General features: G+C 49.8%; 53 protein-coding genes, 1 pseudogene and 1 riboswitch (1 of these 55 running past the window's edge). Of the genes and pseudogenes, 33 read left to right on the top strand and 21 right to left on the bottom strand.

Going from position 1 to position 57,671, the window contains the following annotated elements; genetic code table 11:
- A protein-coding gene (locus tag ABDW72_RS06675) for a GlmU family protein (RefSeq protein ID WP_347157712.1) crosses the window boundary here: on the bottom strand, nt 1-753 show its 5' portion. 450 nt of this gene lie to the left of the window's left edge; 753 of the gene's 1,203 nt are visible here — the first part of the coding sequence; the start codon lies at nt 751-753; its stop codon lies off the left edge, out of view.
- A 77-nt stretch (nt 754-830) separates the two neighbouring features.
- Entirely contained in the window at nt 831-1,076 is a 246-nt protein-coding gene (locus ABDW72_RS06670; RefSeq protein ID WP_347157711.1) for a type B 50S ribosomal protein L31, read from the bottom strand.
- A gap of 168 nt (nt 1,077-1,244) precedes the next feature.
- On the opposite strand from ABDW72_RS06670, the gene ABDW72_RS06665 reads away from it, so the two are divergent.
- From ABDW72_RS06665 to ABDW72_RS06635, 7 genes are all read left to right on the top strand, one after another.
- The gene (locus tag ABDW72_RS06665; protein WP_347157710.1) at nt 1,245-1,757 is read left to right on the top strand and encodes a phosphoribosyltransferase family protein; all 513 of its coding nucleotides are present in this window, start codon (nt 1,245-1,247) and stop codon (nt 1,755-1,757) included.
- Between the two features lie 205 nt (nt 1,758-1,962).
- Complete coding sequence (locus ABDW72_RS06660; protein ID WP_347157709.1) at nt 1,963-2,541, top strand: non-canonical purine NTP diphosphatase; 579 nt, start codon at nt 1,963-1,965, stop codon at nt 2,539-2,541.
- Nucleotides 2,542-2,621: 80 nt separating this feature from the next.
- On the top strand, nt 2,622-3,242 hold the full coding sequence (locus ABDW72_RS06655) for a uridine kinase family protein (protein WP_347157708.1): 621 nt from the start codon (nt 2,622-2,624) through the stop codon (nt 3,240-3,242).
- Between the two features lie 4 nt (nt 3,243-3,246).
- Nucleotides 3,247-3,939, top strand: coding sequence for a potassium channel family protein (locus tag ABDW72_RS06650; protein ID WP_347157707.1), 693 nt, complete (start codon nt 3,247-3,249; stop codon nt 3,937-3,939).
- Between the two features lie 45 nt (nt 3,940-3,984).
- A complete protein-coding gene (locus ABDW72_RS06645; protein WP_347157706.1) occupies nt 3,985-4,362 on the top strand; it encodes an RNA methyltransferase in 378 nt (125 codons plus the stop codon).
- Nucleotides 4,363-4,519: 157 nt separating this feature from the next.
- Complete coding sequence (gene secDF, locus ABDW72_RS06640) at nt 4,520-7,531, top strand: protein translocase subunit SecDF (RefSeq protein ID WP_347157705.1); 3,012 nt, start codon at nt 4,520-4,522, stop codon at nt 7,529-7,531.
- A gap of 239 nt (nt 7,532-7,770) precedes the next feature.
- Nucleotides 7,771-8,205 (top strand): DoxX family protein, encoded by a 435-nt coding sequence (locus tag ABDW72_RS06635; protein WP_347157704.1) that lies wholly within the window; start codon nt 7,771-7,773, stop codon nt 8,203-8,205.
- A 196-nt stretch (nt 8,206-8,401) separates the two neighbouring features.
- Here ABDW72_RS06635 and ABDW72_RS06630 read toward each other — a convergent pair whose 3' ends face one another.
- Nucleotides 8,402-9,013, bottom strand: a complete 612-nt coding sequence (locus ABDW72_RS06630; protein ID WP_347157702.1) for a NifU family protein — start codon at nt 9,011-9,013, stop codon at nt 8,402-8,404.
- A 218-nt stretch (nt 9,014-9,231) separates the two neighbouring features.
- Here ABDW72_RS06630 and ABDW72_RS06625 point away from each other — a divergent pair, with 218 nt between their 5' ends.
- Entirely contained in the window at nt 9,232-10,620 is a 1,389-nt protein-coding gene (locus ABDW72_RS06625; RefSeq protein ID WP_347157701.1) for a sodium:proton antiporter, read from the top strand.
- Between the two features lie 96 nt (nt 10,621-10,716).
- Here ABDW72_RS06625 and aroC read toward each other — a convergent pair whose 3' ends face one another.
- Nucleotides 10,717-11,796 carry a chorismate synthase gene (gene aroC, locus ABDW72_RS06620; RefSeq protein WP_347157700.1) on the bottom strand — a complete coding sequence of 360 codons (1,080 nt, stop codon included), beginning with the start codon at nt 11,794-11,796 and terminating at the stop codon, nt 10,717-10,719.
- 4 nt (nt 11,797-11,800) lie between these two features.
- The gene (locus ABDW72_RS06615) at nt 11,801-13,147 is read right to left on the bottom strand and encodes a BatD family protein (protein ID WP_347157699.1); all 1,347 of its coding nucleotides are present in this window, start codon (nt 13,145-13,147) and stop codon (nt 11,801-11,803) included.
- Between the two features lie 406 nt (nt 13,148-13,553).
- Here ABDW72_RS06615 and ABDW72_RS06610 point away from each other — a divergent pair, with 406 nt between their 5' ends.
- The 3 genes from ABDW72_RS06610 (at nt 13,554) to ABDW72_RS06600 (ending at nt 15,488) form a co-directional block, all read left to right on the top strand.
- Nucleotides 13,554-14,285: a ferritin-like domain-containing protein gene (locus tag ABDW72_RS06610; RefSeq protein ID WP_347157697.1), complete on the top strand. Its 732-nt coding sequence runs from the start codon at nt 13,554-13,556 to the stop codon at nt 14,283-14,285.
- Nucleotides 14,286-14,305: 20 nt separating this feature from the next.
- Nucleotides 14,306-15,109 carry a ferritin-like domain-containing protein gene (locus ABDW72_RS06605; protein ID WP_347157696.1) on the top strand — a complete coding sequence of 268 codons (804 nt, stop codon included), beginning with the start codon at nt 14,306-14,308 and terminating at the stop codon, nt 15,107-15,109.
- A gap of 187 nt (nt 15,110-15,296) precedes the next feature.
- Entirely contained in the window at nt 15,297-15,488 is a 192-nt protein-coding gene (locus ABDW72_RS06600) for a hypothetical protein (RefSeq protein ID WP_347157695.1), read from the top strand.
- 11 nt (nt 15,489-15,499) lie between these two features.
- Here ABDW72_RS06600 and queG read toward each other — a convergent pair whose 3' ends face one another.
- The 4 genes from queG to ABDW72_RS06580 all read right to left on the bottom strand — a co-directional run bounded on the left by queG (nt 15,500) and on the right by ABDW72_RS06580 (nt 22,410).
- Nucleotides 15,500-16,453 carry a tRNA epoxyqueuosine(34) reductase QueG gene (gene queG / locus ABDW72_RS06595; RefSeq protein ID WP_347157694.1) on the bottom strand — a complete coding sequence of 318 codons (954 nt, stop codon included), beginning with the start codon at nt 16,451-16,453 and terminating at the stop codon, nt 15,500-15,502.
- 244 nt (nt 16,454-16,697) lie between these two features.
- The gene (ruvB, locus tag ABDW72_RS06590) at nt 16,698-17,744 is read right to left on the bottom strand and encodes a Holliday junction branch migration DNA helicase RuvB (protein ID WP_347157693.1); all 1,047 of its coding nucleotides are present in this window, start codon (nt 17,742-17,744) and stop codon (nt 16,698-16,700) included.
- 799 nt (nt 17,745-18,543) lie between these two features.
- Entirely contained in the window at nt 18,544-19,722 is a 1,179-nt protein-coding gene (locus ABDW72_RS06585) for an acyl-CoA dehydrogenase family protein (RefSeq protein ID WP_347157691.1), read from the bottom strand.
- 216 nt (nt 19,723-19,938) lie between these two features.
- Complete coding sequence (locus ABDW72_RS06580) at nt 19,939-22,410, bottom strand: TonB-dependent receptor (RefSeq protein WP_347157690.1); 2,472 nt, start codon at nt 22,408-22,410, stop codon at nt 19,939-19,941.
- Nucleotides 22,411-22,472: 62 nt separating this feature from the next.
- A riboswitch (TPP riboswitch) is annotated at nt 22,473-22,569 on the bottom strand.
- Nucleotides 22,570-22,793: 224 nt separating this feature from the next.
- Here ABDW72_RS06580 and ABDW72_RS06575 point away from each other — a divergent pair.
- Nucleotides 22,794-23,042, top strand: coding sequence for a hypothetical protein (locus ABDW72_RS06575; protein ID WP_347157689.1), 249 nt, complete (start codon nt 22,794-22,796; stop codon nt 23,040-23,042).
- 81 nt (nt 23,043-23,123) lie between these two features.
- Here ABDW72_RS06575 and ABDW72_RS06570 read toward each other — a convergent pair whose 3' ends face one another.
- The 4 genes from ABDW72_RS06570 to pnuC all read right to left on the bottom strand — a co-directional run bounded on the left by ABDW72_RS06570 (nt 23,124) and on the right by pnuC (nt 25,990).
- The gene (locus tag ABDW72_RS06570) at nt 23,124-23,999 is read right to left on the bottom strand and encodes an aldose 1-epimerase family protein (RefSeq protein WP_347157688.1); all 876 of its coding nucleotides are present in this window, start codon (nt 23,997-23,999) and stop codon (nt 23,124-23,126) included.
- Nucleotides 24,000-24,005: 6 nt separating this feature from the next.
- Nucleotides 24,006-24,533: an AAA family ATPase gene (locus ABDW72_RS06565; protein WP_347157687.1), complete on the bottom strand. Its 528-nt coding sequence runs from the start codon at nt 24,531-24,533 to the stop codon at nt 24,006-24,008.
- A gap of 506 nt (nt 24,534-25,039) precedes the next feature.
- Nucleotides 25,040-25,216, bottom strand: a complete 177-nt coding sequence (locus tag ABDW72_RS06560; protein WP_347157686.1) for a hypothetical protein — start codon at nt 25,214-25,216, stop codon at nt 25,040-25,042.
- Between the two features lie 123 nt (nt 25,217-25,339).
- Nucleotides 25,340-25,990, bottom strand: a complete 651-nt coding sequence (gene pnuC, locus ABDW72_RS06555) for a nicotinamide riboside transporter PnuC (protein ID WP_347157685.1) — start codon at nt 25,988-25,990, stop codon at nt 25,340-25,342.
- Between the two features lie 101 nt (nt 25,991-26,091).
- Between pnuC and ABDW72_RS06550 the strand changes: the two genes are divergently transcribed.
- From ABDW72_RS06550 to ABDW72_RS06510, 9 genes are all read left to right on the top strand, one after another.
- Nucleotides 26,092-26,412 carry a rhodanese-like domain-containing protein gene (locus ABDW72_RS06550; RefSeq protein ID WP_347157684.1) on the top strand — a complete coding sequence of 107 codons (321 nt, stop codon included), beginning with the start codon at nt 26,092-26,094 and terminating at the stop codon, nt 26,410-26,412.
- Between the two features lie 211 nt (nt 26,413-26,623).
- Nucleotides 26,624-28,093 (top strand): IMP dehydrogenase, encoded by a 1,470-nt coding sequence (gene guaB / locus ABDW72_RS06545; RefSeq protein WP_347157683.1) that lies wholly within the window; start codon nt 26,624-26,626, stop codon nt 28,091-28,093.
- Between the two features lie 75 nt (nt 28,094-28,168).
- Nucleotides 28,169-30,358: a GAF domain-containing SpoIIE family protein phosphatase gene (locus ABDW72_RS06540; protein WP_347157682.1), complete on the top strand. Its 2,190-nt coding sequence runs from the start codon at nt 28,169-28,171 to the stop codon at nt 30,356-30,358.
- A gap of 19 nt (nt 30,359-30,377) precedes the next feature.
- Complete coding sequence (locus ABDW72_RS06535) at nt 30,378-30,716, top strand: STAS domain-containing protein (protein ID WP_347157681.1); 339 nt, start codon at nt 30,378-30,380, stop codon at nt 30,714-30,716.
- Entirely contained in the window at nt 30,709-31,119 is a 411-nt protein-coding gene (locus ABDW72_RS06530) for an ATP-binding protein (protein ID WP_347157680.1), read from the top strand. Before ABDW72_RS06535 ends, ABDW72_RS06530 begins: the two co-directional genes overlap by 8 nt.
- 162 nt (nt 31,120-31,281) lie before the next feature.
- The gene (locus ABDW72_RS06525; RefSeq protein WP_347157679.1) at nt 31,282-33,591 is read left to right on the top strand and encodes a peptidylprolyl isomerase; all 2,310 of its coding nucleotides are present in this window, start codon (nt 31,282-31,284) and stop codon (nt 33,589-33,591) included.
- Between the two features lie 111 nt (nt 33,592-33,702).
- A complete protein-coding gene (locus tag ABDW72_RS06520) occupies nt 33,703-35,067 on the top strand; it encodes a peptidylprolyl isomerase (protein WP_347157678.1) in 1,365 nt (454 codons plus the stop codon).
- A gap of 3 nt (nt 35,068-35,070) precedes the next feature.
- Entirely contained in the window at nt 35,071-36,042 is a 972-nt protein-coding gene (locus ABDW72_RS06515; protein WP_347157677.1) for an AAA family ATPase, read from the top strand.
- Nucleotides 36,043-36,229: 187 nt separating this feature from the next.
- Nucleotides 36,230-36,658, top strand: coding sequence for a hypothetical protein (locus tag ABDW72_RS06510; protein WP_347157676.1), 429 nt, complete (start codon nt 36,230-36,232; stop codon nt 36,656-36,658).
- Between the two features lie 181 nt (nt 36,659-36,839).
- Here the strand turns inward: ABDW72_RS06510 and ABDW72_RS06505 are convergent, their stop codons facing one another.
- Nucleotides 36,840-37,703 (bottom strand): SDR family NAD(P)-dependent oxidoreductase, encoded by an 864-nt coding sequence (locus ABDW72_RS06505; protein WP_347157675.1) that lies wholly within the window; start codon nt 37,701-37,703, stop codon nt 36,840-36,842.
- Nucleotides 37,704-37,874: 171 nt separating this feature from the next.
- Here ABDW72_RS06505 and ABDW72_RS06500 point away from each other — a divergent pair, with 171 nt between their 5' ends.
- Nucleotides 37,875-38,507 carry a GNAT family N-acetyltransferase gene (locus ABDW72_RS06500; RefSeq protein WP_347157673.1) on the top strand — a complete coding sequence of 211 codons (633 nt, stop codon included), beginning with the start codon at nt 37,875-37,877 and terminating at the stop codon, nt 38,505-38,507.
- Between the two features lie 86 nt (nt 38,508-38,593).
- On the opposite strand, the gene ABDW72_RS06495 is transcribed toward ABDW72_RS06500, so the two are convergent.
- Nucleotides 38,594-39,745, bottom strand: coding sequence for a hypothetical protein (locus ABDW72_RS06495; protein ID WP_347157672.1), 1,152 nt, complete (start codon nt 39,743-39,745; stop codon nt 38,594-38,596).
- Nucleotides 39,746-39,828: 83 nt separating this feature from the next.
- On the bottom strand, nt 39,829-41,775 hold the full coding sequence (locus ABDW72_RS06490) for a sulfatase-like hydrolase/transferase (RefSeq protein WP_347157670.1): 1,947 nt from the start codon (nt 41,773-41,775) through the stop codon (nt 39,829-39,831).
- Between the two features lie 881 nt (nt 41,776-42,656).
- On the opposite strand from ABDW72_RS06490, the gene recA reads away from it, so the two are divergent.
- The 4 genes from recA to ABDW72_RS06470 all read left to right on the top strand — a co-directional run bounded on the left by recA (nt 42,657) and on the right by ABDW72_RS06470 (nt 46,612).
- On the top strand, nt 42,657-43,697 hold the full coding sequence (gene recA / locus ABDW72_RS06485; RefSeq protein ID WP_347157669.1) for a recombinase RecA: 1,041 nt from the start codon (nt 42,657-42,659) through the stop codon (nt 43,695-43,697).
- Between the two features lie 173 nt (nt 43,698-43,870).
- A complete protein-coding gene (locus ABDW72_RS06480) occupies nt 43,871-44,680 on the top strand; it encodes a DUF3108 domain-containing protein (protein WP_347157668.1) in 810 nt (269 codons plus the stop codon).
- A gap of 198 nt (nt 44,681-44,878) precedes the next feature.
- On the top strand, nt 44,879-45,568 hold the full coding sequence (locus tag ABDW72_RS06475) for a response regulator transcription factor (RefSeq protein ID WP_347157667.1): 690 nt from the start codon (nt 44,879-44,881) through the stop codon (nt 45,566-45,568).
- 3 nt (nt 45,569-45,571) lie between these two features.
- On the top strand, nt 45,572-46,612 hold the full coding sequence (locus tag ABDW72_RS06470; protein WP_347157666.1) for a sensor histidine kinase: 1,041 nt from the start codon (nt 45,572-45,574) through the stop codon (nt 46,610-46,612).
- A 9-nt stretch (nt 46,613-46,621) separates the two neighbouring features.
- Here the strand turns inward: ABDW72_RS06470 and ABDW72_RS06465 are convergent, their stop codons facing one another.
- Nucleotides 46,622-47,491: a hypothetical protein gene (locus tag ABDW72_RS06465; protein WP_347157664.1), complete on the bottom strand. Its 870-nt coding sequence runs from the start codon at nt 47,489-47,491 to the stop codon at nt 46,622-46,624.
- Nucleotides 47,492-48,145: 654 nt separating this feature from the next.
- Entirely contained in the window at nt 48,146-48,736 is a 591-nt protein-coding gene (locus ABDW72_RS06460; RefSeq protein WP_347157663.1) for an outer membrane beta-barrel protein, read from the bottom strand.
- A gap of 312 nt (nt 48,737-49,048) precedes the next feature.
- On the opposite strand from ABDW72_RS06460, the gene ABDW72_RS06455 reads away from it, so the two are divergent.
- The gene (locus ABDW72_RS06455) at nt 49,049-49,759 is read left to right on the top strand and encodes an RluA family pseudouridine synthase (RefSeq protein WP_347157662.1); all 711 of its coding nucleotides are present in this window, start codon (nt 49,049-49,051) and stop codon (nt 49,757-49,759) included.
- Nucleotides 49,760-49,793: 34 nt separating this feature from the next.
- Here the strand turns inward: ABDW72_RS06455 and ABDW72_RS06450 are convergent, their stop codons facing one another.
- Both ABDW72_RS06450 and ABDW72_RS06445 read right to left on the bottom strand, forming a co-directional pair.
- Complete coding sequence (locus ABDW72_RS06450; RefSeq protein ID WP_347157661.1) at nt 49,794-50,774, bottom strand: NAD(P)H-quinone oxidoreductase; 981 nt, start codon at nt 50,772-50,774, stop codon at nt 49,794-49,796.
- 158 nt (nt 50,775-50,932) lie between these two features.
- On the bottom strand, nt 50,933-52,159 hold the full coding sequence (locus ABDW72_RS06445; RefSeq protein ID WP_347157660.1) for an ABC transporter permease: 1,227 nt from the start codon (nt 52,157-52,159) through the stop codon (nt 50,933-50,935).
- A 204-nt stretch (nt 52,160-52,363) separates the two neighbouring features.
- Between ABDW72_RS06445 and ABDW72_RS06440 the strand changes: the two genes are divergently transcribed.
- From ABDW72_RS06440 to tsf, 6 genes are all read left to right on the top strand, one after another.
- Nucleotides 52,364-52,729 (top strand): BlaI/MecI/CopY family transcriptional regulator, encoded by a 366-nt coding sequence (locus ABDW72_RS06440; protein WP_347157659.1) that lies wholly within the window; start codon nt 52,364-52,366, stop codon nt 52,727-52,729.
- 1 nt (nt 52,730) lies between these two features.
- Nucleotides 52,731-54,449 carry a M56 family metallopeptidase gene (locus tag ABDW72_RS06435; RefSeq protein WP_347157658.1) on the top strand — a complete coding sequence of 573 codons (1,719 nt, stop codon included), beginning with the start codon at nt 52,731-52,733 and terminating at the stop codon, nt 54,447-54,449.
- 223 nt (nt 54,450-54,672) lie between these two features.
- A complete protein-coding gene (gene rplM / locus ABDW72_RS06430) occupies nt 54,673-55,122 on the top strand; it encodes a 50S ribosomal protein L13 (protein WP_347157657.1) in 450 nt (149 codons plus the stop codon).
- A 4-nt stretch (nt 55,123-55,126) separates the two neighbouring features.
- Nucleotides 55,127-55,513: a 30S ribosomal protein S9 gene (rpsI, locus tag ABDW72_RS06425; RefSeq protein WP_347157656.1), complete on the top strand. Its 387-nt coding sequence runs from the start codon at nt 55,127-55,129 to the stop codon at nt 55,511-55,513.
- A gap of 21 nt (nt 55,514-55,534) precedes the next feature.
- Nucleotides 55,535-56,302 carry a 30S ribosomal protein S2 gene (gene rpsB / locus ABDW72_RS06420; protein ID WP_347157655.1) on the top strand — a complete coding sequence of 256 codons (768 nt, stop codon included), beginning with the start codon at nt 55,535-55,537 and terminating at the stop codon, nt 56,300-56,302.
- Nucleotides 56,303-56,485: 183 nt separating this feature from the next.
- A complete protein-coding gene (gene tsf, locus ABDW72_RS06415; RefSeq protein ID WP_347157654.1) occupies nt 56,486-57,319 on the top strand; it encodes a translation elongation factor Ts in 834 nt (277 codons plus the stop codon).
- Between the two features lie 103 nt (nt 57,320-57,422).
- Here tsf and ABDW72_RS06410 read toward each other — a convergent pair.
- A pseudogene (locus ABDW72_RS06410) lies at nt 57,423-57,671 on the bottom strand (gfo/Idh/MocA family oxidoreductase); the annotation flags it as partial.

Genomic DNA, 57,671 nt, shown 5'->3' with positions numbered 1-57,671 from the left:
AGAGTAGCCGAAGATAACGGAATTGCTTACCTCTCCTCCTATTTTGCAGAAAGGACCGATGGTGGTATCAGGGCGCATTTTGCCTCCCATGTTTATCACAGACCCTTCGCCGAGCGCAAAAGGTCCTTTTATCAGCGCGCCTTCCTGCACTTCTGCATCCCGGCCGATGTAGATCGGCCCGTTCTCAGCGTTCAGCACAGCCGCCCGTATCTTCGCTCCTTCTTCTATAAAGATATTTTCTTCGCCATACACCGCCGTATACTTGTCGTTAACCGGCTGGCTCTGCCGTCCTTTCGTGATCAGCGCAAAGTCGCTGCGGATCTGCGCTCCGTTTTGCACAAAAATATCCCATACATCCCGCACCATAGTGCAGCTGTCGCATGTATAGTTTTTAGCGGTAGTTTGCAGCGCCAGATGGGTGATGTCATGCAGTTCCAGGTTGTCGCCGTTCACAGCAACAAGCATCTCCTGGTAAAAAAGCGCTTCGCCCAGCTTCAGGTTACGGATAGCGGCAACCAGCTGCTCGTCGGGGCACACGGCGCCGTTGATGTAGAGGGCATGCGTGCCATAGTCTACCGGAAACTTTTGCTGCAGGTAAGGCTGCGTCAGGCAGAAAACAGCTTCGCCCATCCACTGGCGCCACTTCTCCGAAATGGTAAGAATGCCTATGCGGATTTCGGCCACAGGACGGGTAAAGGTCAGGGGCAACAGGTTTTGCCGGATGCCTGGCTCATCGAAGAGGATAATGTTCATAAAGGCAAAAATAAAAAAGTCTCCCTGAACATATCAGGAAGACCTCTTTTTTGAAACGTTTTAACCGGAAAAACCGCTTATTTCTTTTGGTAACGCTGCTTGAATTTATCAATACGGCCTGCTGTATCCACGAACAGGTTTTTGCCTGTGTAGAAAGGATGTGAAGCAGAAGAAACCTCTACCTTGATCACCGGGTATTCTTTGCCGTCTTCCATGGTAATCGTCTCATCAGAGGTCATTGTAGAACGGGTGATGAATTTGTAATCACTGGAAGTATCCTGGAAAACCACCTCTCTGTACTCTGGGTGAATGCCTTGTTTCATTAGTATAAACGTTAAATAACCTTAATTTCTCTTTCGGACTGCAAATTTAATAATACTTTTGGAAAGTAAAACGCTAAGCACCAAATTATTTTACGGTTTTATGCTGCCAGCCGATAAGAATATCTTCTTAAATTTGCCTTACCACCAGCGGCACACGCCCTCTCTTGTATGACGACACCACACCACCAGAACCGGATATTAGACAAGACCCAGATCGATCAGAAGATCATACGCATGGCGTACGAGCTCTACGAGCACAATGTGGAGGAGCAGGAGCTCGTGCTGGCCGGCATCCAGCCGAACGGGTATACGCTGGCCCAGCGGCTGGCCGCGCAGCTTGAGCAGATCTCCCCGATAAAGGTGCAGCTGCTGGCTATGACCGTAGACAAAGCCGCGCCGCAGACAGTGCCGGTGGAACTGGCGCCCACGCAAACGACGCTGGAGGATAAGGTAGTGGTGGTGGTGGACGACGTGCTGAACACCGGCAAAACGCTGGCTTATACGTTAAACGCGCTGCTGCAGCACAGCCCGCGCAGGCTGGAGGTGGCCACGCTGGTAAACCGGCACCACACGCATTACCCGATTGCAGCCACTTACACCGGCTTTTCGCTGGCCACCACCATGCGCGAGCACGTGCAGGTGGTGCTGACCGAGGAGGAAGCTGGCGCTTACCTGCTGTAAATTTAATGGTTAAACGGTTATGCCAACAAGCAAGTATAAAGTAGCATTATACTGAAGTATAAAAAGTAAGTGCAAGGACTGAATTATTTTGAAGTATAACCAGGAACTGTCATACTGAAAGGTGAAAACATACTTGAGCCGATTGCCGTCCTTATACTTATAAAGCAATCCTTTACTGCACTCGTCTAAATCCGAACAACGATCCATGGAACAGCTTTGCTTTGCCACTAATAACAAACATAAACTGGCTGAAGTAAGCCGCATGCTGGAAGGCAAGTATAAATTGCTTAGCCTGCAGGACATTGGTTGCGAGGAGGAACTGCCCGAAGAGCAGGACACACTGGAGGGCAACTCGCACCAGAAAGCAGCTTATGTATGGGACAACTATAACGTGAGCTGCTTTGCCGATGACACCGGCCTAGAGGTGGAAGCGCTGGCCGGCGCACCGGGCGTATACTCTGCCCGCTATGCCGGTTCGCAACGTTCCGATACCGACAATATTAACCTGCTGCTACACAACCTTAGCAGCAAGCCTAACCGCAACGCTCGTTTCCGCACCAGCATTACGCTGCTGCTGAACGGGGAGGAGCACCAGTTTGAAGGCATTGTAAACGGCGCCATCACCTCTTCCTGGCAGGGCAACAAAGGGTTTGGCTACGACCCTGTTTTTGTACCGGAAGGCTATGCGCAGACATTCGCAGAGATGAGCGCTGACGAGAAAAACGCGATCAGCCACCGCGGCCGCGCCATCCGGAAACTGGCAGACTTTCTGAAAGCCCGGTAACATCAGGCTAAATTTATTCCATATCGCTGCGGTCTTACGGCTTAATCCTCTAATTTTGTAGCCTGAAACCATAGCTCCCCATGCCAAAGCCATTTATCGTCGGAATTACAGGAGGCAGTGCTTCAGGAAAAACTACTTTTTTGAACAGGCTGCTTCATGCGTTCGCCCCGGAAGACGTTTGCCTGATCTCGCAGGACAATTATTACAAAGCGCGTGAGCATCAGATCAAAGATCTGAACGGCATTGTGAACTTCGACCTGCCCTCCTGCATCGACGACGAAGCCTATGCGCACGACCTGCTGCGCGTGAGCCAGGGCGAAACCATTTACCGTACCGAGTATACATTCAACAACCCGAACGTAGAGCCCCGGCAGCTGGCGTTCCGGCCGGCACCTATTGTGGTGGTAGAAGGTATTTTCGTGTTTTACTTCGAGGAGATTGCCAGGCTGCTGGACCTGAAAGTATACATCGACGCCAAAGAATACATCAAACTACAGCGCCGCATTGTGCGTGATAAAGTAGAGCGCGGCTACGACCTGGATGATGTGCTGTACCGCTACACCAACCATGTGGCCCCTACTTACGAAAAGTATATCAAGCCGTATAAGAACGACGCGGATATCGTGATCCCTAACAACAACAACTTTGAGCGGGGGCTGGAGGTACTAACAACTTACCTGAACACAAAAATACAACGCTAGAAGTATGAGGCACAAATTTGCGGTTATCGGACTGGGTGTATTCGGCAATTCAATTGCCCGTACGCTCGCAGAACGCGGTGCCGAGGTGCTGGCCATCGACAACGACCAGGAGCACGTAGAAGCGATCAAAGACGAGGTTGCCTACGCCGTAGCCCTGGACTCTACGGACATACGCGCCCTGGAAGCTCAGAACGTGCAAGACATGGATGCGGTGGTAGTGGCGATTGGTGAAGACTTTGAGGCACTCCTTATTACGGCAGCCAACCTGCAGGAACTCAACATCAAGCGCGTTATTACGCGTGCCTCAAACAAGCAGCAGCGCCGCATACTTGAGAAAATGGGCGTGCAGGAGATCCTCTCGCCCGAAGGAGAAGTAGGTAAAACCGTAGCCGAACGCCTGCTACAACCCAGCATACGCACCTTCCTGCCGCTGCCTGACAACTACGAGATCGTGGAGATCAACACCCCGCGTGCCATTGCCAACAAGAGCCTTTCCAGGATCTTGCTCCGGGAGAAGTATAACATCAATATGATCACCATCAAGCGCTCTTTTGAAGAAATTCAGGACGGGAAGCCCACCCAGGTAGAGCATATTATAGGCGTACCAAAGCCTGACACCATCATATATCCTTCTGACATCCTGATACTTATTGGCAAAAAGCAGGATATCAAGCGCTTTATCGATATTAACCGTTAGAGATTTCTTTTTTTAAAGAAAAAGGCATTACATTTGTGATTAAACATGCCGTCCGCTAAAAACATATCCTGCTACTTCAGACATCTGTTGGTGTCGCTGACGCTGCTTTGGGCGCTGATGCTCAACGGGCATGAAGTAGTAGCGTATAGCGTGGCGCACCCTGCCACGGCAGAACAGACGGCAGATTCGCAGCTGGGCACTGTGCCCAAAAACGAGAAGAAAACAGTTGTCAAACAGACAGTATCGCTGGAGGCAACTACTTCTTTTATAGCTCTTAACCTGCAGCAGGCGCTAAAGCCACTGTTGCTGCCGGATTTTGCTGCCCCCACAGATGAAGCCTTGCCCGCCAGCTTTGCAATTACGGCCGGTGCCAGCTTTGTGGCGCAGCTTTTCCCCGTAACCATACAGCCCAACGCCCCTTAGGCTGTTTCCGCTATTCCCCTTTACCTCTTTAATTTTTACCCTGCGCGATAAAAATATGGCATCGCCGGAACGCCTTAGGCCCTGTTTAGAGTTGCCTTAAGGAAAGGGTATACTTCTGTTGTAATAACTTTATACTTTATACATTTTATTAACCAAAATGCGGAACAAAACCATCATCATTATCATGACAGTGATTGTATCGGCGCTCTGCCTGTACTACCTGTCGCTTTCGTTTGTGGCCCGCAGCGTGCAGAAAGACGCTGAAGCTTATGCCTCCAACGCACAAGGCATTGTAGACCCTGCCAAAAAAGAAAGTTACATCGACTCCGTATGGAAAGAGCCGGTGTTTTTGGGCATGACGTACCAGGATGTAACCGAGAAGCAGCTGGGACTGGGCCTCGACCTGAAAGGCGGCATGCACGTGGTATTAGAGGTTTCTCCGGTAGAGATCATCAAATCCATGTCGGGCAACAGCAAGGACCCGAACTTCCTGAAAGCACTGGCACGTGCACAAGACATGCAAAAGAGCAGCCAGGAGAGCTTTACCACACTGTTTGGCGAAGCATACCGCCAGATCGAGCCAAATGGCAAGTTGAGCCGTATCTTCTCGAATACTGCTAACCGCGGCAAGATCAGCTATGAGTCCAGCAACGATGAGGTGATCGCGGTAATCGACAAAGAAGTGGAAGACGCTATCGACCGCTCTTTCAACATTCTGCGTACCCGTATCGATAAATTTGGTGTGAATCAGCCGAACATACAGCGCCTGAAAGGCTCCGGCCGCATTCAGATCGAGTTGCCAGGCATTCAGAACCCTGACCGCGTGCGCAAGCTGTTGCAGGGCATGGCCAACCTGGAGTTCTGGGAAGTGTGGTCGCCGCAGGAGTATAGCCCATACTTCATGCAGCTAAACGAATACCTGAACAAAGAGCAGAAAGCCGGCAACCTGAACCTGGCATCCGGCACGCCTGCTGCTGCCACGAAAACCAACGGTGCCGACGCACTGTCTGCCGCTGCTGCTCAACCTGACAGCGCTGCCGGAGACGTACTGGCGCAGGCTGCTGCAGGCGGTGACTCTGCCGCTGTTGCTGCCGTTACACCAAAGAAAGATTCTACTGCGACACTCGACTCGCTTCAGAATGCCAATACGGGTGTGCTGGCAAGCCTGTTCACGCAAATGCCCGGCGGCTTAGGTGCCAACGTGCGCGACACAGCGAAGATCAATGACATTTTCGAACGTGCGGAAGTACGTTCTATCTTCCCTCCTAACATGAAGTTCCTGTGGAGCGTGAAGCCGATTACCGGCGAGAACAACCAGCAGTTTGTGGAGTTCTATGCCATTAAGAAAGGCCGTGGCGGCAAAGCTCCGATGGGTGGCGATGTGATCAACGATGCCCGCCAGGACTATGACCAGAACGGCCGTCCGGAAATTACAATGACCATGAGCCCGACAGGTGCCAAGAAATGGGCACGTCTGACTGGTGAGAACGTAGGCCGCCAGGTAGCGATCGTGCTCGACAACTATGTATACTCTGCACCGGTTGTGCAGGGCGAGATTACCGGTGGTAGCTCTTCTATTACAGGTAACTTCACCATCGAAGAAGCACAGGACCTTGCCAACATCCTGAAGGCTGGTAAAATGCCAGCGCCTACACGTATTGTGGAAGAGGCTGTAGTAGGTCCTTCACTCGGTCAGGAGTCTATCAACCAAGGCCTGATCTCAACACTGGCTGGCTTCCTGCTGGTCGTAATCTTTATGGTGGCTTACTACAGCCGCGGCGGATTTATTGCTGACCTGGCCCTGCTGTTCAACGTATTCTTTATCCTGGGTGTGCTGGCGCAGTTTGGTGCCGCCCTTACGCTGCCTGGTATCGCCGGTATCGTACTCACGTTGGGTATGGCCGTGGATGCGAACGTACTGATCTTTGAACGTATGCGAGAGGAAGCTGCTAAAGGCTTAAGCATGCGCGAAGTGATTAACAAAGGCTATGACCATGCGTTCATGACCATTTTCGATGCCAACGTGACCACCTTCCTGGTAGGTTTCATCCTGTACTTCTTCGGTTCCGGTCCGGTAAAAGGCTTTGCCATCACCTTGATGATCGGTATCGTGACCTCTTTCTTTACAGCTGTGTATATTTCCCGACTGTTTATTGAGGCAACGTTCAAGAACGGTAAAAAACTGTCGTTCTCCACTGCTCTGGCAGATAATATGTTCCGCAACATCAAATTTGACGTGCTGAAATGGAGAAAGCCAGCCTATATCTTCTCCACTACGATTATTGTGCTAGGCTTTGTAGCCATGGCCATAAAAGGCGGTCCTAACTTTGGTGTGGACTTTACCGGTGGCCGCTCCTACGTGGTAGGTTTTGATCAGGCTGTTCCGGCTACGGGCGTGCGTTCTGCATTGGTAGACGATTTCAAGAACGAAGGCACAGAGGTGAAAACCTTTGGCGCTGCTAACCGATTAAAAGTTACTACAAGCTGGTTGGCAAATGATGAGAGCATCGAGGCTGACGAGCAGGTAAAAACAGCGCTGATGACCGGCTTGCAGCAGTACAGTAACATGCATCCGCAGGTTCTGAGCTCCTCTAAAGTAGGCGCCAGTATTGCCGACGACATTCAGAACACAGCTTTAATTGCCTTATTCCTGGCTTTGGTAGGCATCTTTATTTACGTAATGATTCGTTTCCGCAAGTGGCAGTTCAGTTTAGGCGGTGTAGTAGCTTTGCTGCACGACGCGCTGATGATCATTGCAATCTTCTCTATCTGCGATCTATTTGGTTTATCTTTTGAAATTGACCAGGTGTTTATTGCGGCCGTGCTTACGATCATCGGTTTCTCCATCAACGATACCGTGGTGATCTTCGACCGTATCCGCGAGTATATGCACGACAACCCACGCCTGCGCGTGCGCGATGTGGTAAACCCGGCCCTGATCAGTACCTTCAGCCGTACCATTATTACCTCTTCTACCGTGTTCCTGGTGGTGCTGGTACTGTTCATCTTCGGTGGTGAAGTGCTGCGCGGCTTCTCGTTCGCGATGCTGATTGGTGTGGTATTCGGTACCTATTCTTCCCTGTTCATCGCTTCTCCGATTGTGGTAGATACCGTGAAAGACGAAGAAACAGCGCCTGTTGCCAGTGCCAAAGTAGCGCACCGCGCATAAGCCAGTTTTAAAATAAAAACAAAGAAGCCCGGGGCACTTGCTCCGGGCTTCTTTGTTTTTAAGTATAGGCAAACCTACTTTCCAATTACGCGCCCGCTAGAGTAGCACCAGGTATACTTCCTTTTTCATCGAGGTAGTAAGTGGCAGCGTTTGCCGCAAATACCCCTCAGAATGTCTTAATTACACCGCCTGAAAGTCCGGTTAATATGTTTTATTTGTTTAACTAAAACGCTGAAGATATGGCAACTGCTAAAACAACCAAAATCATTTACTGGGCATCAACAGGAATCATCTTCCTTTTTGAAGGCGTGATGCCGGCCTTAACATCTCAAACAGATCTTGCCGTGGAAGGCATCAGGCACTTGGGATACCCGGATTATTTTCGGGTGATGCTGACTGTTTTTAAAGTGGTGGGCGCTTTGGCTTTGATCTTCCCTTTTGTGAAAGGGCGGTACAAGGAGTGGGCATATGCCGGTTTCGGTATTACGATGATTTCCGCCTTTATTAGCCATGGGATGGTTGATGGCTTTAACGGGCAGACATTCTTTCCGCTATTCGTATTTGCCATTCTTGTTGTCTCCTATCTTTATTATCACAAGCTTCAGAAACTGCCCCTCCATACGCAGCAGCATTCCATACAACGTCCTTACGCTGTGTCGGGCCTGCAGCCATAATAGCATCACAAAAGAGGCAGCCATACTTGGAGCGTACCTAAACAGAAAAGTTCAGCAAGTATGATTAAGCCGAAAGGGAAACATCATACTTAACTGCAGAAAGCTTGTAAGACGATTATAAAGCAATAACCAAGTATAAAACAGAAAGGCCGGCGTTTATAGCGCCGGCCTTTCTGTTTTATACTATGTATTCAGCTTAGATGGTCACACCGTCGGCTACTACTTCAGTTACTTCCGGCACCATGCGCTTGAGCAGGTTCTCGATACCGGCTTTCAGGGTAACTGTAGCAGAAGGACAGCCACTGCAAGAGCCCTGCAAGTATACTGTTACCACGCCGTCCTTGTATGATTTGAAGGTGATGTTACCACCGTCCTGCTCTACGGCTGGGCGTACATAATTGTCCAGCAGGTCGATCACTTTTTTAGATATGTCAGAATCTTCTCCGGAGGTTTCGCCGTTTGCTTCTGCTACTTCCTGCTTCGCTACTTTAAAGCCTTCGTTAAACGCCGGACCGCCTGCTTCGATGTAGGACTTTAGAAAAGTACGAAGCTCCGGGATCAGCTTCACCCAGTCGATGCTGCTGCTCTTGGTTACGGTAACAAAGTTGCTGGCAATGAACACCCGCGAAACATAGTCGAAGTTGAACAGTTCCTGCGCCAGCGGTGAGTCCAGGGCGCTCTCCAGCGTCGGGTAGTCCACACTCTGGCCCTCTGGCAGCAGTGTTACGTTCATTACAAACTTCATGGACTCAGGGTTGGGATTGGCTTCAGCATATACCGAAACCACTTTTTCTTTATTGTCTATCATCGGATGTGTCTATTTTAGTTTAAAACTTTTTGCTTTGTCTTAAAGTTTCCAAAATTAGTCAATATTTCTGATTTGCAAACTAACACAGAGTTGTGCGGCGCCAGCTGGGTTACACGCCGGGTGGTATAAACTACCCCGAAGCATAGCTATTTAGCCCAGATAATGTAACTTTGCGCTGCAGTACATCATTTTATCCTGACGTAAGATTGCTCCTGAACATGCTAAACAACCTCCTGCTGATGGCGGAAACAGAACACGCCGTTCCTGCTTTTTTAGTTATCCCCTTCCTGATTCTTATCGGATTGATAGCAAGTGGTCCGGTGCTATTCGGCCATTTCTGGGAGCATAATTATAAGAAAATAGCCATTACCTTAGGCTTAACGGTGCTGGCCTATTATGTATTTGTGCTGCAGGACCACCACATGCCGGTGCATACCTTATTTGAGTATTTATCGTTTGCCGTACTGCTGAGTTCCCTCTACATTGCTGCCGGAGGCATCTACATTAACATCAACGCCAATGCTACTCCGCTGATGAACGTGGGCATGGTGGTGCTGGGAGCTGTACTCGCCAACTTAGTAGGCACTACGGGGGCATCCCTGTTGCTCATCCGGCCATTTATCCGCCTGAATGTGCACCGCATCAAACCCTACCAGATCATCTTCTTTATCTTTATCGTAAGTAATGCCGGTGGTTTGCTCACGCCCATGGGAGATCCGCCGCTGTTTATCGGTTTCCTGAAAGGCGTTCCGTTCTTCTGGACGCTGCAGCACCTGTTCTTCCCCTGGGTTTTTGCTATTGGCCTGCTGAGCCTTATCTTTTATATCATCGACAGCCGCAACAAAGAGTCGGACTTTACGCCGGATCCGGCCATAGTAGCCCGAAATAATGAGAAGACGGAGTTTTACATCAGCGGCAAACGAAACCTGTTCTGGCTGGCCATCATCATAGGCGCCATTTTCCTGGACCCGAACGTAATAGACGGCCTGCCGCATATTGCTTATGATGGCAGCAGGTTCTCTTTCCTGCGGGAGGTGATTCAGTTAGGCGCTGCTTTCATGTGCTACCGCTTTTCAAGCAAAACAGCACTGGCAGGCAATAAATTCAGCTTTCATCCTATTCTGGAAGTGGTGTTCCTGTTCTTCGGCATTTTCTTTACTATGATGCCGGCCCTGCAACTTTCTGCTTCTATTGCCTCTTCACCAGAATATGCAGGCTTTATAACACCAAACTTCCTTTACTGGGCCACCGGCTCCCTGTCCGGCTTCCTGGACAATGCGCCTACCTATGCCAACTTCCTGTCGCTGGGGATGGCCAAGTATAACATGGCACAGAACAGCATTGTAGAGGTGCGTCAGTTTGCCACCGGCACAGGTGCTGTAGGGCACACGACCGTCTTGTTGGAAGCTATTTCGCTGGCATCGGTGCTCTTCGGTGCGTTTACTTACATTGGCAACGGCCCTAACTTTATGGTGAAAGCCATTGCCGAGAGCGCTGGGATTAAGATGCCGTCTTTCTTCGCTTACGTGCTGCGCTACTCCATTCCTTTCCTGCTGCCGGCCCTGCTCATTATCTGGTTCCTGGTGGTACACCTGGAGCTGTTCTAAGGCTGCGCGTTCAAGTATAAAAAGGAAAGCCGCTTCTGTTGACAGAAGCGGCTTTCCTTTTTATACTTGATCTGGTTTTAGTTAACCTATGGTAGTTTATACTTTGTTTGCCTGCCGGCGCAGCAGGAAGTCGGCCAGCACCAGCGCTGCCATGGCGTCTACAATTGGAACGGCCCGGGGCAGCACACAAGGGTCATGGCGGCCTTTGCCTTTCAGGGTGATCTCTTCGCCGGCATCGTTGATGGTTTGCTGTGGCTGCAGGACGGTGGCAACGGGCTTAAAGGCGACGTTAAAGTAAATGTCCTGCCCATTGCTGATGCCCCCTTGTATACCACCCGAGTTGTTGGTGCGGGTACGGGTGTTCCCTTCCTCGTCGGTATAAAACTGGTCGTTGTGCTCGGTACCGCGCATTTTTACGCCTTCAAAGCCACTGCCATACTCAAAGCCTTTTACGGCATTTATACTTAGCATCGCCTTGCCCAGTTCTGCGTGCAGCTTATCAAAAACAGGTTCGCCCAATCCGGCCGGCACACCTTGCGCCACACAGCTTACTACACCGCCAATCGTATCCAGGCTATCGCGGGCATCTTCGATCAGGCCGATCATGCGGGCAGCGGTTTTGCCGTCGGGGCAACGCACGATGTTGGCATCAATCTGGCTCAGGTCGAGCTCGGTGTAGGGCTGTTGCACCTTTATGCTCCCCACCTGCGATACGTACGCCTGCACCGTAATGCCGTGCTGCTGCAGCAATTTCATGGCGATGGCGCCGGCGGCCACACGGGCTACCGTTTCGCGGGCTGAGCTGCGGCCGCCGCCGCGGTAGTCGCGGGTGCCATACTTGGCCGTATAAGTATAATCGGCATGCGAGGGCCGGAAAGCATGTGCAATATGGCTGTAATCGTGGCTGTGCTGGTCTTTGTTATGTACCACCAGAGTGATCGGCGTGCCCTGGGTTGTCCCTTCGAAAATACCCGAAAGTATCGTCACTTTATCTTCTTCTTTGCGGGGCGTGGTAATGGCAGACTGCCCCGGCCTGCGGCGGTCGAGAGCGTGTTGAATCTCCTCTATACTAATCTCCAGCCCGGCGGGGCATCCGTCCACAATTACACCTACAGCGGGGCCATGCGACTCGCCAAAGGTGGTGATGCGGAATATTGTTCCATAAGAATTACTCATACTTCTATTTCTTTATAAACACAAAGGCTGATACGGCGAGTAGCACCATCAGAATAATGTTGGTGTACCGCTTGATCTGATCAAAGAGGTGCAGGCTTACGAGCGCTGCATCTTCTTTCGGAATGATATTGTAAAATGGCCCCAGGTCCCGCGACAGCTCGAGGGCTTCTTCGTCCTGCAAGCCTGTGATGTGCACTGCCAGCGTCGGCTGCAGGGTGTCATATTGCGCGGTAGCAGGGTTAAAGTAAATCCATTGCAGCGCATTCTTCAGCGTGTAGTTGCCCGGTTCGCGGGGCAGCACCGTATAGCTGAAAGTTTTGGAGCCCACCACGTGCCCGCTGCGCCTGGTAAGGTCCTGCCGCACATCGGCTGGGTAAAAATCAAGGCCCGGCGGCGGTGTAGGTACCGGCGCCATAATAGCAGATAGGTTGCCTTCTCCCTCCACCTGAAACAGGTACGTAAAGCTCTTATTCACCTGCACCGTTTTCCGGGAAAGGCGCTCCTGCAGGTGATAGTCTCCTACTGGTACCACGTCGCGAAGCGGGTGTGGCGGCAGCTCCTTTACCTGCACTACCTGCTCGCGCGAGTAAAATGTTTTGTAGCCTTCCTGTCTGTCTTCGGTGAGCAGGTTCGGAGATTTGGCGATTTTATACTTGAGCATCTGCAGCGTGAGTGCCGGAAAGCGGAGCGACTCTTGGTTAATAGGGTATAGCACCGCCTCATATAACTTAAACCGCAGGTATGGCACTCCTTTTATACTTACCTTTTCCGGTGTGATCTCTGCAAAGTCAAACGTTTCTTCCCAAGCGTTAGGCTGCTTCAACTGCTTCAGAATGCCAGTCATTTGGTTTGCGAAATCATAGAAATCCAGCAGGCGCTGGTCTTCCTCAGCCAGGTAAAAGTAAAGTGTAGCCGTAACGCCCTCCCCCACAAACACTTCTTTTTTACTAGTATAAAGCGTCAGAAAGGCATTGTCCTCCTTATCTATAAACTCGGGCCGGGCTTCCGCTTCTGCATCAGGTGCCACGGGCGCTATCAGGTTGGGCAGGGCCGGCCCCTGCGGCATCGCAGCTGTCATGGGCGTTACCATAATCTTTGTACCTGCCGACTGCACCGTTTGCCCGTTTACTTTCATGGTAAAAGGCTTTAGCTCGTAGGTGCCTTCTTCCAGCGCCGCATAGTTCTGCGTGAGGGTGAGCACAGTAGTAGTAGCACTGCCTGTGATAATGGTTTTGGTAGAAGAAAATTTGCTGCTCTTTTTAAAGCCTTCTATATCCGGAAACGGGCTATACTCTTTCAGCGGCTGGTCTTGCAGCCGGATGGAGACAGTAAAATACTGGTTGATGGGCAAGGGGCTTTTTCCAAGCTCAATGGCTACTTGCTGTGCCCGGGCAGGCAACACAAGCAAAAAGCACAATGAAAGAAGTAGGAAAAGGAGCCGCATAAGTATAGGCCGCTCTGCAGCGGCATTGCATATCAGGTACAACTGGCAATTTACAAATTATAGGCGTGCCGCCATACATGCAGCGGCACTATAAATACTACCGGGCCGGCAGAAGCCTGCCATTGCTCCCGGCATAGATAAAAGGTGCCTTCCCTCTCCTGTAGGTCACTTATACTTCAAAAACCTAATATTTTTCTGATCCGCTGCAATCCGGTGGCTATCGGGCGCCCGTAGGTTGAGGTACTTTACTGAAAGTCTCTTCTGTTGCGGCTTCTGTAAAGGAGGTTTCTTTAACATACTAAACAATAGAATTATGACAGAATTAACTAAGCCTGAAGAGAATGGGAGCGGCATAGGCAAATCGCTCCAGCGCCCAATGCCGCGACGCATGTTCTTCCGGTATGCCGGAGGCACAGCTGCCGCTGCCGCATTACTGCTAACAGCCTGCAACGACGACGATACGGATATTACGCCTCCTGCTGGGATGGATGGTGTTGATCTTGGCTCCGGTGATGTAGGGGTACTTAATTATGCGTATGCCCTAGAGCAGTTGGAAGCAGCCTTTTATACCGAAGTAGTCGCTAAATCTTCCGGCATATTTTCAGCGGACGAGATGAAGGTGATGTCTGACATCAAAGCACACGAAGTAGCCCACCGCGAGTTCTTTAAAGCTGCGTTAGGCAAAAAAGCTATCGCCGACCTGGAGCCTGACTTCAGCAAAATCAATTTTAATGATAAGAACAGTGTGTTGCAAACAGCTAAGACCTTCGAAGACCTCGGAGTAGCCGCCTATAACGGTGCAGGCAAACTGTTTACTGACACTGGCAACGGCCTGACTTACCTGCTCATGGGCGGTAAAATTGTATCCGTAGAAGCACGCCACGCAGCCGCCATCCACGACCTGATCAGCAGCAACGGCCGCGAATTTGGGGAGGAACTCATTGATGCAAACGGCCTGGACCGCGCCATGACACCAGAGCAGGTGCTCACAGCAGCAGGCGCTTACATCAAGACAAAAATCAACTACAGCAATCTACCTAAATAAGCCAGAGGAGGAAAAGAGACATGAATATATTTAAAATTATACAAGATATAGAGAAAGTTGACGGGGAAGTATACGACCGGCTTTCATCTCGCCGCCAGGCATTTAGCAGCTTTGGCAGTTTTGGAAAAAAAGTAGCAATTGCGGCTGTTCCGCTGGCAATGGGCACGATGTTCAAAAAAGCCTATGGCCAGTCTACTGGCGGTGTGGTGGATGTGCTCAACTTTGCACTGACGCTGGAGTACCTGGAATCAGAGTTCTACAAGCAAGGACTGGCCGCATCCGGGCTAAACTTGGGTGATAACAGAAACTTCTTTATGGAAGTAAGCAAAAACGAGACAGCGCACGTTAAGTTTTTAGAAGACACGATCAAAGCCCTGAAAGGCACTCCGACAGCCAAGCCTGAGTTTGACTTTTCGGCTGGTGGTGCTTTTGCAGACTGGAACTCGAACCCGCAAACGTTCATGGCCCTGTCGCAGGCATTTGAAGATACCGGCGTACGTGCCTACAAAGGCCAGGCAGCCAACCTGGTTAGCAGCAGCGAAGTACTGACTGCCGCCCTGCAGATACATGCCGTGGAAGCACGCCATGCCTCTATTGTTAGAAGAATCCGTGGCCTGAACGGCTGGATTACAAACGACGAACGTGGTGCCGGCATGCCCGCCCCTACCCAGGCAGTGTACGATGGTGAAGCACAAACTATGCAGGCCGGCGTAGATGTGCCAAGCGTTTCGAAAGTTTCTGCTGCGAGCGTAACCGAAGCTTTTGATGAGCCACTGGAGAAGCAGGCAGTACTTAACATCGCCACTTTATTTATTAAAAAATAGCCATAGTTTTTTTGTTTTGTGGTGAAAAAAAAAGAGAGCCGCTGACGTTGGCTCTCTTTTTTTATACATCTACTTCATATTGAGTAAGTTATTACTCACCTTAGAATAATTCTACTAAAAAGCCTTTACTTTTTAAAATTTCTTCCGTATTCTAGTAGCAAACCGATATTTATTACTGTTTACCAAAATGCTTGAATACGTTAAGACCATATTGTTGAAAGTTAGCTTCGACAAGATGCTGTTTGAAAAAGAGCTGCGTAAGGCTTTTAAAGTACTAGTGAAAGAAGAACTGCAACACCTGAAGAAATGGTGCTACGATCAGTTCTCCGGCATGTATCTGCTCATCCTGAACAAGGTATTTGCCAAAGCACAGGTATAAAATAAAGCCTGTCACTCCCCGCCAGGCGGGTTATCCCTATTCTGCACAAACTGAATGTTGCGCAGCAGGCCCTTATAACCTGTACGTTTCACGGCTGATTTCTTGAACAGCTGGGCGAATACCTCCTGTGTCAGTTCCTGCCAGTCGCTGGTTTTCATTTCTGGTAAATGGGGGTGCGGGGCAAAAGCCGGTTCTTTATGAGGCTTGCTGAAGCGGTTCCAAGGGCACACGTCCTGGCAAATGTCGCAGCCAAACACCCAATTCCCGAACTTGCCGTTCATCTCCTGCGGCAGCTGATCTTTCAGTTCTATGGTGAAGTATGAAATGCATTTGCTGCCATCTACCACGTACGGCTGCACTATGGCATTAGTCGGGCAGGCATCCAAGCAGCGGGTGCAGGAGCCGCAGTAGTCTTTAATAGGCCCGTCCGGCTCCAGTTCCAGGTCAATAATCAGCTCGGCAATAAAGTAAAAGCTGCCTACCTGCGGTGTAATGAGGTTGGAGTTTTTGCCTACCCAGCCCAGCCCGCTTTTCTTTGCCCACGCTTTATCCAGCACCGGCGCCGAATCAACAAAGCAACGGCCGCCAACCTCCCCGATCTCCTCGTTTATATAGTTCAGCAGGTCCTTCAGTTTATCTTTGATCACAAAGTGGTAATCGGTGCCATAGGCATACTTCGAGATTTTATAAGTATCCTCCTCCGGCTGCTGGCTTTCCTTTTCCGGAAAATAATTGAGCAGCAGCGACACCACTGACTTGGCGCCATCTACGAGCAAACGCGGGTCCAAACGCTTATCAAAGTGGTTTTCCATGTAGTGCATCTGCCCGTGCATGCCTTGGTTCAGCCAGCGCTCCAGGCGCGGGGCCTCTTTCTCCAGAAACTCCGCCTTGGAAACGCCGCAGTACATAAAACCCAGTTCCTGCGCCTTTTGCTTGATGAGGTATGTATACTTTTCTTTGCTCAATTTTAGGTGGCAGCTCCTTTGACCCGGCCGCTATATGTTGCTTTAAACAAAAGTAAATCAAAATAAATCCGGTTGCGGCTTTAAATTGCTATTTGCAAGGGCGCAGGTCTGTTTAGCTGCGGCTTGGCGCTAAATGCTTGCAGAAGTTACGCACATGCGAACGCCTGAAAACCAAAACAACCGGCAACAAAAAAGCAGGCGCTATGGCCTGCTTCTTCGCAAACGTAATCACAAACAACTTCCTTTATACTTGCGGTTGGTTGAACAAGCCCCCGGAGGCAATCTCCTGCGGCGGAATTTTGCCCAGGTGCCGGTAAGCCATCTCCGTTGCCTCACGGCCACGGGCAGTCCGCTTAATGTAGCCTTCCTGAATCAGGAAAGGCTCGTACACCTCCTCTATTGTCTCCGATTCTTCGCCACAAGCTGTCGCAATGGTAGTAATACCCACCGGGCCGCCTTTAAACTTGTCGATGATGGTAGTAAGGATGCGGTTATCCATATCGTCAAGGCCGTTCTGGTCTACATCCAGCGCATTGAGCGCAAACTTAGCGATCTCCACTGTTATGGTGCCGTCGCCTTTTACCTGGGCAAAGTCGCGGGTGCGGCGCAGCAGGTTGTTAGCAATACGAGGCGTGCCCCGGCTGCGGCGGGCAATCTCGAAAGCCGCATCATCATGTATGGGTGCTCCCAGCAAGTAAGACGAGCGCTTCACGATCGAGGTCAGCAGTTCCGCATCATAGTACTCCAGGCGCGAGTTAATGCTGAAGCGGGCACGCAGCGGCGCCGTCAGCAGGCCAGAGCGGGTGGTGGCGCCAATCAGCGTAAATGGGTTCAGGCTGATCTGCACCGACCGTGCATTTGGGCCGGAGTCCAGCATGATGTCGATCTTGTAATCCTCCATCGCCGAGTACAGGTACTCTTCCACAATCGGGTTAAGCCGGTGGATCTCGTCGATGAACAGCACGTCGTTGGCTTCCAGATTGGTGAGCAGACCCGCCAGGTCACTGGGCTTGTCTAGCACCGGACCCGAGGTCATCTTAATGCCTGCGTCCAGTTCCGAAGCAATAATATGGGAAAGCGTGGTTTTCCCCAAGCCCGGAGGGCCGTGCAGCAGCACGTGGTCCAGCGCTTCGCCACGGCGTTTGGCGGCCTGCACAAATATCTTCAGGTTCTCCACGATCTTGGCCTGCCCTGTAAAATCACGGAAACTAAGCGGGCGGAGCGCCTTGTCGATGTCGCGTTCGGCTGGCGACATTTGTTCTTTTTCGCCGGTGAGATAGTCTTCTCTCATGGTATACTTTCTACTATTTCTTCAGCTTTTGCTGTACCTAAAGGTAACAGTTGCCGCTGCTTTTTTGCTCCATTTCTAAAGCCGAATTTACGTATTTTTGCTAATTATTTTATAGAAATTAAGTATAAATCTAATATAATTAGCAATTTTATAATTGCAAAGACTTAAACTGGAGCTTGAATATCATGCTATACTCATAGCAACTAAATTCCGCTTCTATACTTCAGTTTATACTTGGTAGATGAGGTTTATACTTTAGCAGGTTAATCGTGCTAGATGCCGTTCTTCCTCAGTTTTATTCTTGTCCAGTTTCATCTTTGGCTTTGGAGCGCTCTAAGCCCGCGGGGGCACGTTCTGGGGGTGCAGGGGCCCCCGATAAGGGCATCGCGCGGTGGCGTGAAGCTGCTCCTCGCTCCGCTGCGGGCTGCCCTTACGGGCACCGCAACACACCAAGGCGCTCAACCCAACGACTGGAATCCATTCGATAGCTTCAGCTTTTACTTGAGCTAAAGTATAAATAAGTATACTAGCGCGAATATCCAGATCAGTGACTTGAGGTGAAGGGGAAGTCTCTGACTGCACTGACCTAAAGGGGCATATTTAGCAACACAAAGCGAAGCTCCTGCTATAGAACTTATACTTCTCCAAAGCAGCTACAGAACTTCCCTCCTTAGACAAGCGAGAACGCGAGTTTGAAGCTTGCGAGCGCAGCTCTGAGGGGCAGGGGTGGTTGGACCCGGCACAAAAACAAAGGTAGCTATTATCGCAGCTGCCTCTCCAGCTTTAGCTTCTTTATGACTTATTTAAAGGCTGGAATGCCGGTAATGTCTGCGCCTGTGATCAGCAGGTGAATGTCGTGGGTGCCCTCGTAGGTAATCACCGACTCCAGGTTCATCATGTGGCGCATGATCGGGTACTCGCCCGTAATGCCCATACCGCCATGGATCTGGCGTGCTTCGCGGGCGATATGCAGGGCCATGTCCACGTTGTTGCGCTTGGCCATAGATATTTGCTGCGTGGTGGCTTTTCCTTCGTTCATGAGCGTACCCAGGCGCCAGGCCAACAGCTGCGCTTTGGTAATTTCGGTCACCATTTCGGCCAGCTTCTTTTGTATAAGCTGGAAGGCCCCGATCGGCTTATCAAACTGGATGCGCTCCGTGCTATACCTCAGCGCCGATTCGTAGCAGTCGATAGCGGCCCCAATGGCTCCCCAGGAAATGCCGTAGCGGGCAGAGTCGAGGCAGCCAAGTGGACCGCGCAGGCCTTCTACATTCGGCAGCAGGTTCTCTTTGGGCACTTTTACATTATCAAACACCAGCTCGCCGGTTGTGCTGGCACGCAGGCTCCACTTGTTGTGAATTTCAGGCGTCGAAAAGCCTTCCATCCCCCGCTCCACGAGCACTCCTTTGATGCGCCCTTCTTCGTTTTTAGCCCATACCACTGCCACCTGGCACTCTGGTGAGTTGGAAATCCACATTTTAGCCCCGTTCAGCAGGTAGTGGTCGCCCATATCTTTGATGTTCGTTACCATACCACCAGGGTTCGAGCCATAGTCCGGCTCAGTCAGGCCGAAGCAGCCCAGCCACTCGCCACTTGCTAGCTTGGGCAGGTACTTATGGCGTTGTTCCTCGGAGCCATACTTGTAGATCGGGTACATCACCAGCGAGCCCTGCACCGAAGCCGTAGAGCGCATACCGGAATCGCCGCGCTCAATTTCCTGCATAATAATGCCGTAGCTGATGTAGTCCAGGCCGCCGCCGCCGTACTCCGTGGGGATGGTAGGCCCGAAGGCACCTACCTCGCCAAATTTTTTTACGATTTCAGAAGGAAAATGCGCCTCCTGGGCCCATTTTTCAATGGAAGGAGAAATTTCGCGCTTGACAAAATCGCGCATGGTTTGCCTGATAAGTTTGTGCTCATCGGTTAGCAGTTCGTCTATGTTAAAGTAATCGGGAGCTCCTGCAGATTCGTAGGCCATAGTTTTGCTTTAAGATGTAAAAGGCTATTATGCAAAGTTAAAATTTTCGGCACAACCACCGCGCTTTCGGTAAACATAAAGCTCCTGCAAAAGCAAGCCATGTTTATCTGCTTGTAAAACCAGCAGGACACCAGCCTGTTCAGGATTTTATCATTAAGCGCAAAAAGAAAGCCCCGCTAGGTGGCAGGGCTTTCAGATATCTGTTTTCAGTCTAGCCTAAAACTTCAGGCCTACCGACAGCAGGTAGTTGCGTGTGGCCTGCGGAAAATAGAAGTTTTCTGTGGTTTGTGCTGCCCCGGCAATGTAGCTAAATGTGTAGCCGTTGGCAGCATACTTCTCGTTGAAAACATTGTTTACGAGCAGCCCCAGTTCTAACGATTTCAGCGTATTTTTAAAGCCGATGCTATATCGTAACCGCACATCCCCTACCTGGTAAGCCGGAATTATACGATTATCGTTCCCGGTATTGTCGAGGTACTGCCTGCTTACGGTTCTATACAGCAAGGCCGCGTGCAGCCCTTTCAGCACTTCTACCTCTAGTTGGCTGCTCGTTACCCACTCCGGCGAAAAGGCAATTGTTGTTTCGCTATAGTCATTCACAGCCTGGTCGCCGGTGTCGTAATTATCTACAAACTCATGAAAGTCCTTCACCTTGTTCTGACTATAGGCCAAATTAGTACTCAAGGTGGCTTTGCTGAGCTTCAGCGCCCCGGCCAGTTCCACGCCCTGGCGGTAGCTCTTGCCGATGTTGGTGCGGGTATAAGCGCCCACGTCGTTGATCTGCCCGGTCAGCACCAGCTGGTTTTTATAGTTCATGTAAAAGTAATTGGCTTCAACGCTCGCCGTTAGTGGCTTTCCGTGTACCTCTGCTAGCACAAAGGAGCCGCGGTAACCAGCCTCCACGTCGCGCAGTGTCTCGGGCTTGGGCCGGCTGGCGGGTGTGGAGTCTACAAAGTCGTCGCGGTCGGGCTCTCGGTTGCCTACAGCAAAAGAGGTATAAAACTGCTGCTCTGGTTGCAGGCTATAGGTCAGGCCAACTTTGGGATTCCAGAAAGTATAAGCTGCCTCCTGTGTAATGTTATCCCCATCGTTGTCGTAGCCCAGGAAATGATACTTTACCGTGCGCAGCTGCACATCACCATACGCGCTCAGCTTGTCAGTAAAATTATAGTTGGCTTTGGCGAAGATATTGAAGTCTGTTTTGTCGGCGTCGTTATCATAGTACCTGTCGCGGATGTTGGAGGTAGACGCGTAGCGGGCCCAGATGATCTCGCCGAAATGGGCACCGTTATACTTGTTCCAGGCACCACCTAGGGTGGCGCTTAGTTTGCTGTTGGGGTTGTATTGCAGCGCATAGGTTACACCGTAAAAATCATTATCGAGCCAGCGGCGGCGGATGAGATCGGTGCTCGTGATCGTATCTCCCCCAATCTGCACGTTCGGCAGACCATAATTAGCCAGCGCATCATCCGGCCGAAACTGTTCGTAATAGCCGCGGCCATAGGTATAGTGCAGCGCTCCTGAAAAGCTCAGCCCCGGCATAAAATCGTGCGACAGGTGCAGTTGGTAATGGTCCTGCTGGTAATTGTCGGTTTCGTTGTTGTAGGTATAGTAGTTGTAACGGCGGCCGGAAGTAAGCAGGTTCTGCAGGTCGCTGCCCCCGATGTAGTTACGGTCAATATAAGCTTGCAAATCCTGTGCATTGCCGTATACCAGCGCCTCAGGAGTGCCGTACCAGGCTTGGTAGGTTTTCTCTTTTCCAGAGAAAGTGACAAACTTAAGCGTGGTTTTATCACCATAATAACCACCTGAGAAGTAGAACGATTTCAGGTCGGAAGCACCGCGGTCCACGTACCCATCCGACTTAATGCGCGACAAACGGCCATTGAACGCAAACTTGCCATTAATCAGGCCGGTGCCGAAGCGCACGTTGTTTTTCCAGGTGTCGAAGGAGCCGTAAGTATTGTCTGTTTCGGCATAAGCCTCGCGCCGCACCTGCTCCGTCTGGATATTTATACTTGCCCCAAAGGCTCCGGCTCCATTGGTTGAGGTACCCACGCCACGCTGCACCTGAATATCCTGCACCAACGAGGCAAAATCCGGCATGTTCACAAAAAAGACACCCTGGCTTTCCGAATCGTTAATCGGGATGCCATTTACGGTGACGTTGATGCGGGTAATGTCAGAGCCACGGATGCGGATGCCAGTGTAGCCTACGCCTGCACCCGCATCGGAATTCACCACCACAGAGGGCGTCTGGTCGAGCAGGTAGGGCAGGTCCTGGCCAAAGTTACGTTCCTCCAGTTCCTCCTTGCTCACGTTTGAGAAGGTTGTGCCGGTTTTGGTACTGGCGCGCGTAGCCTGCACAACTACTTCGCTGGTTTGCAGCGTCTGCTGGTTTAGCACTATAGCCAGTTGCGTGTCCTGTTGTAAGTTTATTTGCTGCTGCTGCTCCCCATAGCCCAGGTAATGCACGTGCAGCGTATAGTGGCCGGCCGGCAAATCCTGGAATGCATACTCGCCCTGCGAATTTGTAGCCATACCCGCGCCACGGCCCTGCAGCAAGACACTGGCACCGCTAAGTGCCTGCCCCGTGGCGGCATCAGTCACACGCCCGCTCAGCCTGTATTGGGCGAACAACTGCAATGGCAATAAAGCAACTGCCAGTGCTAACAATAAATTTTTCATGAAGTGATACAAAAGAATTGGGTAAAACATACAGGCATGCCAGGGGTTAGCATCCTGCTCTTTTTGTTTCCCGTGTTTTTCCCTTCGCCGGCATTACCCGGATCAGGTTCAATGGGTATGATCTCAGCCCGTTTTGATAAGGCACCCCCTAAACTGAGGCAAAGGTACAGGCCTTTTTTGTTAAATCAAAAGCAGGAGGTCGTTTACAGGGCTAAGGCGCTTTAGAAGCCGGATGAAATGTATGATTTTTTTGAGTAAACTGAATAACCTGTTAGCCACATCATACGTTCTTAAAACATACAATGGCACCTTTCCTGCTTTGGCCTTTGGCCGCCTGTGCCTGAAGATATTACAGCAGATGATTAATTTTTAAGATACCCGTGATGATGATCAGCATATTGTATACTTTGGCCTTGCTAACGATACTGGCGTACTACGCATTTGCGCCACGGAAGCACTTTAAAAGGCCGCCCTCCACTGACAACGACGACGATGGCGGCGAGCCCCTTGGAGATGATCTGCCCGACCTGGACCTTCCCCCCGGTATATCTTTGCCTATTAATGATTATGAACCGGAGTATGACTTTAGAAGAATAAAGCTCCCTAAGTTTCCGGAGCCTTCGTTACAGTAACAACCTCTTGTAACGCTAAAATCCCCGCTATACTTTAAAAGCAAAGTATAGCGGGGATTTTAGCGTTAAGCCATGTAGTGCTTAGGAAACAGTGATGTGGATTGTGCGCTCAAAGGTAGCACCAGGACGCAGTTCATGAATACCTTCCTTTTCGTTCAGTTCCACCGGCCCTCCCTCGCGACTGGCAATGCCACACCACGGCTCTATGCATACAAAAGGCGAAGGCCCCGGTTTGTCCCACACCCCCAGGTATGGAAAATCTTTAAACGCCACCTCGATCCGGCGCGGATTCGTTTTGCTGGCTAAAGTTACTTTATCCGATTTCAGGCGTTTAAACACCAGCGCATCTTTGTCAAAATAATCGTGGCGCAGCGGCAGCATACGTTGCTGGTCCATCACCCGTTCGGTGTCGCCGCTCAGCAGGCCATCTGAGTTTAGCAGGAAGCGGCTCAGGGTTTCCTCTTCCTCAAACTCCAGGTAATAATCCGAATACTGCTCACCGGAGTATAGCGGCACGTTAAAAGCAGGATGTGCTCCCACCGAAAAGTACATGATCTGATGGTCGGTATTGGTCACAAGGTAGGTCCATGACAACTGATTACCTTCCAGTTTGTAGGCTACCAGCAACCGGAACTTAAACGGATAGTGCTGCAGTGTTTCCTCATCATACGTCAGCTCGAACACCAGCTTGTCATGATGCTCTTCTACCAGTTCAAACTCGCGGTGGCGGGCAAAACCGTGGCGCTTCATCTCGTAGCGCTTGCCGTTGTAAGTATAATGCTGGTCGGGCAATTCTCCCACAATCGGGAAAAGGTTAGGTGCCTGGCCGGTCCAGAAAGCAGGATCGCCCTGCCAGAGCAGTTCCAGCTTTTCATCTGTTTTGATGAAGTGGTGCAACTCTGCGCCAAGGCTGCTCACGCCCACTTCAAACGAATCATTCTGAAGAAAGTATAACATAGTGCGTTACAAAAGATGCTGTTGATGGAGCAGGCTATCTACATGCTGGCGGGCAAGAGCAAAGCGACTTTCCTGCTGCCCGTGTATTTCTACGTAAGGCACGTCTAGTTGCTCCAGTTCGCGCTTGTACCAGTTGTAAAAGAACTGGCGCAGGTGCGGATGCTCTCGCTGCGGGTCCGGCTCCCAAAGCAAATCAACGCCCATTAGCAGGCAAAGGTTATAGTCCTGTTGCGCCAGCTTTTCCAGAATCCAGGCGGGGCAATGGCCAAAGGCGTGCTCGCTCCAGATCTTGAGCACCAGCATATCGGTATCAGAGAACAGAATAGTGCTGGCCTGCTGCTGCACCTCCTGCTCCAACGCCTGCTGCCCCTGGGCAATTGCTTCAATGTCTTCCAGCGTGTATGGCCTGCCTAAATTACCAACATAGCTGCGGGCATACTCCGGCACCCAAACAGTTTGGTAATGGCGGGCCAGTTGTTCCGATAAGGTAGATTTGCCTGTGGACTCAGGACCGGTAATCGCGACTTTCAGCATATCAGCAAAGTACGGAAAAAATGCTGAGCCGGCTGCTATACTTGGCTTGAGACAAAAGAGAAGCAGATTTCTTTAGTGCAGCAGCCCAGTTCATTTAAGGGCAAACTGATTAGAGTAATGAAGAAAATAAAGCTTTCACATAGGCACGCAACACATTTTACTACTGCTGCTCTTTATCTAGAAATAGTTTAAGTTAGATTGCTGGTGTGCTATTCAGAACGTGGTGGAAGCGAAGGACACCTTTATAGAATTTATACTATTCTAGCTACGGCTTGCAACTCGCTTAAGCAGCATACCTTTTCAGAACAAAGGCTGTTAGCTGTTGCACTGAATAAGCTTAGGAAATGGTGAAGTGTTTGATGCGAATTAAAGATATAAGCGAATAAATGTAGAATACGCGCCTCTTAAAGCTATCTACAGCGGGGCTCCTATACCTTACAAAAAAGAGGCACAGAACTAAGGCATAAACCTTTGTTCTGTGCCGTGGGGCAAGTCTTCAATAAATTCTAATTCTCAGTAAAGCTGTAGCCAAAGAAATTATACACTTCTACTTCTTTAGGTCGCTTGTCGCCGTATTGCCGGAAATAAACCCGCTTCGGGCTCTCGTCTGGCGACTCATACCCCCATTTTAAGCGGTTAGCATACTTCAGTTCCTCAGGCAATTCAATCTTTTGCTGTTTCATCGTGCTGCACGGTTTCAGGTTGAACATACTACTCCCCTAAGCAAGGGAAGCTGTTGACTGGAAGTATTCACATGTACGCAGCCATCCTGTTTTCGGATGGGTAAGGCGGCCAAGTATAGCAAACTATTTTGTACCGGCCAATATACCCTGCTGCTCGTGCTGCACCAATTCCTTTTTCCAGTCGAGGTAGCCTTTGATGCAAAGCAGCAGAAAAACAAAGTACAAAAAGCTGGTTAAATAAAGATCCTTATAGGCATAAACACCAATGTATACCACATCTACTAAAAGCCATACTACCCAATTCTCCAGCTGCTTTTTGGCCATCATCCAATACCCTGCCAGGCTTACAGCCGTGGTAGCCGCATCGGTATAGGGCAGCGAGGCATTGGTCTGGCTTTGCAGGAAGTAGCCCAGGCCTACCGTAAACAACACGGCCAGTACCAGCAGCACCAGCAGTTCCTGTTTGCGAACGCGGCTTACTTTACGCTCCGAATGGTTTTTGCCGCCATACAGCCACACATACCAGCCATAGATGCTTGTGAAAAAGTAGAACACATTCAGCCCCATATCGGCATAAAGGCGCGCATCGTAAAAGACCAGCACATAAGCTGCCACGCTGATCAGGCCCACCGGCCAGGTCCAGATATTTTGTTTGGCTGCCAGCCAGACATTCACAATGCCGGTAAGAACCCCGAGCACTTCCAGCCAGCTCATCCCCTGCCAGGCCTCGGCTATATTCTGCACTATTTCCATCCGTTCAAATCGTGCAGCCATAGTAGCCGCTTCTGTTTTATGAATTGCTAAGTTTGTAATTTGAAACTAAACGGCCAAAATTACGCATACATTATACTTGGCCGGGTATAGCTGGATGACAGATGATGAATGAGATAACAGTGCAGGAGTTGAAGGAGCGGCTGGCACGAAATAACAAGCTGCAGTTGGTAGATGTGCGCGAGCTGGAGGAGTTCGAGCGCTGCAATTTAGGTGGCGAACTGATTCCGTTGGGGGAGCTGCCCCGGCAAGCTAACCGCATCCGGCAGGACATTCCTGTGGTGGTGCTCTGTCACCATGGCTTCCGGAGTGCACAGGCCATCCAGTACCTCTCACAACGGCTGGGCTACGAGAACCTGCTGAACCTGAAAGGCGGCATACATGCCTGGGCCACCGAGATAGATTCGACTATGGCCATCTACTAAGCTTCAAAAGCAGTTTATACTTTGCTTCGGGCAGCTACATCATACTATAGCTCCTATTCTGCTGGCGCATTTGTCAAGTGCCTCTCCCCTCCTTTACTGCAGGTCTTTTACCTGATGTTTATCTGAAATAAATTTCCCGTTAATACATCGGTTTATTCACAATCTTTTTTGTAATTTTACGCGGCAAATAACAACCCGTAAATTATTTGCCATGGTCTCTGATCAGTCTAAAATAGTATTTGAGGCACTCACCTACGATGACGTGCTGCTGCTCCCGGCTTATTCCGAGGTGCTCCCCCATCAAACCGATACTTCGTCTCAGCTTACCCGCAACATTCGCATCAATACGCCACTAATTTCTGCTGCCATGGATACGGTGACAGAGGCAGACCTGGCCATTGCGATGGCACAGGAAGGCGGCATTGGCATCATTCACAAAAATATGTCGGTAAAGAAGCAGGCAGCCCAGGTGCGCAAAGTAAAGCGCTCCGAGAGCGGCATGATCCTGGACCCGATCACCCTGAATGCAAAAGCCACCTTGGGCGATGCGGTACAGATCATGACGGAGCACAAGATCGGCGGCATTCCGATCACCGATGACGAAGGCCGCCTGAAAGGCATAATCACCAACCGCGACCTACGCTTTGAGAAAGACCTGACCCAGCCGGTTTCCGCCATCATGACAACCAAGAACCTGATTACGGCGGAAAAAGGCACGGACCTGGCGAAGGCAGAAGATATTCTGCAGCAGTATAAAATAGAAAAGTTGCCTGTTGTAGATGGCGACGGTAAGCTGGTAGGCCTTATCACATATAAAGATATCCTGAAAAAGAAGGACCGCCCCTTTGCCTGTAAAGACGAGTTTGGCCGCCTGCGCGTGGGTGCTGCTGTAGGCGTAACACCTGATGTGCTGGACCGTGTAAAAGCGCTGGTAGATGCTGGTGTAGACGTGATTAGTATGGATACCGCCCACGGGCACTCGAAGGGTGTGCTGGAGGCGGTGCGTAAGATCAAGGACTTATACCCGAATGTGGAACTGATTGCCGGCAACGTAGCCACTGCCGATGGCGCCAGAGCACTGGCCGATGCAGGCGCTGATGCTGTGAAGGTAGGCGTTGGTCCGGGCAGCATTTGTACTACCCGCGTTATAGCTGGTATTGGCATGCCGCAGCTTACGGCGGTGATGGAAGCAGCCAGAGGACTGGAGGGCACCGGCGTTCCGGTAATTGCCGACGGCGGCATCAAGTTCTCCGGCGACATGGTAAAGGCGCTGGCAGGCGGGGCTAGCTCTGTGATGATCGGCTCTTTGCTGGCCGGCACTGAGGAGGCACCCGGAGAGGTGATTCTTTACGAAGGGCGCAAGTTCAAAACCTATCGCGGCATGGGCTCAGTAGAAGCGATGGAAGAAGGATCGAAGGACCGCTATTTCCAGGGCAACGAAACCGACGCCCGCAAGCTGGTGCCGGAAGGTATTGTGGGGCGTGTGCCTTATAAGGGGCTGGTATCAGAGGTAATTTACCAACTGGTGGGCGGTTTGCGTGCCGGTATGGGCTACTGCGGCACCGGCACCATAGAAGCGCTTCAGAAGGCACGCATGGTGAAAATCACCGGTGCCGGCCTGCGCGAGAGCCATCCGCACGATGTGCAGATCGTACGCGAGGCGCCAAATTACAGCCGCTAAACTACAGGCTACGGCCTTTTGGAAGTAGGTTAGCCGGCCAGGTTAACCTACTTCTTTATTTTTACGTTATGCAGTGTGTTTCTCAAAGCACACCTCGACACCTTGGCCAAAGAGCGAAAATATTTCTTACCTTTCACTCCAATAGAATCACAGAAAGGCCAGTTTCTGTCGCTGCAAAGACTATCTACGGTTTTCCGTTTTATGCTATACAAGACCAACGCAAAATCTTTGCTGGTAACCACCGCCATCGTTAGCTGGGCGCTGCTGTTGGCCAACGTCTTGTTGGCGGCGGAAAGCGTCAGGCAAGCGGGTGCCGTCAAGTTAGCGCTGCCGTATGTCAACAACCTGCTGATCATCATCTTTATCATTTCTGTTTTCCTTCACCAGCGCTTCAGTTCCGAAATGCTGAAAGGAATCGATTTTATCAGTTATCTCTGGAACCTATTCTCAAAAGCCGGCGTGGCCGCTTACCTGAGCGTAGCCTTATACCTGGGCTACCGAATGGTGACCAGCTATGCCAACGTAAAGTCGCCGTTGCTGCTGCACATGGTGTATGTGGTTAACTTTGGGCTGCTGGTAGTTTTCCTGGCCAAGGCTTTTTACATCTGGCGGCAGTTGCTGCTTTATCATAAAAATAAGTTTCTGCAGATTGCCTGGGACTGGTTTGAACTGCTGCTCTTTGGCACCTTGCTGCTTACGCTGCTTGACTTTGATTATACCAGCTACATTTTTCTGCCGCTGCTGGCGCTGCTGGGTTTTTACATCCTGTTTCTGTGCACCAACCTGAAGTGGGTGGCCTACCTCACCTTTAACAATAAGAGCCGGTCGCTGGTGCTGCTGGGCGCTATTCTGCTGAGCTGCTACATCTTTGCCCGCTTCTTTCACAAGCTAGCTAACAGCCCTGACCTGGTGATCGACTTCACCGACATCGGGTTCCTGTCTATGGCCATGTTGTTTGTAGGGCTTTATACCCTGGCCGCTTTCCTGGTGTCGCTATTCAGCCTGCCCACCTCCAGCGTGTTTGAGCAGAAAAGCGAGGATTTGCTCAACTTTCAGCGCCTGAGCCAATCGATTCAGCAAGGGCAAAGCGAAGCGCAGGTATATGACCTCCTGTTCGACTCCACCATCAAAGCCTCGGATGCCAGCGCGGCCTGGTTTGAGCTCATTCGCAACAGCGAGCCGCAGGTATCGCACCTGCTCAACATCAGCAGCGAGCAGATTCAGCGCATCCGGCACCTGCTGCTGGCCTACAACATTCATAACATCGACTACATCAACAACAACCTGGACCGCAACCCCGGCTTCCGCGACCTGATGCTGCCCTGGAAATCGCTGATCATACTTCCTATTAAATCCAAGAAGCACCTCTCGGGTGTGTTATACTTGTTAAAAGATATTGAACAGGGTTTTGACCGGGAAACAGTGAATGTGCTGCGCACCTTTACAAGCCAGACCATACTAACCATCGAAAACCTGCGGCTGGTAAGCGAATCGCTGCAAAACGAGCGTTATAAGGAGGAGCTGAAGATTGCCTCGCAGGTGCAGGACAGCCTGATCCCGAAAACGTTTCCGGTAGATAGCTGGTTTGAGATCAGCACGCACGCGGTGGCAGCTAAAGAGGTGGGAGGTGATTTTTACGACTTCCTGCAGCTGAGCGAATCGCGTATTGCCATTATTATCGGCGACGTATCGGGCAAAGGAATTTCCGCAGCCTTCCATATGGCACAGATGAAAGGAATTTTTCATGGGCTGATGCAGCAGGACATGCCGCCCAGCGAGTTTATGAAGCAAGCCAACAGTGCCCTGAGCCGCTGCCTGGAAAAAACATCGTTTATAACCTCAGCGCTCTATATTATCGATTACCGCATGAAAGGCTTTGTATTTGCCCGTGCCGGCCACTGCCACACGCTCTACTACAATGCCATGATGGACGATGTGTTCTACTTCAACACCGATGGCTTGGGGTTGGGCATTATTCGCGATAAAAGCTACAACAATCACGTGCGTGAGATGTTCTATGACTACAACCCGGGCGATGTGATGGTGATCTATACGGACGGGATTGTGGAAGCCCGCAGCCATGAAAACGAGGAGTATGGCGAAGATCGGCTGCAATTTATGCTGTCGCAGACCTACCATCTGGAAGCCGAAGACATCAAATGCGCCATCATTAACGACCTGCAGGAGTTTACCGGCCCTGACAACTTATATGACGACCAAACGTTGCTTGTTATAAAATTCAAAGCAATCCAACCAAACAGCTAAACACGACGTACCAATGCCGATGAAAATCACAAATGAAGTAAAAGACTCGACTATCATTATGACGCTTGATGGCGAGTTAGACGCAAGCTCGTCTGTTATCCTGGATGAAGAACTTTCCAATCCGGATATTATGAAATATAGTAAAATCCTTGTTGATTGCAAAAACCTGCACTACATTTCGTCGGCTGGTCTGGGGGTATTTATTTCGCACCTGCAGCGCTTTGAAGACGCGCAGATAAAACTTATCTTCTTTAACATGCAGGATAAAGTGCGCAATGTGTTCGAAATTCTGGGCCTGGACCTGCTGATGACCATCGTGTCGAACTACGAGGAAGCTATTACCGTCTCCAATGAATAATTCCATTCGGGTAAATTGTACTAAAAAAAACCTGAAGCCTATACGTGATTTTGTCTCAGCGTATCTGTACGGGCTGGCCCTGTCTGATATTCTGATGAACCAGATCGTATTGGCAGTGGATGAGATATGCGCCAACCTCATCATCCATGCCAATCACGAGGATCCAAAAAAGTTTATCTCGCTTACTATAGACCTGCCCGAAGATATGATCCGCTTTAAAATATCGGATAATGGTCTGGCTTTTAAGCGTTCAGAGTACAAAGAGCCAGACATTCAGGAACACGTGAAAGTAGGCAGGAAAGGAGGCGTGGGCATTGCGCTCGTTAACCGTATTATGGATAAAGTAGAATTTACAAGCAATGGCTCCAGTAACATCTGCCTGCTTTATAAGAGAATTAAATAGCTCCATAGCACACAATAAACTGCCCAATCCCCGTTATCCAAAGCAAACCCGAAAGCAATCGTATTATAGTTATACTTTTTGGCCATTCTGTCAGAAAAAATAATTAAAATTGCATCCATTGATTCCTGCACAGGAAAACCAAAGTCCGTTTTTAATTAACTTATGCGCAGCAACCACCTGTTTGTTGCAGCCTCATTCGTGCTGTTAGCCGGATGTACTGCCACAAAATCCAGTCAGACGAAAACACCTGTTATCGCTACGCTGGGCTCCGAACCCATCTCTACAGAAGAGTTCCGTTACGTTTATGAAAAGAACAACGGAGGCAACGAAGATGCCTATACCCGCCAGAGCGTAACCGATTACCTGAACCTGTACACCAACTTTAAGCTGAAAGTGAAAGAGGCCGAAAACCGTGGTTTGGATACCACGATGGCTTTTAAGCGTGAGTTGGAAGGCTACAAAGAGCAGTTGGCACAACCCTACCTGACAGAAAAGAGCGTTACAGACCAACTGGTGAAGGAAGCATATCAGCGCATGCAGAAAGAGATAAATGCCTCGCACATTCTGCTAAGCCTTAGCCCGGATGCCGCTCCGGAAGATACCCTGGCCGCTTATAACCGCATGCTGGACCTGCGCAAACGTGCCTTAGCCGGCGAAGACTTTGGCAAGCTGGCGCAGCAGTATTCCCAAGACCCTTCAGCAGCAGACAACCAGGGTGACCTGGGCTATTTTACGGCGATGCAGATGGTATACCCGTTTGAAGATGCCGCCTATAAAACACCGGTGGGGCAGATCTCGATGCCGGTGCGTACCCGCTTCGGCTATCACCTGATCAAAGTGAATGACGTACGGGATGCGCGTGGCGAAGTAAAAGTAGCCCACATTATGGTGCGCGCTACGCCCGGTATGCCTAAAGCAGATTCGCTTGCTGCTAAACAGCGCATCGACGCGATTTACAAGCGTGTGCAGAAAGGAGAAAGCTGGGAAAAGCTGGCTGCCGAGTTCTCCGAAGATGCCAACTCGGCCAGCAATGGCGGCGAACTGCCCTGGTTTGGCACCGGTCGTATGATCCCATCGTTTGAGGAAGCGGCTTATGCGCTGCCAAAAGAAGGTGCTGTGGCCAAGCCTGTGCTAACACCTTATGGCTGGCATATTATCAAGCTGCTCGACAAGCGTGGCCTGGCGCCGTACGAAGACATGGAGCAGAACCTCCGTAATAAAATAGCCAAAGATTCCCGCTCTGAGCTGAACAAAGCGGCCTTTATGAAGCGCATCAAAGCAGAGGACAACTTTGTGGAGAACGCCGAAGCAAAAGCTGCTGCGATGGCAAAGGCAACAGATGAGCTGCTGCAGGGCAAGTGGAATTATAGCGCAGACGATAAAACGCTGAAACAGCCGCTTTTCACGATTCAGGGCAACCCATATACAATCGGCGACTTTTATACTTATGTAAAAGCAGAACAGCAGCCCCGCGCAGCAGGCAACGCACAGCACGCTATGCAACTGCTGTATGATGATTATGTGGCCAAGAGCCTGACCGATTACGAAAAAGACCACCTCGAAAACAAGTATAACGATTACAAAATGCTGGTGAAGGAATACCATGACGGTATCCTGCTGTTTCAGCTAATGGATGAGAATGTATGGTCTAAAGCCGTAGAAGACAGCGTAGGGCTACAAGCATACTTTAATCAGAACCGCGACAAGTATAAGTGGGGACAGCGCGCCCAGGCTATCGTAATCAGTGCAGCAAACAAAGACCTGCTGCAACAAGTACAGCAGCAACTGGATAAGCGCCATTACCCTATCAAGTCGGCCAACCTGCCGGATGTGGTGTTTGAATCCGGGAAAGCAGCCCTGAATGATGATGCGGAAGCAAAACTAAAGAACCTAGCCGAGCTGCTGAAGAGCAACCCGGAGCTATCGCTGGACGTGAACGGCCATACCGACGCCCGCGAAGCTACTGCCAAGCAGGACATAGCCACAGAACGCGCCAACAACGCAGTGGCTTACCTGGTGCAGCAGGGCGTGCCTGCCGCACAGTTGCATGCTGTTGCATACGGCAAAACGCAGCAAGCTGGCCCCGATAACACCGAAACCGGCCGCCGCCGCAACCGCCGGGTGTCGTTTACGCTGTACTCGGCTAACCTGAGTGCCCTGGCAGATAACCTGAACACCAGCAACCCGCTGGCCGTGCAGATAACAGAACGCAAGTTTCAGAAAGGCGATAACAAAGCGCTGGATGCCGTACCGTGGCAAAAAGGTACCTATACTTCGCAGCTGAATGGCCGTGAGTACCTGATTATTGTGCAGGACGTGCTGGAGCCAGGGTACAAAGAGCTGGACGAAGTGCGGGGACTGGCTATTTCTGATTACCAGAATTACCTGGAACAGCAGTGGGTGGAAAAGCTGCGCCAGCAGTACCCGGTGCAGGTTAAGCAGGACGAAGTAGATAAGCTGGTGAAGCCTTAAAGCCTGTGCTGGCCGGCGCTGGTATTGCTTTGGTCCTTTAAAAGGATAATGTTAGAATAAAGCCGTAACTTGTGCGTTGGTTTAGCAGTGCAAACAAATATGTTACTAAAATTGAATAAGAGAAACCTGTTCTCCAAAGTAGTATGGATGGCTGTCGGCCTCCTTTTCACTACCGCAAGTACCTTTGCCCAGGCGCCCGTGCAGCGCAAGGTAGATGGCATTATCGCCAAAATAGACAATTACGTGATCCTGCGCTCCGACCTGGAGTTTGGTTACCTGCAGTACCTGACCCAGAGCAAACAACAGCCAAGTGACGAACTCAAGTGCCAGGTGCTTAAATCGCTGGTGCAGGACAAGTTGTTGCTGGCCCGAGCCGCTATAGACTCTATAACTGTAGATGAAGCGCAGGTAACAGATCAACTGAACCGCCGGATCGACTACCTGACAGCGCAGGTAGGAGGCGTACAGCGCCTGGAGCAGTACTACAACAAAAGCATCAACCAGTTAAAAACCGACCTGCGCAAAACAGTGCAGGAGCAGATGGTGATGGAGAAGATGCAGCAGGAGATTAGCGGCAAAGTGACTGTAACGCCCAAAGAGATCCAGCGCTACTTCAACAATATACCTAAGGACAGTCTGCCTTATTTCTCTTCTGAAGTAGAGCTCGGGCAGATTATAAAGTATGCAGAGGTAAGCAAGCAGCAAAAGCAGGAAGCCCGCGAACAACTCGAAGCCATCCGCAAGCGCATTCTGGCCGGCGAAGATTTTGCTACACTAGCCAAGCAGTACTCACAGGACCCTGGCTCAGCTGCAAATGGGGGCGAACTGGGCTTCTTTAAGAAAAAAGAACTGGTGCCGGAGTATGAGGCAGCCGCCCTCCGCCTGGAGCCAGGCCAGATCTCCAATGTGGTCGAGTCGCAGTTTGGTTTTCACCTGATTCAGTTGATCGAGCGCAAAGGGCAGGAATTTAACACGCGCCACATCCTCATTAAGCCAGGCACAGCCACCGTAGATGTGCAGGAAGCCTCCGCACAGCTTGACAGCATCCGCACCCTGGTAATGAATGACAGCCTGACATTTGCCAAAGCAGCCAAAGAGTTTTCGGATGACAAGAACACCAAAGACAACGGCGGTATGTTGCAGAACCGGTCTACAGGCAGCACCGACATTCCAATGGACCAGGTAGACCCGTCTATCTTTTTTGTGATTGATACGATGCAGGTAGGTGAGATTTCAAAGCCTATCCCGTTCCGCACGGAAGATGGCAAGGAGGCAGCACGTATCATTTACTTGAAAGGCAAATCAACGCCCCACCAGGCTAACCTGAAGAATGACTACCAAAAGATAGCGATGGCCGCGCTAAACCAGAAGAAAGGGAAAGCCGTAGACGATTGGTTCAGAAAGAACATCGACACCGTGTTTATCGAAATCGATCCGGAGTACCAGAATTGCCAGGTACTACAGCTAAACCAATAACGCATGATACAGCAGCCGTATACCTCTGACAAAGAAGCAGCCGACGCCTTATACCAGTCTTACCAGGACCTGACCGCCGAAATATCCAAAGTGATTGTGGGGCAGGAAGAAGTGGTACGGCTGGTGCTGACCGCTGTTTTTTGCCAGGGGCACAGCCTGCTGGTAGGAGTGCCAGGGCTTGCCAAAACGCTGCTCATTCAAACCATCGCTTCTTCGCTGGACATGTCCTTTAACCGGGTGCAGTTCACGCCCGACCTGATGCCCTCTGATATTGTGGGGGCAGAGACACTGGATAAAGACCGCAACTTCAACTTCGTAACCGGCCCGATCTTCGCCAACATTGTACTGGCCGACGAAATCAACCGTACACCACCTAAAACGCAGGCGGCACTGCTGGAGGCCATGCAAGAGCATGCGGTAACGGTAGCCGGACGTCGCTACGACCTGCCAAAGCCTTTCTTTGTGCTGGCCACGCAGAACCCGATTGAGCAGGAAGGCACCTATCCCCTGCCCGAAGCGCAGCTGGACCGCTTCATGTTCAACATCACCCTGGGCTACCCTAGTTATGAATCGGAGCTGCAGATTGTAAAGAACACCACCGGATCACTGCAGTATAGCCTTGACCGGATACTACACGCAGATGACATTCTGGCTTTTCAACGGCTGGTGCGCCGTGTGCCTGTGGTAGACAATGTGGTAGAATATGCCGTGCAACTGGTGCACAGCACCCGCCCGAACGAGCCGCGGGGCTCTAAACAAGCCAGCCAGTACCTGGAGTGGGGAGCAGGACCACGCGCTTCGCAGCATCTGATTGTGGGCGCCAAGTGCAACGCGCTACTTAACGGCAAATATAGCCCGGATATTGAGGACGTACAAGCCGTAGCACTGCCGATCCTGCGCCATCGCATTGTACGCAACTTCAAAGCAGAGGCGGAAGGCATTACTGTTGAGCAAATCATCCGGGAGCTGCTATAGTGCTTAAGGGCTAAGTTGCTTTACTGCGGAGATTCTGCGGCACTTCTATGATGGCTTCGATTACTTTACGGCTTTAGCCATGCTGCCCACATACTTCCTGAGCAACCAATCTGCCACCTGATTGCAATCCATCCAAATTGGTGTAATTTTGCGCTGTTAATTTTACTATACATCACCTTTAATACTTATGGAAGCGGCTGCTTTATACCTGCGCTTTAAAGATAACCTGGCGATTATCATTGGTGCCCTCCACAGCAAACTGGAACGCCGCACCATGCCCTTTGAAACCACCATTCCGCTGGAAGTAGATTTGCTGGCGGATGTGCTGCACCTGCATGGCCTGGAGTTTACCTCTGCTACACCTGGCGCTCGGCGCATAGAAGACTTTCAGCAATGGTTTCTGCAGCATGAAGAAGCAGTAAGCGATGTGCTGCACCATGTATTGGACAATAAACGTGCTTACATGCGAACTGCAACAGGCGTGGTACTGCAAAAGGAAATGCTGATGCGCCGCCTGGAGTTCATCAATGAAACGGCGCATACGCTAAGCATTATGATGGAGCAGCAGCAACTTGGCAGCCCCAAACACCACAACTACCCTTTCCTGAATCAATAGTATAACCCATACATAGTAAAACCACAGCCTTATACTAAGGGGCTGTGGTTTTACTGTTTTATACTTGTCCGGCTTATACTTGCATGACTGCTTTACTGAAGTATGCTGCCTATGTTATAAACGCAGCCTCACGTATAAGTGTTAACTGCCTAAGAGGCTGCTATACTTTACTTTCTGCGCCTTACTTCCGGATGGAGGTGTGCCCATCCATGGAATGCTCCAGGTTGAGATCGCTTTTGGGTTGCTCTTTCATGCTTTTAGCTGCCTGATCGCCTGCCGGTCCTTTGGCAATCGTAATGCCGCCATCTACCATATAAAGCGCTCCGGTTACATAAGAGGCTTCATCTGAGGCCAGGAACAGGTATACATTGGCTACCTCTTCGGGAGTACCTCTGCGGCCGGTCAGGTTAGCCTGGTTGTTCGTTTTCTCCATCTTCTCCGTCATTGGACCGGTTTCTTTGTGGGTCCAGGCCGTATCTATCGGTCCGGGGCCCACGATGTTTGCCCGTACACCAAACTGCGCCTGCTCGCCAGCTATTCCTTTGGTAAAAGCAATGTTAAAGGCCTTGGTGCCGCCATATGGCGTATTGTTCGGGATGCCCAGCACGCCCGCCTCTGAGCCTGCCGTAACAATGTTGCCTTTCGTTTTCTGTAATTCCGGCAAGGCCGCTTTCGACATCACAAAGGTCGTTTTGCAGTTGTTCCGGATCATATAATCGAAGGCCTCTTCCGAGAAATCGGTCAGCAGGTTTGTTTCCGGAAACACGCCGGCATTGTTGATCAAAATGTCGAGCTTGTCGTACTGCTTCACGGCCAGGTTCACGCAGCTTTTCGCATTCGCTTCCGTAGAGAGGTCGCCTTTAAAGTGAATGGCAGTTCCCCCTGCTTCCTGTATTTCTTTGGCCACGGCCTCTACCGGGTCTTCCGGCAATCCGGCCACCACCACTTTAGCGCCTTCTTTGGCGAACTTCTTGCAAATGGCTTCGCCTATACCTGAACCACCGCCTGTCACGATAGCCACTTTTCCTTCTAGTCTGTTTCCCATGTTGTTTTCTTTAGGTTGATTAATTGTCTTTTATACTAACGATAAAACAGCTAGTGCCGCTAAAGGTGTGCAGAATGTGGCGAGGCATAGCACGTTTTAAGCTAATAAGCGTATGATAAGGGTAAACACACACTGCTTGCTGGCCGAAGCATTAAACCCCGAGGAACCTTTATGAGCTTTTTATACAACGTATTGCCTGCATCATCTGACGAACGCCTGCAGACGCAGCACCTGTTGCTGCGCCCTTACCAGGAGGACGATGCGACCGATTTTATGCAACTGCTGCAGGAGAGTTCTGCTACTTTATTACCGGCCTTTGGCAGCCGATTAGCGCGGGTACATGCTTTGGAGGATGCCCGCATGCAGGTACAGCAACTGCGCTCTGACTGGGACACTCGCCGCACATTTGACTTTGGCGTTTGGCTGAAAGACAGTAAACGCTACATTGGCGATGTAGCCCTTAAAAACCTGGACCGCAGTGTGCCAAAAGCTGAACTCGGAATGTATGTTACGGACTGGCCCGGCACCCGTGCGCTGGCACAGGAGGCGCTGCAAGCAGTGGTTACTTTTGCCTTTGAACAATTGGGCATGAACAGGGTATACCTGCGCTGCACACAAAACAACAACTTTTACGGAGAGCTTGCCGAAGTATGTGGCTTTACAAAAGAAGGGGTGCTCCGCAACGATTACCGCGGTGCTGATTCCGATGAACTGCTGGACCTGTGTTACTACGGCATTACCCGCTACGATTTTGAGCATCAGCAACAGCAACAGAACGCCGTTCATTCTGACGTTACAGCCTGATACTTTCTCAAAAGTTATACTCCCCGGCATAGAAAAGGGGCAGAACTGCACGACCGCCATGTATTGCCATTTGCGTGAAGTTTACCCTAGTGTTTTGGCTTTGCCACAAAAAAGTCTGTGTCGAAGGTCAGGTAGAGGGCATTGGAGAACTCTATCTGCTGCTCGTCCAAGTCCATTACGGGCTCCAGCCGCAGTGTCAGGTATAAGTTGTCGAGCAGCTCAAAATCCTTCATCAGGCGCAGAATGAGCAGGCGGCGGTCTTCATCTACGTAGCCCGGATTTTTGTAGGTGGTGGAGACCGACTGGTACAGTTTGCCGCCCAACTCTGAAATGTACCCCCGGCCATGCCAGTAGCTCAGCATCACATCCGAATACTTCGTGTCCACGCCTGCGTTCAGGTATAGGCCATGGCCTTGTGTAAAACGCCTCAGGTACTCATTCGACAGATCTTTATAGCCTACCCAGTAATTTTTGGTATACACGCGCTGCAGGGCGGCATCGGCATACGTCTTTTCCAGGTCTAGGCCGGCGGCAACATCCAGCAGCGTTACCAGTGGCAGGTCGGAGGCATCTATCTGGCCGCCTTTGTGCTGCGCCGTAAGTTGCACCGGCAAAGTTAGCAGCAGACTATCGCCGGCGGTATGTTTTGCTTCCTGTCGTAGCAGGGTAATGGCTGCCGTGGCACCCGCGTGTATCTGTTCCTGGTCATCTTCGCCCACATACAGCATATTGGCCCAATCTATCCAGGCATCCAGGTTAATGCCCGGGGTATGCAGTTGATACTGCGCCCCATTCTCAAGCCGGCTGTTTATGACGCGCTCAAAGTTATAAAGCGGCTCAATATAACCGTGGTTCAGGTTGCCCTCCAGCGTGCCAAACAACAGCGCCCAGTTAGCGCGTTGGACCTTGATGGTAAAAGTAGGGACAATGTCCTGGTAGCCACCACTGCCGAAATCTTTCCACAGGAAAACGCCGGCATCGATGCGTACATTGGCCGAGGGGTAATACGTAAGCCTGGGGTTGAGTTGGTACCCGAACAGAGTATAGCCATCTGCTATTTTGTTGAAGTACTCATTGTTTTTGCAAAAGCCAAAGCTATACATGCTGAACCGCAGTTGGTTTGCATTCTGCGGAACTACCGGCATCGTTTGCAACAGGGCCTGATTGTTTAACTGCGCTTCGGCAAAGTGGCTGAGGAGAAGGGAAAGCAGCAGCAGAGCAAAGGAACGTATACGCATAGCAGGCGACAGAAAATGGCAGATAGCAGTAAAGGTACAATCTTTCAGCCGTCCTGCGGGCTGCAGGCAATTAAATTGCTGGTTTACTTAACGGCTGCAGCACTTTTAGACATGACTTTGGCCTCGTTTAAAAGCGCCCGGTTGTATTGTACCCAATGTGCCAACTGGTTGTTGCTCCTTTTTACAAGAGCAGGCATTTTATCGGCCAGGTTGGTTGTTTCGTTTGGGTCCTGCTGCAGATCATAAATCGCCGTTTTGTTTGTATAAACATCATAGATAGCTTTATACTTATCTATCCGACATCCATACAAATAATCAGACCAGGTGGAGAAAAAGTAGGTTGTTTTAGTGCGTGATGCATTGTACAGGCTGCTGCCCTGCCACTCTCTCGGAACAGGATATTGCAGGATGTCCAGAATGGTCACCGGCAGGTCTACCAGCCCTGCCACCGTTGTTTGCTGCTGCCCACTAAAGAGTAGCGGATTGATAAAGAGCAGCGGCACCCGCACATTTTCATCATAAATGTTAGAGCCATGTCCGTACTGCCCATGCCGGCCAAATGCTTCGCCATGGTCGCCGACCACCACTACCAGCGTAGATTCTGCCAACCCATTTTGTTTCAGGCTATCGAGCAAAAGCCCCAGGGCTGCATCTGTGTGGTGGAGCGCATTCAAGTACCTGTTCAACTTCGGGTTCTTCGGCTCATAAATCTTTTCAGCACCCGATTCAAAGTATGGCCAGTGTGTCTGCATGGTCCAAAGCATCGCAAAGAAAGGGCGCTGCTCTTTGTCTTGGCTTACCCAGTGCATGAAATTCTGTACCATACATACTTCATCCTTCCCTCCGTCAGCACCATCCGCATCTGATTGGAAAGCGGCCACGTTGCAGGGAAGGCTTTTATGGTCGATGATTTTATCAAATTTACGGTACGACAAAAACCGGTTAACTCCCATGTAGGAAGTGTCGGAGAACCCATAAAAAGCAGTCCGGTAATCTTGCTTCTTTAGCTCAGAGCTCAGTGTAGGCCATTGCAGATCAGGATGCTCGTAGACAATGTTACTGAAAGACAGCTCCGGATAGCTGGAGCCAAGCATGGAAAAGAGCGCATTAACCGAGTTTGGGCTGTGGGAGTAAACATCTTTAAACACAACCGCCTCTGATAAATACTGCTGGATTGTGGGGGTAGCATTATACTTACTCCCATACCCCGCTACATACTCTGCCGGCGTGGATTCCATTATGAACAAAATCACGTTCTTTACTTTGGGGTTTGTCGGAGCCGCGGGTACATACGTTTGCGCAGCCTTTTCAAAGGCACCCCGATACTTCTGCAGCGAGTCTGCCGGGAAATCCTGGAACATGGCGGCTTCCTGGCGTACGTGGGGCGCAAAAGAGCTGGCAAACGCAAAGACCGGGTTTGCTACTTTGCCATAATCGTCATGGTGGTTGTCGCGTATCCGCTCTACATAGCGGTAGCCCACTATAAAGTAGCCCAACAGGCCTACTCCTGCCACCACAGCGACTAACGTGTTTACACTTCTAGTGCCGTGCCACCTGCTGGTCACGGATTCAAGTAACTTTCCGAGCAGCAATAGCCCTATACTTAAAACTACCAGGATGAGTAGCACTCCCCAGAAAATGCCCCCCTGCATCAGATCCAGCACAAACCGGCTTCCTACTAAATTGCTATAGTATAACAGTTGGTAATTAACCGGCGTGTTCAGAATCCCTACTGCAAAAATGTTTACTAACGACCAGCTTAAGGCTAGCAGCAGTATAACGATATAGGCTTTGTAAGTAATCCGCTGGACCGCGGGGTGTTTCCGGAAAGCAATACAAGTGACTACAGCCAGTCCTCCCAAGCCCACCGCAAGGGCAATGTCCTGTACGCTGATCAACAGCACGCGTTTGATCTGCGGCAAGCCCTGCAGCAGGAACGTAAATCCCAGGCCATAGGTGATGGCCCGGATAAAGATCAGGAATAGAATAAAGCAAACGGTGAGGCAGCTTATCTTGCGAATCATGCTCATAAGATTAGGTATTCCGCTTTTCTACTACCTCTAAAACAATATTTCACGTGTCGCCAGCGAAGTTCTCTAGCACTAAGCCGCACCAGCCACTGGCATGGGAAAGTTTTGCAAGGGCGTTCATCAGCACCTCAAGGATTCTGCAACCTGAAGTTTGTTGAAATTATTAAGCTGAATATAAGTTTCATCTAAATTAAACAATTTATATGCTTACACAAGTCATCCAGCTGGAATTTATTTCGCTCGGAAATCTTATAGTATACTTTAATATATAGTGCAAGAAGTGTCAGCTGCTTCGTGGTTTGCGCTGTGGTTCCTATAAATCAGAAAAGCGCATATGTTATACTTTAGCGTATGCGCCTGATGGAGGTAAGTTAACGGTGCAGGAACAGAAGCCCGATGTCAGGTCCTTTCCTGTAAGGAGCTGCTCCCAGTTTACTTGGTTTCGCATAAGAATTAAACCGTGAAACATTGAACCGGGAGCTTGCCACAAAGGTTAGAAAGAAGAGACGAACACAACTATCAGAAAGTCTGGACACGAACAAGGCCATAAACACCTGCCGGCATACTAAAGCGCAGAAGCATTCTTATAAAGCCTAAACACATTAGCATTCTACTACCTGCCGGCTGCATACCCCTGAGGAAGAGCATGTTTAGCAAAGACAATGTTAACCTGCTGTGAAACAAAAGAAAAAGACTGCTAAAAGGCTTTTAAAACTACATAAAAAAGCAGAAAGTATGGCACAAAAGCGTCGCTTGCTTTGTTATGATCAGACGGCGCTAATCAGCTAAAATAATTAGCAAAATACTTGGCTACTGTTTTGGATATTGGCTCCGATTTCGTAATTTCACCTTCAATATAAAAGATCATTAATCACAAACACATGAGCGTAAGCAACGAAAAACTTAAAGCCCTGCAGCTGACCATCGATAAACTCGACAAAACGTACGGTAAAGGCACCGTAATGAAGCTGAGCGATGAGAAAGTAGAGGACATACCGGCCATTTCTACCGGCTCTCTGGGGCTGGACATTGCTTTAGGTATTGGCGGTTTGCCACGTGGCCGTGTTATCGAAATATACGGTCCGGAATCTTCTGGTAAAACCACGCTGACCATGCATGCGATTGCAGAGGCTCAGAAAGCAGGCGGCCTGGCTGCGTTTATCGATGCTGAACACGCATTCGACAAGACATACGCCAAAAAGCTTGGGATTGACACTGAAAACCTGTTGATTTCGCAACCAGATAATGGCGAGCAGGCGCTGGAGATTGCCGACCACCTGATCCGTTCCGGTGCGATCGACATTATTGTGATTGACTCCGTAGCTGCCCTGGTTCCTAAAGGCGAACTGGAAGGCGACATGGGCGACAGCAAAATGGGTCTGCAGGCACGTTTAATGTCACAGGCACTGCGCAAGCTTACCGGTACTATCAACAAAACCGGCTGCTGCTGTATCTTCATCAACCAGTTGCGTGAGAAAATTGGTGTGATGTTCGGTAACCCTGAAACAACTACCGGTGGTAACGCTCTGAAATTCTATGCTTCTGTGCGCCTCGATATTCGTCGCGTTGGTCAGATCAAGGAAAGCGCTGACAACATTACCGGTAACCGTACCCGCGTGAAAGTAGTGAAGAACAAGGTTGCACCTCCTTTCAAAGTGGTGGAGTTTGACATCATGTATGGCGAGGGTATCTCTAAAGTAGGCGAGATTCTGGACCTGGGCGTAGAACTGAACATTGTGCAGAAATCAGGTTCCTGGTTCTCTTATAACGGCGATAAGCTGGGACAGGGCCGCGATGGTGTGAAGCAGATCTTGCTTGACAATCCGGAACTGATGGAGGAAATAGAGCGTAAGATCAGAGACATTGTGAAGGGCGAGCCAGAGAAAGTGGCTGCTGCCCTGGAAGATGCTGCTGCAGAATGAACTCTTTTCCCCACATATAAGTAATAAAAGGTGCTACGTAACAGTAGCACCTTTTTGCTTTAAAGGGGTTGGTTCCCTCGGCTTAGATGTTTAAATTAGGCCATGAAGATACAGTTGGTATAAAAGTTGATTATAACTCTTTATAGACAGGCTGTTCTAAATGCTGATGACGTATGAAGAAGTTTTTCCCGGTTATACTTTTAATTTTATTTGTGGCTTTTGGATTCGTTGCAAAAGAGTGGATGCGCGTTGTGCCCAATGAAAGCTTCTCTACCGGAGAGGTATTAAAGTATAAAGTACACTATGGCCCTATTACAGCTGCTGAAGCAGTGATCGATGTATCGCCGATGATACACCAGGTAAATGAACGCCCCTGCTACCGTGCTACCGTGTATGGCAAAACCACTAACTCATTCGATCTGTTTATTAGAGTGCGGGATACGTGGCAATCATACATCGATACCGCTGCTATTCTGCCACACCGTTCGTTCCGCAACATTGAGGAGGGCAATTACCGCAAACGCGAAACAGTGGACTTTAACCACTACAGCAATGTTGCCTCTGTAGAGAAGAAAAAGAAATCAAAACCAAAGGAAACCGGCAGCTATAAAATACCCGATAATGTACAGGACATTGTCAGTGGAATGTACTACCTGCGCACCATCGACTACGACAAACTGCGCCCCGGCGACAAAGTGAATGTGAAAGGATTCTTTGACGAAGAAACCTTCGATATGCAGGTGATTTATAAAGGCCGCGAGGTGGTGAGCACAAAAGCCGGCGATTTCAGGGCCATCAAACTGGTGCCTAAAATGCCGGCTAATAAAATGTTTAAGGGCGAAAACGCTATTACCGTATACTTGTCGGATGATAAAAACAAGATTCCGGTACTGATAGAGGCAGAAATGTTTGTGGGCTCGCTGAAAGTTGACCTCTACGATTATAAAAACCTGAAGCACAAACTGATGTTGGCTCAAAATTAAAGGCTGTGCGGCACGGAGTAGCGCCTGTGTTAAGAAAATATTATGATTTGGTTAAATCGGCTAAGGTACTGTAATGTGTAGTATCTTTACAGGGTATAAAGGCATTGCAGTTGGATTGTTTACAACTTAGCCCCGCTTGCGTTAGCACGTTGTTGCTGGGCCTAAGGGAATAATTACTTAACCAAATCCCATACCACTGTGCAAACCGCAGCAAACTATAAGATCCTTGTAGTAGACGACGATCCGGACATCGTAGAGATGCTACAGTATAACCTCACCCGCGAAGGCTACGATGTAGCGCAGGCAGAGAACGGCAAAAAAGCAATTGAAGAGGCACAAGATTTCAAGCCGGACATTATCCTGATGGACGTGATGATGCCAGTGCTGGATGGTATTGCCGCCTGCCGCCAGTTGCGCGAAATGAATGAGTTCCGCCATACCCACGTTATCTTTTTAACTGCCCGTGCCGAGGAGTTCTCAGAAGTAGCTGCTTTCGAGGCCGGAGCCGATGATTTCCTGACGAAGCCTATCAAACCCCGCGCATTGCTTAGCCGCCTGGCTGCCTTTACCCGCCGCGACTCGCAGCAGGAAGAGCAGGAGAAAGTAATCGAGATCGGCGGCCTGCGCATCGACCGCACCAGCTTTGCCGTGTATAAAGGCGACAGCAAAATCACACTGCCGAAAAAGGAGTTCGAACTGCTCTCGTTCCTGGCTGCTACACCAAACAAAGTGTTTACACGCGAAGAGCTCCTCAACAATGTGTGGGGCAGCGATGTGTATGTGATTGCCCGCACCGTGGATGTACACATCCGTAAAGTGCGTGAAAAGATCGGCGAAGAAAACATCAGAACCATCAAAGGGGTAGGCTATAAGTTCAACACCGATTAAAGCATGAATCTAAACTCCCGTACGCTTGCTCTTTTAACCTCATTGGCGGTGGCTGTTGTGCTAACCGCCTTTCTTGCTTTAGCCACCTACCTCTCGTCCGAAGGCCTGAAAGTTGCGCTGGTGGTGGTGTTCATTAGCTGTTTTTTTCTGGTGCACTTCTCTTATGAGGCGCTGGTGTTTCGCGAGATCAAAAATGTTTACTCGAGCCTGGAGAAACTAAAGAAGCAGAACTACAACAAAGTTGAAGGACAACTGGCCTTTACTGCTGATCCGCTTAAAAAAATTAAGGAAGATATTTTCCTGATCGCCGAGCAGAAGCAACAGGAGATCGATGAGCTGAAGCACCTGCAGTCGATGCGCCGGGAATTTCTGGCTGACGTGTCACACGAGTTAAAAACACCCATCTTTGCTGCACAGGGCTTCATTCATACCTTGCTTGACGGCGCCATAGATGACCCCAACGTGCGCGATAAGTTTCTGCAGAAAGCCGGCAAAAGCCTCGACTCCCTGGATGCGCTGGTGCAGGATCTGATCAGCATTTCGCAGTTTGAAAAAGGCGTGGTGAAGATGCAGAAACGCAACTTTGATGCCGCGCAGCTGGTGCGGGAGGTATTTGAGCAATTGGAACTGAAAGCTGCCGCGCAGGAAATGACGCTGCACCTGTTAGTAGAGCCTGAAGAGCAGATCATACTTTATGCTGACCCAAACCGGATGCGGCAGGTCTTCATCAACCTCGTGGACAATGCCATCAAGTATGGACGCCGCAAAGGCAACATCTGGGTCTCGTTTTCTGAAGGTAAGAAGAAGTATACCATCACCGTAAAAGACGACGGCAAAGGTATTGCTGAGGAGCACATCAACCGCATTTTCGAGCGTTTCTACCGCATCGACAAGAGCCGCGCTCGCGATACCACCAGCACCGGCCTGGGCCTTGCCATCTGCAAGCACATCGTGGAGGCGCACCGCTCCATCATCGCTATCAAAAGCGAATTGGGCAAGGGTACCACGCTGCGGTTTAAGCTGCCGAAGGCGAAGAAGGAGTAGGTGGCGGAACTAGCTTTCAGCGGTAGCCTTGAACGTTTTGATGAAATGAACGGTGCCGCTGCCGTTCTTGGGCACCAGGTCAAAGCTTACCCGCACGCCCTGAATGTGGAGCGGCTTGTTTGCTTTCAGCAGCTGCCCCATATAGAACGTCGCTCTTTTACCGTCTTCTAGCAACGACTCCTGCTCGGTGGCCACCAGTTCCTGTTCCAGGTTCTGAATGCCGGCCATTTCTAAAACCGATGGGTTAAACAGGTATTCTACTGAGCTTACGTCAAGCTTATACTGATAAGCATGAGCAGCATCAGAACTTGATGTTTCTTGATAAACAGGCCTCCTGTTCAGGTAAAACACGCCTAACGCTTTCGAATAAAAAGGCGCCAGCCCCTGCCCACTTGAGAGGTCAGATCCGCTTACATTAAAATACACGTTTGTTAAGCCAACTCCTGAAGGCGCCAGCTGCATGTCTAAGGTTGTGTTCCATTTGGTATGCGCCCAAGCCCTTTTATAATTTATAGCATCCAATACAGCTTCTTCCTTCAAACTCTTTAGCTGATCCAGATCTGCTCCGGATAGTGAGCCGGCTAGTTGGCTCAAATCTTTTTGGCCATACAGCATGTAAACAGCATCCGCTGATATAGTGCTTCCAAAATTCTGACTTAATCCGAAAGCATGCACTTTGCTCTCTAGCTTGCCTGCTGGCTGCCCGTTGAGCGACAGTGCATATTGCTTTACCATTAAAAGGGTACTCCCTATCCGGAACATGGAATTTTTGCTGTAAATATTCTTGTCGAAAGCTAGTTCATACTCTACGGCAAGCCAAGAGGAATCGGCAAGTGGCTGCGGCTCATAAGAGAAAGCAGGCATGTTGTTCTTATCCACGTCAACGATGAATTGGTTTGTAAATTAAGTAAGGGAGAGCCTTCAGACGTTTGCACGCTGCTTTGCAGAATATTGTAATCCTGCACATGTTGTGTACCCGGTCCAACAAAATAGTAATACCTTAAAATGCCTCTGTACTTGTTATACAAGCCTAGCATTAGTGGCTCCGACCAGTGCTTTGTCGAAGAAGTGCTTATGTATAACTCCCACCCGTCCGACTTTTTGTAGTCATTGCGAATATCATCGCTGAACTGCGTTTTGCTTTGTCACTCCAGGGCATAGGAACACGCTGCACACCCGGAGGCAAAGGCAAATATTCCAGGTTCTCCCAATCAAATGCTTCCTGGCCTTCTGCATAGTCTATCGGGTATTCTACAGCTGTAAATGTCGTCGATTATCTTTGGCGCTGCACCGGTTACTTCTTCTGAAATAATGCTCAGTTCAGGTTCAGGATTTTCAATCTTGTGTTTTGTGCAACTCAGGTTTGTAAAAATAAGCGCAGATACGAACAGGAAATGCAGGAGGTAATTTGTTGTTTTCATTTGTTATGCTGTAAAGGTAAGTGGCTAGCTTGTTGATAGTATGTGTAAGGTATTTTCCTTAATCATTTTCCTAAGGGTTTGGGCAAAGAAGTTTGTTAAGCTTAAAATCTGCTTATAACGTTAGGCCAATTCCCAGCCTTACCCCAGCATCTAGCATGCTCTGCTGGTAATTTTGTGCTCGAAAAGCAATAACAGCGTGCTGTTGTAAAAAGGGATTGACAAAGGCCGACACTTTGGGGCTGAAGCTATACTTTAAACCTACGCCAGCTATAAATCCAATGCCAGACTGGTCGTCTACAAAGCTGCTCTTCGTCTCAAAATCCGCTACCACCCCGGCTTGTACAAAAAGATATTTCCAAAAGTTGGCTCTGGCAGTTATGGGAACTGATAGCAATGCAAGGCTACTTGTCCGGGTGGCCATCTCCCGACCTGGATAAAAACCTGGTGTAACACTGACAGTATAGTTCGTGTAAGCAAGGCCTGTTTCCATACTTAGCCAGTTGTTTAAGGGCTTTAGGTAAGATAAGCCTATCCCGTAAAACCCTTCTCCATTGTAACTTCCTGCTCCGTCTAACTGTGGTTCCAGAATTACATTTGTTCCTGTAGCAAATGTAAAGTTCAATTCACCTTTAGGTATAGTCTGAGCAAATACTTGGGTGCATGCCATTAAAAGGCAGAGCATTAGCAGTAAGGTTGTTTTCATAAGTATGTAGTTAAGATTTAGATCTATAGGACACCAGCATACTTGCCGCGCAGTAATTTATACTTCGCCGATTAGCAAGCGAGCACATGGCTACAGTGCTTCACTGCAAGTATACATCTGACTCTACTAATATAGTTAAAATCCTCCAGCTATAGTATTTAAGATAGAAATAACTTTATTCCACTTTGTTAAGAATAGCCGCCCTAGAGCAGAAGCCATACATACCTAAATACCGAACACCTCAAAATTGCGTATCTTTGCAGCATGTATGGCAACAAGGATAGCTGTATCTGAAACAAAGTATAAAGCAAGATGAAATACCCGGTTTTTAAGGACCTGATCATATTTGAGAACGAGGACTATGTGGTGGTGAACAAACCCCCATTTTTGTCTACATTAGAGGACCGCACACCTAATTCTACTAACTTGCTAAAGCTGGCCCGCCAATATAGCCCCGACATGCAGGCCTGCCACCGCCTGGACAAGGATACATCCGGCTGCCTGGTGTTTGCCAAGAACCCGGAAGCTTATCGCCACTTGGCCATGCAGTTTGAAGCCCGTGAAGTATATAAAATTTACCATGCCGTAGTATGGGGGCAGCATAAGTTTGAAGACGAGCTGGTAAACCGCTCTATTGAGGCCAGCGCCAAAGGAGTAGCGAAACTAACGCCCAAGGGCAAGCCGGCAGAAACCTTTTTCACGACCATTGAGAACTACAGCCGCCATACGCTGCTGGAGTGCAACCCCGTAACCGGTCGCCTGCACCAGATACGCGTGCATGCTGCTTTTCTGGGTGCTCCCATTGTGGCAGATGGGCTGTATGGCGGCGAGCAGGTATACCTGAGCCAACTGAAGCGCAATTTTAACCTGAAGCAGGAAACAGAAGAACAGCCGCTTATCAAACGCTTTGCCCTGCATTCCTTTAACATTGGATTTACACTGCTCAATGGGGAGCCTGTAAAAATAGAGGCGCCTTATCCGAAAGATTTTGCTGTGCTGGTAAAGCAGTTGCGCCTGCACTAAGCAGCCCTTCCGTAGAGACGCAAATCCGGCGTCTCTACGACACCCGCAGCACAATTTTACCAATGTTCCTATTCTCCTGCATGTAACGATGCGCATCGGCCACGTCCTTCCAGTCGAAAACGGTGTCTACTACGGGTTTTATACTTCCGTTCTGGAGCAAAGGCAGCACGAAAGCACTCATCTCCTGGGTGAGCTTTATTTGGTAAGCGCTGGAGCGGGAACGAAGCGTAGAGCCCATCACCTGCAGCCGCTTGGCCAGCAGGCTACGCAGGTCAAAATCCTCTACCTTGCCACCCCCTAAACTGGCCAGCAGCACCATGCGCCCATCCTGCCGCAGGCAGCGGATATTCGATTTAAAGTATGGCGCACCAATAAAGTCGATGATGACGTCTACGCCTTCAGAATTTGTGTAGGCCATTACCTCCTCTTCAAAACTCTGCTCTTTATAGTTGATGGCTTGCTGTGCGCCTAAGTCCAGGCACGCCTGCAGCTTAGGCCCTGAAGCAGTGACCAGCACCTCAGCCTTTTTGGCCCGCGCTAACTGTATGGCTGCCGTGCCTACTCCGCTGGCCCCGGCATGCAACAACACCCGCTCTCCCGCCTGCAGCTTGCCCAGCCACACCAGCGCCTGGTAGGCTGTAAGGAAGACCTCAGGTATGGCAGCAGCCTCCTCCATACTTAATTTGTCGGGCAGCGGCATTGCCATAGATTCGTGGATAATGGCATATTCAGCATACCCGCCGCCGGGCAACAAGCCAAAGACCTTATCGCCTTTCTGAAAGCGCGTGCAGTTTATGCCGGCCTCTATTACCTCTCCGGCAATCTCCAGGCCCAACAGCGGACTTGCGCCCTCTGGTGGCGGATACTTGCCCTCGCGCTGCATGGTGTCGGCTCTGTTTAGGGCGGTAGCATGCACCCGCACCAGTAACTCATCAGGTTTGGGCAATGGCTGCTCATACTCGCCCAAATAAAGTTGTTCGGGGCCGCCGGGTTGTTTTACAAGGATTGCTTTCATAGGTAATGGAATAAAGGTTTATAGCTAAGTATACAGCTGATCAAATTTTTCAGCTTCTCTTGCAAGGTACTGGTTACGCTTTCACAGCCTCAGCAGCACCTCTCCTTCCGAGGCAAAAAGCTGCTGAAGACATTCTACGAAAAGAACCAACCGGCCTCCTACTCCCGTCGAATCGCTTCCACCGGGTCTAGCCGGGCGGCGCGCATGGCAGGATACGTACCAAACACGACGCCCACCACAACTGCTACCCCCGCTATTAACAGGAACGTATTGGCAGTATAAGCGGCTTGAAATGGTACATCGGCAAAGGCTTTGATGAGGGGTACTAGTCCGAGGGAGGCAAGTACGCCAAGCAGCAGGCCAAGTATACTTCCAAAGAGCGACACCGTAACTGACTCAGCTAGGAACTGCAGCAGGACATCACGCTTTTTAGCACCCATCGCCTTTCTTACGCCAATTTCTACGGTGCGTTCCGTTACCGAAATCAGCAGCACGTTCATCACACCAATACCACCTACCACTACGGAGATCCCCACGATCAGCCCCATCACCAATCGGAAAAGCAGAAAACCCTGTGCCGCCTGCTCCACCCGCGATCCGTTGGTAACAACCCTGAAGTCCGTCGTATCAGCAGGGAAGTTGGCTTTGAGCCACTGCTCGGCATGCGCTTGCAGCAGAGGCACGTCCTCTACGTTCACTGCTTCCAGTGTGCCCGTTGGCGGACTGGCCTTCAGCTGTTCATCCGTCAGCAGCGTAATCGGAAAACAAATCAAGGCAGCCTCGCCCGCACCAGACGCCAACTCCCCAATCACCTGCAGCTGGAGGTTGTTGTAAGTGATGCTCTTACCCAGCAGCGACTGCGCCGAATCTTTCCCCAGCGCCTGTACGGCAAAATGATGATTTATAAAAGCTACGTGCTGCTGCTGTTGCACATCCGCCGTATCAAAGAATCTCCCCTTGTCCATTTTGATGAAAGCCGGAAAGGAAGCGTTGGTCGCCATTACCGTTGCGGCAATGGGCTCGTTTTTGCCCGCCAGCTTCACTTCCCCGTTTTGGCGCTGCTGCAGAAGCCCTGTGGCAGCGCGTGGCAAGGAAGCCAACAGTTTTGTGAAGCTCTCCATCGTTAGGTAAGCATAGTTCTCCTTATCCAAGCGCAGGTTATCGGTGGTCTTCTGCGTATTCGTGAGCACGACAATGGCTTTGAGAGAAGTAGTGGTGGTGATCTGCTCCTGCGCATACTTTTCCATGCCATCTATCAGCACGAACACCGTTACCAGTGCTGCTACGCCAATCACAATGCCAAGTACCGAGAGAAAAGTATGAAATAACCTGGCCTGGACATTCTGCAGGGCCAGTGAAAAGGAAATGAGCAGTTTCTTGAGCATACAAGCAGGTATTTGTATAAATATACTGATTTATACTTCCCGATTTATACTTTACCCGCCCTAGTTTATACTTGTTCCGCGTGCAATTCTGATTATCTCTAAGAGACTGCATGTGGCACTTCAGCTAAGTATTTTAAAGATAAATAAGAATCTTGTTGCCATTATTACGATATTTTCGTAAATATACGAAAATATCGTAATACTATGGAAAAGCTAACACAACAGGAAGAAGAAGCAATGCAGGTTATTTGGGAACTGGATGGCGGTTTTATCAAGGATTTTCTGGAAAAGCTTTCGGAGCCAAAACCGCCTTATACAACGCTGGCATCTACGGTGAAGAACCTGGAGAAAAAAGAATACCTCGCGAGCGAAAAACTGGGCAATACCTACCGCTACACACCACTTATTAAAGCGGAAGATTATAAGAAGCGCTTTATGAAAGGCTTTGTAGGTGATTACTTCAAGCACTCCTACAAAGACCTGGTGGCATTTTTTGCTAAAGAAAAGCAGATCAGCGCCGAAGAACTGAAGGAGATTATTGATATGATCGAAAACAAAAAATCAGAATAGTATGCCAGCCCTCCTTTTATACTTGCTGAAAGCAAATATTGCGCTGCTGCTCTTTTACCTGGCCTACCACCTGGTGCTGCGGCGACTGACTTTTTATGCGCTCAACCGCCTGTTCCTGCTATTTAGCCTCTTCTTCTCCGCGCTCTACCCGCTGGTAGATATATCGGAGTTGTTTCGGCAGCACCAGGCTTTGGCTTATACTTATATCCCTGCACTGCCCGCCTGGCAGGTAGCCCCTGCACTCCCCGGCGAACCAAGCGCCTTTAATTTCTGGCTCGTTCCGGTGGTGCTTTTCTGGCTGGGCACGGCGGTTATGGCGATACGGCTGTTGCTGCAGTTCGTGTCCCTCTACCGCATTCACGCTGCTTCGATGTCGGCCGCATACCAAGGCATTGGTTACAGGCAAGCTCAAAGTATAGTCCACGCCTTCTCGTTCTGGCAGACCATTTACCTCAATCCCAGGCAGCATAAAGCGGGAGACATAGAAGCCATACTACACCATGAGCAGGTGCACGTAGCCGAGTGGCACACGTTGGATGTGCTGCTGGCGGAGCTAAGCACCGTATTTTACTGGTTTAATCCAAGCGTATGGCTCCTGAAGAAAGTAGTTAAAGAGAATCTGGAGTTTATTGCTGACCAGCAAGTGGTACAAGCCGGTCTGGATCGCAAAACCTACCAGTACCTGCTCCTGAAAGTGACAGGCGTTCCGGAGCCACAAATCGCCAATCAATTTTACTTTCCCTCACTTAAAAGAAGAATCGCTATGATGAACAAAATTCCTACCCGCAAGGCTAGTCAGCTCCGGTTGTTGGTTGTGCTACCGCTTGTTACTTTTCTACTCTTTGCTTTCCAAAATACAACACAGCCTGAGAATGCCGGCCCTGTGCTCCGGGAGCAACAGAATGACGCTATTGTTTACTATATAGATGGCGTAAAAGCCACGAAGAAGGTAGCCGATCAGCTAAACCCCAATGCTATCTACAGTGTAGATGTGGTAAAAGGAGAGCAGGCTAAAGAAGTACCCGATAACAAAGCCGGCAAAGATGTGATATCCATTATAACCAAGCAGAACAAAGACTCTGAACAGGTCCGAAAATTTCAGGAACACCTGCCGCAGCACAGCACCCAGGAGCAATCAGGTACGCTTCCTTTTATCTTTATCCCTGCAAACGACCCGTATTATAAGAATAACTTACCAGCCGATTACGTTGCTTTTCTGAAGCGCAACCCCTCCGTAAAACAACTGGGCTGGAAGTTCGACAACAGCAAAAACTGGAATCTGGAATCCATCATCATCTACCTGAAGTCAGGGAAAGAAGAGGAGTATGCCTTTCATCAAAAGCCCCGCATTCCAGCCGTGGAGGAGAAGTATGGCCCACTGCCTGCCCTACCGGCACCGCCGCCGCCTGCTGTGGCAGCTAACCCATCAGTTCCGCCACCACCTCCACCCCCTGCAATGCCAAGTCCGCTCTATATTCAGGATAAGGCTAATTTACCAGCAGATTACGAAGCATTTCTGAAGCGCAACCCGACAGTGGATCGGGTAGGTTGGACAGGCACTGATATGAAAAAGATAATCCTTTATTTTAAGTCTGGCAAATCCGAGACTTATAATCTAAACAACAGCAAGAGCATGGATGCGGCCATAAACAAGTATGGGGAATTACCAGCCTCTCCTCCTCCTCCGCCCCCACCACCGATAAGAGCCAACAATAAATAGAAAGCCGAAATCTAAAGGCCCTGAGAAACCTCACCCGTTTCTCAGGGCCTTTTTGGTAAAGATACCTGCAAGTAGCTCCTATCTTGTCATACTATTTACCTGTTACACAGCATATTTCTGCACAGAGGTTGTATCTCAAATAAATTACTTATATCTTTGTGTCCATTTTTCAAGAACCGAAAGTCCTATAATTAAATAAATAAATCGCTTACAACCACTAAAAATGGATCATTTAAGTTATAAGACCCAGTATGTCAGCAAAAAAACCGCCAATAAAGGCTGGGTAGTTGTTGACGCCGGGCAAGGAAGCTTGGGTCGTGTGGCAGCAGAAGTTGCCAAGATCCTCAAAGGCAAGCACAAGCCTTCGTACACGCCAAACGCTGACTGCGGAGACAACGTGATCATCATCAATGCGGATGACACGCGTTTCACAGGTCGCAAATGGGATCAGAAGTACTACCTGTCGCACACTGGTTATCCAGGTGGCCAGCGCAGAATTTCTCCCCGTGAGCTTAAGGCGAAATCATCAACGCTGTTGGTAGAGCGTGCTGTGCGCGGTATGTTGCCTAAGAACAGATTAGGCCGCGAGTTATTCAGAAATCTTCATGTTTTTGCAGGAAGCGAGCATCCTTATGCAGCTCAGCAGCCTAAAGAATTAACCCTCAACATTTAATTTAATGGAAGTTATCAATACATCCGGTAGAAGAAAAACCTCGGTGGCACGCATCTACATGACGGCCGGGCAAGGGAATATCACTATTAACGGTAAAGATATCAAGGCATACTTCCCTAGTGAAGTATTACAAACTATTGTGAATCAGCCGTTTCAAACCTTAGATCTAATTGGCAAGTACGATATTACTGCCAATCTAAAAGGTGGTGGTGTAAGCGGCCAGGCTGAAGCACTTAGACTTGCTATCTCTAAAGCACTGGTAGTTGAGAACGCCGAGACTAAGTCAGCACTTCGTAAAGAAGGCTTTATCACCCGTGACCCACGCATGGTAGAGCGTAAGAAGTTCGGTAAGCGTAAAGCGCGTCGTTCATTCCAGTTCAGTAAACGTTAATATTAAAGGTGTATCAACAACATGGCAAGTACTAATTATAAAGAATTACTTGAGGCAGGTGTTCACTTTGGCCACCTTACCCGCAAGTGGGATCCGAAAATGGCGCCGTATATCTTCATGGAGAAGAACGGTATCCATATCATTGACCTGAACAAGACGTTAGCCTCGCTTGACGAAGCTACTTCAGCGATCAAAAACATTGCTAAATCTGGTCGCAAGATCCTTTTCGTTGCTACTAAAAAGCAGGCGCAGGAAATTGTAACAGAAGAAGCAAAGCGTCTGAAAATGCCTTATGTAACGGATCGTTGGTTAGGCGGTATGCTGACTAACTTCGCTACGGTGCGTAAGTCATTGAAGAAAATGTCTACCATTGATAAGATGGTGAAAGACAACACCGCTTATGCGGCTATTGCTAAGCGTGAGAAATTAATGCTTTCTCGTGAGCGTGAGAAACTGGAGCGTGTACTGGGTGGCATCGCAGACCTGTCTCGCCTGCCAGCTGCCCTGTTTGTAGTAGACGTAAAGCGTGAGCACATTGCGGTAAAAGAAGCACAGAAGCTGAACCTGCCGGTTTTTGCAATCTGCGACACGAACTCTAACCCGGAACTGGTGGATTTCCCTATCCCGGCAAACGACGACGCTTCGAAGTCTGTAGCCCTGATCGTTTCGATCATCGGTAAGGCGATTGAAGAAGGTTTGTCTGAGCGGAAAGTGGACAAAGAAGAAAGTGAGCGCAAGCGTTCTGAAGAAGAAGGCATTAAGGCGAAACAAGAAGCAGACGAGCAATAAGCTATTGTTCATATTATCCTAGACAAACTGAACATTGGGCACAGCTGCTTCAATGTTCAGTTTGTTTTAGGGGATTAAGAAAGACAAGGGTTCCTCGGCAGCTACGATGCAAGCCGTTAGCCCAAAGGTATTTCTACTTCCATAAAAGTAAACGTATAATTTATAATTCTTAAGTATAAAAAAATGGCTATTACAGCACAAGACGTTAACAGACTCCGCCAGGAAACAGGAGCAGGTATGATGGACTGCAAGAAAGCGCTGACAGAAGCAAATGGCGACTTTGAAGCAGCGAAGGACATCCTGCGTAAGCAAGGTCAGAAAATTGCAAACAAGCGTGCTGACAATGCCACTTCTGAAGGAATTGTATTGACGCAGGTAAATGCAGAAGGCACAACAGGCAAAGTAGTAGCAATAGCCTGCGAAACAGAGCCGGTATCGAAAGTAGAAGATTTCCAGAACCTGGCTAAATCTGTACTGGAAGCGGCTGTTTCTAAAAATCCGACCTCTAAAGAGGAGTTGTTGGCTACACCACAGGCTGATGGCCGCTCGCTACAGGACCATATCACTGACTTGATGGGTAAGATTGGAGAGAAGATCGACGTTATATCGTACGAAACAGTAAATGCTGATAAAGTAGTGGCGTACAACCACTCCAATGGCAAACTGGGCGTACTGGTTGGTCTGACAAATACCAATGGCACTGATGTAACAGAAGTTGGTAAGGACATAGCGATGCAGATCGCGGCAATGAAGCCAATTGCGTTGGATAAAGACGGCGTTGATTCTGCAACGATCGAGCGCGAGATTGAAGTAGGCAAAGAGCAGGCGCGTGCCGAAGGCAAGCCAGAAAACATGCTGGAGAAAATTGCACAAGGCAAGCTGAACAAGTTCTACAAAGAGAACACCCTACTGAACCAGGAGTTCGTAAAAGACTCTTCGCTCACTATTTCACAGCTGCTGGAAAAGACCAGCAAAGGCTTAAAAGTAAGCGAGTTCAAGCGTGTAGCTATCGGCTAAGCGCCAACACAAGTATAAAAAGAAAAGGCCCGCACATGTGCGGGCCTTTTTTGTGTTTACGAATCGAAGAGGATTCTATTCGGACTCCTTCTACTTGCCAAGCCTAAATAGCTACCCAGCCCCGCTTGTGATTTGATTCCAAAATACGCTCACAGATGAGTAGCTCCCGGTAACCGTCAGCAAATGTGGGATAGGTCGGGCTTGCTGGTTGACCACCGCTTTCAATTGCAGCATACACCTCTTTGAACATTTGCTTGGAAGTATCGGGGAAACCTTCGTTGTGGCCACCAGGAAACGTAATCAGGGAGCGCACTTCCGGGTGCACCAGCGACGGATCGCGCATGAGCAGTTG

Origin of the sequence: Pontibacter chitinilyticus (assembly GCF_039748935.1) — a bacterium.
Taxonomy (GTDB): Bacteria; Bacteroidota; Bacteroidia; order Cytophagales; family Hymenobacteraceae; genus Pontibacter; species Pontibacter chitinilyticus.
The sequence above is the reverse complement of the archived record's forward strand: the minus strand, read 5'-3'. Positions and strand labels throughout refer to the sequence as shown.

What these genes read in the sequence shown, in the direction of transcription:
- ABDW72_RS06625 (WP_347157701.1), top strand. Translation starts at nt 9,232, where the DNA reads ATGCTAAACAACCTCCTGCTGATGGCGGAAACAGAACACGCCGTTCCT.
- ABDW72_RS06460 (WP_347157663.1), bottom strand. Translation starts at nt 48,736, where the DNA reads ATGAAAACAACCTTACTGCTAATGCTCTGCCTTTTAATGGCATGCACC.
- ABDW72_RS06445 (WP_347157660.1), bottom strand. Translation starts at nt 52,159, where the DNA reads ATGCTCAAGAAACTGCTCATTTCCTTTTCACTGGCCCTGCAGAATGTC.
- ABDW72_RS06660 (WP_347157709.1), top strand. Translation starts at nt 1,963, where the DNA reads ATGGAACAGCTTTGCTTTGCCACTAATAACAAACATAAACTGGCTGAA.
- ABDW72_RS06495 (WP_347157672.1), bottom strand. Translation starts at nt 39,745, where the DNA reads ATGCGTATACGTTCCTTTGCTCTGCTGCTGCTTTCCCTTCTCCTCAGC.
- ruvB (WP_347157693.1), bottom strand. Translation starts at nt 17,744, where the DNA reads ATGAGAGAAGACTATCTCACCGGCGAAAAAGAACAAATGTCGCCAGCC.
- rpsB (WP_347157655.1), top strand. Translation starts at nt 55,535, where the DNA reads ATGGCAAGTACTAATTATAAAGAATTACTTGAGGCAGGTGTTCACTTT.
- ABDW72_RS06645 (WP_347157706.1), top strand. Translation starts at nt 3,985, where the DNA reads ATGCCGTCCGCTAAAAACATATCCTGCTACTTCAGACATCTGTTGGTG.
- ABDW72_RS06480 (WP_347157668.1), top strand. Translation starts at nt 43,871, where the DNA reads ATGAAGAAGTTTTTCCCGGTTATACTTTTAATTTTATTTGTGGCTTTT.
- ABDW72_RS06435 (WP_347157658.1), top strand. Translation starts at nt 52,731, where the DNA reads ATGCCAGCCCTCCTTTTATACTTGCTGAAAGCAAATATTGCGCTGCTG.
- ABDW72_RS06585 (WP_347157691.1), bottom strand. Translation starts at nt 19,722, where the DNA reads ATGGCCTACGAATCTGCAGGAGCTCCCGATTACTTTAACATAGACGAA.
- ABDW72_RS06565 (WP_347157687.1), bottom strand. Translation starts at nt 24,533, where the DNA reads ATGCTGAAAGTCGCGATTACCGGTCCTGAGTCCACAGGCAAATCTACC.
- ABDW72_RS06605 (WP_347157696.1), top strand. Translation starts at nt 14,306, where the DNA reads ATGAATATATTTAAAATTATACAAGATATAGAGAAAGTTGACGGGGAA.
- recA (WP_347157669.1), top strand. Translation starts at nt 42,657, where the DNA reads ATGAGCGTAAGCAACGAAAAACTTAAAGCCCTGCAGCTGACCATCGAT.
- aroC (WP_347157700.1), bottom strand. Translation starts at nt 11,796, where the DNA reads ATGAGTAATTCTTATGGAACAATATTCCGCATCACCACCTTTGGCGAG.
- ABDW72_RS06490 (WP_347157670.1), bottom strand. Translation starts at nt 41,775, where the DNA reads ATGAGCATGATTCGCAAGATAAGCTGCCTCACCGTTTGCTTTATTCTA.
- ABDW72_RS06525 (WP_347157679.1), top strand. Translation starts at nt 31,282, where the DNA reads ATGCGCAGCAACCACCTGTTTGTTGCAGCCTCATTCGTGCTGTTAGCC.
- ABDW72_RS06550 (WP_347157684.1), top strand. Translation starts at nt 26,092, where the DNA reads ATGATGAATGAGATAACAGTGCAGGAGTTGAAGGAGCGGCTGGCACGA.
- ABDW72_RS06655 (WP_347157708.1), top strand. Translation starts at nt 2,622, where the DNA reads ATGCCAAAGCCATTTATCGTCGGAATTACAGGAGGCAGTGCTTCAGGA.
- ABDW72_RS06665 (WP_347157710.1), top strand. Translation starts at nt 1,245, where the DNA reads ATGACGACACCACACCACCAGAACCGGATATTAGACAAGACCCAGATC.
- ABDW72_RS06530 (WP_347157680.1), top strand. Translation starts at nt 30,709, where the DNA reads ATGAATAATTCCATTCGGGTAAATTGTACTAAAAAAAACCTGAAGCCT.
- ABDW72_RS06450 (WP_347157661.1), bottom strand. Translation starts at nt 50,774, where the DNA reads ATGAAAGCAATCCTTGTAAAACAACCCGGCGGCCCCGAACAACTTTAT.
- rplM (WP_347157657.1), top strand. Translation starts at nt 54,673, where the DNA reads ATGGATCATTTAAGTTATAAGACCCAGTATGTCAGCAAAAAAACCGCC.
- ABDW72_RS06560 (WP_347157686.1), bottom strand. Translation starts at nt 25,216, where the DNA reads ATGAAACAGCAAAAGATTGAATTGCCTGAGGAACTGAAGTATGCTAAC.
- ABDW72_RS06580 (WP_347157690.1), bottom strand. Translation starts at nt 22,410, where the DNA reads ATGAAAAATTTATTGTTAGCACTGGCAGTTGCTTTATTGCCATTGCAG.
- ABDW72_RS06515 (WP_347157677.1), top strand. Translation starts at nt 35,071, where the DNA reads ATGATACAGCAGCCGTATACCTCTGACAAAGAAGCAGCCGACGCCTTA.
- rpsI (WP_347157656.1), top strand. Translation starts at nt 55,127, where the DNA reads ATGGAAGTTATCAATACATCCGGTAGAAGAAAAACCTCGGTGGCACGC.
- ABDW72_RS06500 (WP_347157673.1), top strand. Translation starts at nt 37,875, where the DNA reads ATGAGCTTTTTATACAACGTATTGCCTGCATCATCTGACGAACGCCTG.
- ABDW72_RS06670 (WP_347157711.1), bottom strand. Translation starts at nt 1,076, where the DNA reads ATGAAACAAGGCATTCACCCAGAGTACAGAGAGGTGGTTTTCCAGGAT.
- ABDW72_RS06470 (WP_347157666.1), top strand. Translation starts at nt 45,572, where the DNA reads ATGAATCTAAACTCCCGTACGCTTGCTCTTTTAACCTCATTGGCGGTG.
- ABDW72_RS06440 (WP_347157659.1), top strand. Translation starts at nt 52,364, where the DNA reads ATGGAAAAGCTAACACAACAGGAAGAAGAAGCAATGCAGGTTATTTGG.
- ABDW72_RS06630 (WP_347157702.1), bottom strand. Translation starts at nt 9,013, where the DNA reads ATGATAGACAATAAAGAAAAAGTGGTTTCGGTATATGCTGAAGCCAAT.
- tsf (WP_347157654.1), top strand. Translation starts at nt 56,486, where the DNA reads ATGGCTATTACAGCACAAGACGTTAACAGACTCCGCCAGGAAACAGGA.
- ABDW72_RS06610 (WP_347157697.1), top strand. Translation starts at nt 13,554, where the DNA reads ATGACAGAATTAACTAAGCCTGAAGAGAATGGGAGCGGCATAGGCAAA.
- ABDW72_RS06455 (WP_347157662.1), top strand. Translation starts at nt 49,049, where the DNA reads ATGAAATACCCGGTTTTTAAGGACCTGATCATATTTGAGAACGAGGAC.
- ABDW72_RS06505 (WP_347157675.1), bottom strand. Translation starts at nt 37,703, where the DNA reads ATGGGAAACAGACTAGAAGGAAAAGTGGCTATCGTGACAGGCGGTGGT.
- ABDW72_RS06635 (WP_347157704.1), top strand. Translation starts at nt 7,771, where the DNA reads ATGGCAACTGCTAAAACAACCAAAATCATTTACTGGGCATCAACAGGA.
- pnuC (WP_347157685.1), bottom strand. Translation starts at nt 25,990, where the DNA reads ATGGCTGCACGATTTGAACGGATGGAAATAGTGCAGAATATAGCCGAG.
- ABDW72_RS06510 (WP_347157676.1), top strand. Translation starts at nt 36,230, where the DNA reads ATGGAAGCGGCTGCTTTATACCTGCGCTTTAAAGATAACCTGGCGATT.
- guaB (WP_347157683.1), top strand. Translation starts at nt 26,624, where the DNA reads ATGGTCTCTGATCAGTCTAAAATAGTATTTGAGGCACTCACCTACGAT.
- ABDW72_RS06600 (WP_347157695.1), top strand. Translation starts at nt 15,297, where the DNA reads ATGCTTGAATACGTTAAGACCATATTGTTGAAAGTTAGCTTCGACAAG.
- secDF (WP_347157705.1), top strand. Translation starts at nt 4,520, where the DNA reads ATGCGGAACAAAACCATCATCATTATCATGACAGTGATTGTATCGGCG.
- ABDW72_RS06535 (WP_347157681.1), top strand. Translation starts at nt 30,378, where the DNA reads ATGAAAATCACAAATGAAGTAAAAGACTCGACTATCATTATGACGCTT.
- ABDW72_RS06575 (WP_347157689.1), top strand. Translation starts at nt 22,794, where the DNA reads ATGATGATCAGCATATTGTATACTTTGGCCTTGCTAACGATACTGGCG.
- ABDW72_RS06650 (WP_347157707.1), top strand. Translation starts at nt 3,247, where the DNA reads ATGAGGCACAAATTTGCGGTTATCGGACTGGGTGTATTCGGCAATTCA.
- ABDW72_RS06570 (WP_347157688.1), bottom strand. Translation starts at nt 23,999, where the DNA reads ATGTTATACTTTCTTCAGAATGATTCGTTTGAAGTGGGCGTGAGCAGC.